At 63.5% G+C, this 56,099-nt stretch carries 53 protein-coding genes, 1 tRNA gene and 2 riboswitches (2 of these 56 cut by a window edge); of the genes, 36 read left to right on the top strand and 18 right to left on the bottom strand.

From position 1 onward, the window contains the following. A protein-coding gene (gene ppsR / locus IEG05_RS09960) for a posphoenolpyruvate synthetase regulatory kinase/phosphorylase PpsR (protein ID WP_014820314.1) crosses the window boundary here: on the top strand, positions 1–66 show its 3' portion. The gene continues 753 nt to the left of window position 1, outside the view; only the last 66 of its 819 coding nucleotides appear in the window; the start codon falls outside the window, past its left edge; the stop codon is at positions 64–66. Between the two features lie 92 nt (positions 67–158). Here ppsR and prpF read toward each other — a convergent pair whose 3' ends face one another. The 5 genes from prpF to IEG05_RS09935 all read right to left on the bottom strand — a co-directional run bounded on the left by prpF (position 159) and on the right by IEG05_RS09935 (position 6,973). Next, entirely contained in the window at positions 159–1,346 is a 1,188-nt protein-coding gene (prpF, locus tag IEG05_RS09955; RefSeq protein ID WP_046619387.1) for a 2-methylaconitate cis-trans isomerase PrpF, read from the bottom strand. Between the two features lie 116 nt (positions 1,347–1,462). Further along, positions 1,463–4,066, bottom strand: a complete 2,604-nt coding sequence (gene acnD, locus IEG05_RS09950; protein WP_046619388.1) for a Fe/S-dependent 2-methylisocitrate dehydratase AcnD — start codon at positions 4,064–4,066, stop codon at positions 1,463–1,465. A gap of 74 nt (positions 4,067–4,140) precedes the next feature. Next, on the bottom strand, positions 4,141–5,268 hold the full coding sequence (prpC, locus tag IEG05_RS09945; protein ID WP_046619389.1) for a bifunctional 2-methylcitrate synthase/citrate synthase: 1,128 nt from the start codon (positions 5,266–5,268) through the stop codon (positions 4,141–4,143). Positions 5,269–5,363: 95 nt separating this feature from the next. Next, a complete protein-coding gene (prpB, locus tag IEG05_RS09940) occupies positions 5,364–6,251 on the bottom strand; it encodes a methylisocitrate lyase (RefSeq protein WP_014820318.1) in 888 nt (295 codons plus the stop codon). After that, on the bottom strand, positions 6,248–6,973 hold the full coding sequence (locus IEG05_RS09935; RefSeq protein WP_014820319.1) for a GntR family transcriptional regulator: 726 nt from the start codon (positions 6,971–6,973) through the stop codon (positions 6,248–6,250). The genes prpB and IEG05_RS09935 overlap by 4 nt, the downstream gene beginning before the upstream one ends. 266 nt (positions 6,974–7,239) lie before the next feature. Between IEG05_RS09935 and rloA the strand changes: the two genes are divergently transcribed. Genes rloA through pabB form a run of 4 tightly spaced genes read left to right on the top strand, consistent with a single transcriptional unit; the run spans position 7,240 to position 11,701 of the window. Next, on the top strand, positions 7,240–7,776 hold the full coding sequence (gene rloA, locus IEG05_RS09930; protein ID WP_023444336.1) for a retropepsin-like aspartic peptidase RloA: 537 nt from the start codon (positions 7,240–7,242) through the stop codon (positions 7,774–7,776). A gap of 5 nt (positions 7,777–7,781) precedes the next feature. Then, entirely contained in the window at positions 7,782–9,308 is a 1,527-nt protein-coding gene (gene rloB, locus IEG05_RS09925) for an osmotic stress tolerance membrane protein RloB (protein WP_014820321.1), read from the top strand. Positions 9,309–9,311: 3 nt separating this feature from the next. Continuing rightward, complete coding sequence (locus IEG05_RS09920; RefSeq protein ID WP_014820322.1) at positions 9,312–10,295, top strand: alpha-L-glutamate ligase-like protein; 984 nt, start codon at positions 9,312–9,314, stop codon at positions 10,293–10,295. A 59-nt stretch (positions 10,296–10,354) separates the two neighbouring features. Continuing rightward, positions 10,355–11,701 carry an aminodeoxychorismate synthase component I gene (pabB, locus tag IEG05_RS09915; RefSeq protein WP_046619391.1) on the top strand — a complete coding sequence of 449 codons (1,347 nt, stop codon included), beginning with the start codon at positions 10,355–10,357 and terminating at the stop codon, positions 11,699–11,701. Positions 11,702–11,738: 37 nt separating this feature from the next. Here pabB and thrH read toward each other — a convergent pair whose 3' ends face one another. After that, the gene (thrH, locus tag IEG05_RS09910; protein WP_003284573.1) at positions 11,739–12,356 is read right to left on the bottom strand and encodes a bifunctional phosphoserine phosphatase/homoserine phosphotransferase ThrH; all 618 of its coding nucleotides are present in this window, start codon (positions 12,354–12,356) and stop codon (positions 11,739–11,741) included. A 192-nt stretch (positions 12,357–12,548) separates the two neighbouring features. On the opposite strand from thrH, the gene IEG05_RS09905 reads away from it, so the two are divergent. After that, positions 12,549–13,283 carry a phosphoadenylyl-sulfate reductase gene (locus IEG05_RS09905; RefSeq protein ID WP_046619394.1) on the top strand — a complete coding sequence of 245 codons (735 nt, stop codon included), beginning with the start codon at positions 12,549–12,551 and terminating at the stop codon, positions 13,281–13,283. Positions 13,284–13,356: 73 nt separating this feature from the next. Here IEG05_RS09905 and cysB read toward each other — a convergent pair whose 3' ends face one another. Both cysB and IEG05_RS09895 read right to left on the bottom strand, forming a co-directional pair. Next, on the bottom strand, positions 13,357–14,331 hold the full coding sequence (gene cysB / locus IEG05_RS09900) for an HTH-type transcriptional regulator CysB (RefSeq protein WP_046619395.1): 975 nt from the start codon (positions 14,329–14,331) through the stop codon (positions 13,357–13,359). 176 nt (positions 14,332–14,507) lie between these two features. Continuing rightward, on the bottom strand, positions 14,508–15,464 hold the full coding sequence (locus IEG05_RS09895; protein ID WP_046619396.1) for a putative 2-dehydropantoate 2-reductase: 957 nt from the start codon (positions 15,462–15,464) through the stop codon (positions 14,508–14,510). Between the two features lie 263 nt (positions 15,465–15,727). On the opposite strand from IEG05_RS09895, the gene IEG05_RS09890 reads away from it, so the two are divergent. Next, positions 15,728–16,804: a 3-deoxy-7-phosphoheptulonate synthase gene (locus IEG05_RS09890; RefSeq protein WP_014820326.1), complete on the top strand. Its 1,077-nt coding sequence runs from the start codon at positions 15,728–15,730 to the stop codon at positions 16,802–16,804. 30 nt (positions 16,805–16,834) lie between these two features. On the opposite strand, the gene IEG05_RS09885 is transcribed toward IEG05_RS09890, so the two are convergent. Then, a complete protein-coding gene (locus IEG05_RS09885) occupies positions 16,835–17,128 on the bottom strand; it encodes a GNAT family N-acetyltransferase (RefSeq protein ID WP_046619398.1) in 294 nt (97 codons plus the stop codon). Between the two features lie 392 nt (positions 17,129–17,520). On the opposite strand from IEG05_RS09885, the gene IEG05_RS09880 reads away from it, so the two are divergent. Beyond that, positions 17,521–17,775 (top strand): Lpp/OprI family alanine-zipper lipoprotein, encoded by a 255-nt coding sequence (locus IEG05_RS09880; RefSeq protein ID WP_003294452.1) that lies wholly within the window; start codon positions 17,521–17,523, stop codon positions 17,773–17,775. Between the two features lie 63 nt (positions 17,776–17,838). Here the strand turns inward: IEG05_RS09880 and IEG05_RS09875 are convergent, their stop codons facing one another. The 3 genes from IEG05_RS09875 to IEG05_RS09865 all read right to left on the bottom strand — a co-directional run bounded on the left by IEG05_RS09875 (position 17,839) and on the right by IEG05_RS09865 (position 19,803). Next, entirely contained in the window at positions 17,839–18,804 is a 966-nt protein-coding gene (locus tag IEG05_RS09875; protein ID WP_046619399.1) for a L,D-transpeptidase family protein, read from the bottom strand. 68 nt (positions 18,805–18,872) lie between these two features. Further along, positions 18,873–19,154 (bottom strand): hypothetical protein, encoded by a 282-nt coding sequence (locus tag IEG05_RS09870; RefSeq protein WP_041013972.1) that lies wholly within the window; start codon positions 19,152–19,154, stop codon positions 18,873–18,875. Positions 19,155–19,197: 43 nt separating this feature from the next. Next, positions 19,198–19,803, bottom strand: coding sequence for an arylesterase (locus tag IEG05_RS09865; RefSeq protein WP_046619400.1), 606 nt, complete (start codon positions 19,801–19,803; stop codon positions 19,198–19,200). Positions 19,804–19,814: 11 nt separating this feature from the next. On the opposite strand from IEG05_RS09865, the gene IEG05_RS09860 reads away from it, so the two are divergent. The 5 genes from IEG05_RS09860 to IEG05_RS09840 all read left to right on the top strand — a co-directional run bounded on the left by IEG05_RS09860 (position 19,815) and on the right by IEG05_RS09840 (position 25,863). Then, positions 19,815–20,501 carry an ABC transporter ATP-binding protein gene (locus IEG05_RS09860; protein ID WP_046619401.1) on the top strand — a complete coding sequence of 229 codons (687 nt, stop codon included), beginning with the start codon at positions 19,815–19,817 and terminating at the stop codon, positions 20,499–20,501. Next, positions 20,501–23,002 (top strand): ABC transporter permease, encoded by a 2,502-nt coding sequence (locus IEG05_RS09855; protein WP_152664403.1) that lies wholly within the window; start codon positions 20,501–20,503, stop codon positions 23,000–23,002. Before IEG05_RS09860 ends, IEG05_RS09855 begins: the two co-directional genes overlap by 1 nt. Before the next feature lie 40 nt (positions 23,003–23,042). Beyond that, the gene (gene greB, locus IEG05_RS09850) at positions 23,043–23,540 is read left to right on the top strand and encodes a transcription elongation factor GreB (protein WP_046619403.1); all 498 of its coding nucleotides are present in this window, start codon (positions 23,043–23,045) and stop codon (positions 23,538–23,540) included. 311 nt (positions 23,541–23,851) lie between these two features. After that, positions 23,852–24,787, top strand: a complete 936-nt coding sequence (locus IEG05_RS09845) for a triacylglycerol lipase (protein ID WP_046619405.1) — start codon at positions 23,852–23,854, stop codon at positions 24,785–24,787. Between the two features lie 62 nt (positions 24,788–24,849). Continuing rightward, on the top strand, positions 24,850–25,863 hold the full coding sequence (locus IEG05_RS09840; RefSeq protein WP_046619406.1) for a lipase secretion chaperone: 1,014 nt from the start codon (positions 24,850–24,852) through the stop codon (positions 25,861–25,863). Between the two features lie 6 nt (positions 25,864–25,869). Here the strand turns inward: IEG05_RS09840 and IEG05_RS09835 are convergent, their stop codons facing one another. Then, positions 25,870–27,285: an MltF family protein gene (locus IEG05_RS09835; RefSeq protein WP_046619408.1), complete on the bottom strand. Its 1,416-nt coding sequence runs from the start codon at positions 27,283–27,285 to the stop codon at positions 25,870–25,872. Positions 27,286–27,454: 169 nt separating this feature from the next. On the opposite strand from IEG05_RS09835, the gene IEG05_RS09830 reads away from it, so the two are divergent. The 8 genes from IEG05_RS09830 to atzF all read left to right on the top strand — a co-directional run bounded on the left by IEG05_RS09830 (position 27,455) and on the right by atzF (position 39,504). Further along, positions 27,455–28,261 (top strand): TatD family hydrolase, encoded by an 807-nt coding sequence (locus tag IEG05_RS09830; RefSeq protein WP_046619409.1) that lies wholly within the window; start codon positions 27,455–27,457, stop codon positions 28,259–28,261. Positions 28,262–28,370: 109 nt separating this feature from the next. Continuing rightward, positions 28,371–29,840 (top strand): methyl-accepting chemotaxis protein, encoded by a 1,470-nt coding sequence (locus IEG05_RS09825; RefSeq protein WP_046619410.1) that lies wholly within the window; start codon positions 28,371–28,373, stop codon positions 29,838–29,840. Between the two features lie 210 nt (positions 29,841–30,050). Further along, positions 30,051–30,150: riboswitch (guanidine-I (ykkC/yxkD leader) on the top strand. A gap of 170 nt (positions 30,151–30,320) precedes the next feature. Then, a complete protein-coding gene (locus IEG05_RS09820; RefSeq protein ID WP_046619411.1) occupies positions 30,321–31,136 on the top strand; it encodes an ABC transporter permease in 816 nt (271 codons plus the stop codon). Next, positions 31,133–32,017 carry an ABC transporter ATP-binding protein gene (locus tag IEG05_RS09815; protein WP_224742765.1) on the top strand — a complete coding sequence of 295 codons (885 nt, stop codon included), beginning with the start codon at positions 31,133–31,135 and terminating at the stop codon, positions 32,015–32,017. Before IEG05_RS09820 ends, IEG05_RS09815 begins: the two co-directional genes overlap by 4 nt. A 1-nt stretch (position 32,018) precedes the next feature. Next, on the top strand, positions 32,019–32,747 hold the full coding sequence (locus IEG05_RS09810) for an urea amidolyase associated protein UAAP1 (RefSeq protein WP_046619413.1): 729 nt from the start codon (positions 32,019–32,021) through the stop codon (positions 32,745–32,747). A 13-nt stretch (positions 32,748–32,760) separates the two neighbouring features. Then, on the top strand, positions 32,761–33,396 hold the full coding sequence (locus tag IEG05_RS09805; protein WP_014820341.1) for an urea amidolyase associated protein UAAP2: 636 nt from the start codon (positions 32,761–32,763) through the stop codon (positions 33,394–33,396). A gap of 157 nt (positions 33,397–33,553) precedes the next feature. Then, on the top strand, positions 33,554–37,258 hold the full coding sequence (gene uca / locus IEG05_RS09800) for an urea carboxylase (RefSeq protein WP_046619415.1): 3,705 nt from the start codon (positions 33,554–33,556) through the stop codon (positions 37,256–37,258). Positions 37,259–37,701: 443 nt separating this feature from the next. After that, a complete protein-coding gene (gene atzF, locus IEG05_RS09795) occupies positions 37,702–39,504 on the top strand; it encodes an allophanate hydrolase (protein ID WP_046619417.1) in 1,803 nt (600 codons plus the stop codon). A gap of 202 nt (positions 39,505–39,706) precedes the next feature. Here atzF and IEG05_RS09790 read toward each other — a convergent pair whose 3' ends face one another. Both IEG05_RS09790 and IEG05_RS09785 read right to left on the bottom strand, forming a co-directional pair. Then, entirely contained in the window at positions 39,707–41,008 is a 1,302-nt protein-coding gene (locus IEG05_RS09790; RefSeq protein WP_046619419.1) for a mechanosensitive ion channel family protein, read from the bottom strand. 92 nt (positions 41,009–41,100) lie between these two features. After that, on the bottom strand, positions 41,101–41,439 hold the full coding sequence (locus tag IEG05_RS09785) for a small membrane protein YohP (protein ID WP_152664401.1): 339 nt from the start codon (positions 41,437–41,439) through the stop codon (positions 41,101–41,103). 78 nt (positions 41,440–41,517) lie between these two features. Next, positions 41,518–41,620, top strand: a riboswitch (guanidine-I (ykkC/yxkD leader). Positions 41,621–41,669: 49 nt separating this feature from the next. Here IEG05_RS09785 and IEG05_RS09780 point away from each other — a divergent pair. From IEG05_RS09780 to IEG05_RS09730, 11 genes are read left to right on the top strand one after another with little or no spacing between them, the layout of a single operon-like run. Continuing rightward, a complete protein-coding gene (locus tag IEG05_RS09780) occupies positions 41,670–42,671 on the top strand; it encodes an ABC transporter substrate-binding protein (RefSeq protein ID WP_046619421.1) in 1,002 nt (333 codons plus the stop codon). Positions 42,672–42,716: 45 nt separating this feature from the next. Beyond that, positions 42,717–43,739: a fatty acid desaturase family protein gene (locus tag IEG05_RS09775; RefSeq protein ID WP_046619422.1), complete on the top strand. Its 1,023-nt coding sequence runs from the start codon at positions 42,717–42,719 to the stop codon at positions 43,737–43,739. A 1-nt stretch (position 43,740) separates the two neighbouring features. Next, entirely contained in the window at positions 43,741–44,529 is a 789-nt protein-coding gene (locus IEG05_RS09770; RefSeq protein ID WP_046619423.1) for an SDR family NAD(P)-dependent oxidoreductase, read from the top strand. After that, positions 44,529–45,284 carry an SDR family NAD(P)-dependent oxidoreductase gene (locus tag IEG05_RS09765; protein ID WP_046619424.1) on the top strand — a complete coding sequence of 252 codons (756 nt, stop codon included), beginning with the start codon at positions 44,529–44,531 and terminating at the stop codon, positions 45,282–45,284. Before IEG05_RS09770 ends, IEG05_RS09765 begins: the two co-directional genes overlap by 1 nt. After that, positions 45,281–46,165, top strand: coding sequence for a DMT family transporter (locus IEG05_RS09760; RefSeq protein WP_046619425.1), 885 nt, complete (start codon positions 45,281–45,283; stop codon positions 46,163–46,165). Before IEG05_RS09765 ends, IEG05_RS09760 begins: the two co-directional genes overlap by 4 nt. Then, the gene (locus IEG05_RS09755) at positions 46,162–46,923 is read left to right on the top strand and encodes a creatininase (RefSeq protein ID WP_191121992.1); all 762 of its coding nucleotides are present in this window, start codon (positions 46,162–46,164) and stop codon (positions 46,921–46,923) included. Before IEG05_RS09760 ends, IEG05_RS09755 begins: the two co-directional genes overlap by 4 nt. Further along, positions 46,920–47,573, top strand: coding sequence for a cysteine hydrolase family protein (locus IEG05_RS09750; protein WP_080950575.1), 654 nt, complete (start codon positions 46,920–46,922; stop codon positions 47,571–47,573). Before IEG05_RS09755 ends, IEG05_RS09750 begins: the two co-directional genes overlap by 4 nt. Then, positions 47,570–48,358: an N-acyl homoserine lactonase family protein gene (locus IEG05_RS09745; RefSeq protein WP_046619427.1), complete on the top strand. Its 789-nt coding sequence runs from the start codon at positions 47,570–47,572 to the stop codon at positions 48,356–48,358. The genes IEG05_RS09750 and IEG05_RS09745 overlap by 4 nt, the downstream gene beginning before the upstream one ends. Beyond that, positions 48,355–49,164: a hypothetical protein gene (locus tag IEG05_RS09740; protein ID WP_046619429.1), complete on the top strand. Its 810-nt coding sequence runs from the start codon at positions 48,355–48,357 to the stop codon at positions 49,162–49,164. Before IEG05_RS09745 ends, IEG05_RS09740 begins: the two co-directional genes overlap by 4 nt. Beyond that, positions 49,161–50,039 (top strand): ABC transporter permease, encoded by an 879-nt coding sequence (locus tag IEG05_RS09735; protein WP_046619431.1) that lies wholly within the window; start codon positions 49,161–49,163, stop codon positions 50,037–50,039. The genes IEG05_RS09740 and IEG05_RS09735 overlap by 4 nt, the downstream gene beginning before the upstream one ends. Before the next feature lie 2 nt (positions 50,040–50,041). Continuing rightward, complete coding sequence (locus tag IEG05_RS09730) at positions 50,042–50,881, top strand: ABC transporter ATP-binding protein (protein WP_180983603.1); 840 nt, start codon at positions 50,042–50,044, stop codon at positions 50,879–50,881. Between the two features lie 3 nt (positions 50,882–50,884). Here the strand turns inward: IEG05_RS09730 and IEG05_RS09725 are convergent, their stop codons facing one another. Beyond that, positions 50,885–51,907, bottom strand: a complete 1,023-nt coding sequence (locus IEG05_RS09725; RefSeq protein ID WP_046619434.1) for an alpha/beta fold hydrolase — start codon at positions 51,905–51,907, stop codon at positions 50,885–50,887. Positions 51,908–52,052: 145 nt separating this feature from the next. On the opposite strand from IEG05_RS09725, the gene glnT reads away from it, so the two are divergent. The 3 genes from glnT to IEG05_RS09710 all read left to right on the top strand — a co-directional run bounded on the left by glnT (position 52,053) and on the right by IEG05_RS09710 (position 55,245). Beyond that, the gene (glnT, locus tag IEG05_RS09720) at positions 52,053–53,417 is read left to right on the top strand and encodes a type III glutamate--ammonia ligase (protein WP_046619436.1); all 1,365 of its coding nucleotides are present in this window, start codon (positions 52,053–52,055) and stop codon (positions 53,415–53,417) included. A gap of 22 nt (positions 53,418–53,439) precedes the next feature. Continuing rightward, complete coding sequence (locus IEG05_RS09715) at positions 53,440–54,513, top strand: putative urea ABC transporter substrate-binding protein (RefSeq protein WP_046619438.1); 1,074 nt, start codon at positions 53,440–53,442, stop codon at positions 54,511–54,513. A gap of 102 nt (positions 54,514–54,615) precedes the next feature. After that, positions 54,616–55,245: a TetR family transcriptional regulator gene (locus IEG05_RS09710; RefSeq protein ID WP_020306323.1), complete on the top strand. Its 630-nt coding sequence runs from the start codon at positions 54,616–54,618 to the stop codon at positions 55,243–55,245. Here IEG05_RS09710 and IEG05_RS09705 read toward each other — a convergent pair whose 3' ends face one another. Beyond that, positions 55,246–55,518, bottom strand: a complete 273-nt coding sequence (locus tag IEG05_RS09705; protein WP_014820360.1) for a DUF1652 domain-containing protein — start codon at positions 55,516–55,518, stop codon at positions 55,246–55,248. It lies immediately after the preceding gene. A 260-nt stretch (positions 55,519–55,778) separates the two neighbouring features. Further along, positions 55,779–55,868 (bottom strand) — tRNA-Ser (locus tag IEG05_RS09700). Positions 55,869–55,996: 128 nt separating this feature from the next. On the opposite strand from IEG05_RS09700, the gene IEG05_RS09695 reads away from it, so the two are divergent. Beyond that, a protein-coding gene (locus tag IEG05_RS09695) for a Bax inhibitor-1/YccA family protein (protein ID WP_014820361.1) crosses the window boundary here: on the top strand, positions 55,997–56,099 show its 5' end (the start). Its footprint extends 566 nt past the window's final position; 103 of the gene's 669 nt are visible here — the first part of the coding sequence; it begins with the start codon at positions 55,997–55,999; its stop codon lies off the right edge, out of view.

The raw sequence follows: 56,099 nt of genomic DNA, 5'->3' as shown, positions 1-56,099 counted from the left end.
TTCTCCGTCGAAGAAATCTCTGCAAAGATCCTCGTGGAGAAAGGCGTCGAGCGTCGACTCAAATAAGTGCCGCTTCGCTAGACAACAAAAAGTCCGCTTGGTGCGGACTTTTTGCGTTTTTCAGCCGGAAGAATTCGATTTCCGGCAGTTGAAGCGCATCAGAAAGTGTCACCTGGCACACGTACCCAGCCTTCCATCAGCACGCGCGCGCTGCGGCTCATGATCGCTTTGGTAACCGTCCACTGACCGTCGATCTGCTTCGCCTCGGCACCGACCCGCAGCGTGCCGGACGGATGCCCGAAGCGCACGGCCTGGCGCGCGCTACCACCTGCGGCCAAATTGACCAACGTACCGGGCACTGCCGCCGCGGTGCCAATGGCCACCGCACAGGTGCCCATCATGGCGTGGTGCAGCTTGCCCATGGACAGCGCCCGCACGAGCAGATCGACCTCACCTGCATCGATGTTCTTGCCGGAAGACGCACGGTAGCTTTTCGGCTGGGAAACGAACGCAACCTTCGGCGTGTGCTGACGGGTCAGCGCCTCCTCCGCGGTCTTGATCAAGCCCATTCGCAGAGCACCGGCTACACGAATCGACTCCAGACGAGCCAGAGCCTCCGGATCGCCATTGATGTCCTCGCGCAGTTCTGTGCCCTGGTAGCCGATGTCCTCGGCATTGACGAACACAGTGGGAATGCCGGCGCTGATCATGGTCGCCTTGAGCGTACCGATGCCCGGGACCTCCAGCTCATCGATCAGATTGCCGGTGGGAAACATCGAACCGCCCTCCTCGCCGTCGTCGGACGGATCAAGGAATTCCAGCACGATCTCGGCAGCCGGAAAGGTCACGCCGTCCAGCTCGAAATCGCCAGTCTCCTGCACCTGGCCGTTGGCCACCGGCACGTGGGCGATGATGGTCTTACCGATGTTGGCCTGCCAGATCCGCACCACACAGGTGCCGTTCTGCGGAATGCGCTCGGCATCCACCAGGCCCGCATGCAGCGCGAACGCGCCGGCGCCGGTTGAAAGGTTGCCGCAGTTGCCGCTCCAGTCGACGAAGGGCTTGTCGATCGACACCTGACCATAGAGATACTCGACGTCATGATCAGGTCGAGTGCTCTTGGACAGGATGACGCATTTGCTGGTGCTGGACGTTGCGCCGCCCATGCCGTCGATGTGCGCTGAATAAGGGTCGGGACTACCGATCACGCGCAAGAACAGCTTGTCGCGCGCAGCGCCAGGCACCTGACAGCTTTCCGGCAGGTCTCGCAAGCGGAAGAATACGCCCTTGCTGGTGCCGCCACGCATGTAGGTCGCGGGAATTCTGATCTGGGTTTGATGAGCCATGAGTGAGTCCTGGCTGGAAGATGAATGGGTTGTAGGGTGGATCGCGCTTGACCGATCCACCGCGCGGGCTGGTGCGGTGGATGGAAAAGCGCCATCCACCCTACGAGGACGGCCGGTCACGCCTGCCCGAGGAAGTCCTTGGCGAAACGCTGCAGCACGCCGCCAGCCTGATACACGCTGACTTCGGCCGCGGTGTCGAGACGGCAGGTGACCGGGACGCGGGTTTCTTCACCGCTCTTGTGATAAATGACCAGGGTCAGATCGCAGCGCGGCGACAGCTCACCTTCGATATCGAAGGTTTCGGTGCCATCAAGGCCAAGAGTCAGGCGCGTGGTGCCTGGCTTGAACTCGACCGGCAGCACGCCCATGCCGACCAGATTGGTGCGGTGGATACGCTCAAAGCCTTCGGCGACGATCACCTCGACACCGGCCAGGCGCACGCCCTTGGCCGCCCAGTCACGCGAGCTGCCCTGGCCGTAGTCGGCACCGGCCACGATGATCAGGTTCTGCTTGCGAGTCATGTAGGTTTCGATGGCTTCCCACATGCGCATCACCTTGCCTTCCGGCTCGACGCGCGCCAGCGAACCCTTCTGCACCTTGCCGTCGACCACCGCCATCTCGTTGACCAGCTGCGGGTTGGCGAACGTCGCCCGCTGCGCGGTCAGATGGTCGCCACGGTGGGTTGCGTAGGAATTGAAGTCCTCTTCCGGCAGGCCCATCTTGGCCAGGTACTCACCGGCGGCCGAATCCAGCAGGATGGCGTTGGATGGCGACAGGTGATCGGTGGTGATGTTGTCCGGCAGGATCGCCAGCGGACGCATGCCCTTGAGCGTACGCTCGCCGGCCAGCGCGCCTTCCCAGTACGGAGGGCGGCGAATATAGGTCGACATCGGGCGCCAGTCGTACAGCGGGCTCTTGGCTTCCTCGATGGTGCCCAGATCGAACATCGGGATGTAGATCTGCTTGAACTGCTCGGGCTTCACCGAGGACGCGACAATGGCGTCGATCTCCTCGTCGGTCGGCCAGAGGTCCTTCAGGGTGATCGGGTTGCCGTTCTTGTCGGTGCCCAGCACGTCCTGCTCGATATCGAAACGCACGGTACCGGCGATGGCGTACGCGACCACCAGCGGCGGCGAGGCAAGGAAGGCCTGCTTGGCATACGGGTGGATACGGCCATCGAAGTTGCGGTTACCGGAGAGAACTGCAGTGGCGTACAGGTCGCGCTCGATGATCTCCTGCTGGATCACCGGATCCAGCGCACCGGACATGCCGTTGCAGGTGGTGCAGGCGTAGGCGACGATGCCGAAACCTAGTTTTTCCAGCTCGCTGAGCAGCCCAGCTTCTTCCAGGTACAGCTTGGCGACCTTGGAACCCGGCGCGAAGGACGTCTTCACCCAGGGCTTGCGCACCAGGCCCAACTCGTTGGCCTTTTTCGCCAGTAGGCCGGCGGCCACCACGTTGCGTGGGTTGGAGGTGTTGGTGCAGCTGGTGATGGCGGCAATGATCACCGCACCATCGGGCAACAGACCTTCGGCCTCTTCGGCGCGCGCCGCAGCCAGCTTGTCTTCGTCGGCGATGCCACGCTCGTGCAGCGCCGAGGTCGGCAGACGCTTGTGCGGGTTGGACGGGCCCGCCATGTTGCGCACCACGCTGGACAGGTCGAATTCGAGCACGCGCTCGTATTCGGCGCCTTCCAGAGCCGTCGCCCACAGGCCCGTTTCCTTGGCGTACTGTTCGACGAGCGCAACCTGCTCCGGCTCGCGACCGGTCAGCTTGAGGTAATCGATGGTCTGCTGGTCGATGTAGAACATCGAAGCGGTGGCGCCGTATTCCGGACACATGTTGGAGATGGTCGCGCGATCACCGATGGTCAGGCTGTCGGCGCCTTCGCCGAAGAACTCGACCCAGGCCCCGACCACACGTTCCTTGCGCAGGAACTCAGTCAGCGCGAGGACGATATCGGTGGCGGTGATGCCAGGCTGACGCTTGCCGGTCAGACGTACGCCGACGATGTCAGGCAGGCGCATCATTGAAGGCAGACCGAGCATCACGGTTTCGGCCTCCAGGCCGCCAACGCCGATGGCGATCACACCCAGCGCATCGACGTGCGGGGTGTGCGAGTCGGTACCGACACAGGTATCCGGGAAGGCCACACCGCCGCGGGCCTGGATCACCGGCGACATCTTCTCCAGATTGATCTGGTGCATGATGCCGTTGCCGGCCGGGATCACGTCGACGTTCTTGAACGCGGTCTTGGTCCACTCGATGAAGTGGAAGCGGTCCTCGTTGCGGCGCTCCTCGACGGCGCGGTTCTTCTCGAACGCATCGGGATCGAAGCCTGCAAATTCAACCGCCAGGGAGTGGTCGACGATCAGCTGGGTCGGAACAACCGGGTTGACCTTCGCCGGGTCGCCGCCCTGCTCCGCGATCGCATCGCGCAGACCGGCGAGGTCGACCAGCGCGGTCTGGCCGAGGATGTCGTGGCAGACCACGCGCGCCGGATACCAGGGGAAGTCCAGATCGCGCTTGCGCTCGATGATCTGCTTCAGCGAATCGGTCAGCGCTTCGGGCTCACAGCGACGCACCAGCTGTTCGGCCAGCACGCGGGAGGTATAGGGCAGCTTGTCGTAGGCGCCCGGCTGAATGGCTTCGATCGCCTCGCGGGTATCGAAGTAGTCAAGCCCAGTGCCTGGCAAAGGTTTGCGGTGTTGTGTATTCATGCCGGAAGAACCCAATTCAGTAATGTTCTGTGGGGCAAGGTGCGGGGAGCCCGACGACGAGCTCCCCGCTCCGATCAACGCTGGGCGATCGGGACAACCTTGCGCTGCTCCGGACCGATGTACTCGGCGCTCGGCCGAATGATCCGGTTGTTGCTGCGCTGTTCGAACACATGGGACGCCCAGCCGGTGACGCGCGAGCAGACGAAGATCGGCGTGAACAGCTTGGTCGGGATGCCCATGAAGTGATAGGCGGACGCATGGTAGAAGTCGGCGTTCGGGAAGAGCTTCTTCTGCTCCCACATGGTTTCGTCGACAGCCACCGAGACCGGATAAAGCACGGTGTCGCCCACTTCATCCGCGAGCTTTTCGGCCCAGACCTTGATCACCTCGTTGCGCGGGTCGGAAACGCTGTAGATCGCGTGGCCGAAGCCCATGATCTTGTCCTTGCGCTCGAGCATGCCGAGGATCGCTTCGCGGGCTTCTTCCGGACTCTTCCACTGCTCGATCATGTCCATCGCCGCTTCGTTGGCGCCGCCATGCAGCGGACCGCGCAGCGAACCGATGGCACCGGTCACGCACGAATAGAGGTCGGACAGCGTCGAAGCACAGACACGAGCGGTAAAGGTCGAGGCGTTGAACTCGTGCTCGGCGTAGAGGATCAGCGAGACGTTCATCACCTTGACGTGCAGATCGCTCGGCTTCTTGTCGTGCAGCAGAGCGAGGAAATGGCCGCCCAGGGTCTCTTCGTCGCTGGTGCAGTTGATGCGAACACCGTCGTGGGTGAAGCGATACCAGTAGCACATGATCGCCGGGAAAGCGGCCATCAGCCGCTCGGCCACGTCGCGCTGCTGGTCGAAGCTGAGCTCCGGCTCCAGCGTGCCAAGTACGGACGAACCGGTACGCATGACATCCATCGGATGAGCGCTAGCCGGGATGCGTTCCAGCACTTCCTTCAGTGCCTGCGGCAGGTCACGCATGGTCTTCAGGCGACTCTTGTAATCGGCCAGCTGCTGGGTGTTCGGCAGCTCACCGTAGAACAGCAGGTAGGCCACTTCCTCGAAATCGCACTCGGCTGCCAGGTCGCGCACGTCGTAACCACGATAGGTCAACCCGGCACCGGTCTTGCCCACGGTACACAGGGCGGTCTGTCCGGCGATCTGTCCGCGCAGGCCCGCGCCGCTCAAAACTTTTGCTTCAGCCATTGCTATCTCCTTCTTGGATTTGTTCTGGATACTGCAAATCACGTTGAAAAATGGATCGCAAAGGCCCCATTGGCAAACCCAATGGGGCCTTCTGGTCAGCTCTTCTTCTGAGCGAACAGCGCGTCGAGGTGCTGCTCGAACGTGTGATAGTTGATGCGATCGTAGAGCTCCATGCGGGTTTGCATGGTGTCGATCACGTTCTTCTGCGTGCCGTCACGGCGCAGCGCGGTGTAGACATTTTCCGCGGCCTTGTTCATGGCACGGAACGCCGACAGCGGGTAGAGCACCAGGGAGACGTCGACGCTGGCCAGCTCTTCGGTGGTGTAAAGCGGCGTGGCACCGAACTCGGTGATGTTGGCCAGTATTGGCGCCTGCACGCGGTCGGCGAAGGTCTTGTACATCGCCAACTCGGTGATGGCCTCGGGGAAGATCATGTCGGCACCCGCTTCGATGCAGGCCGCGGCACGATCCAGAGCGGAGTTCAGACCTTCCACCGCCAGCGCATCGGTACGCGCCATGATCACGAAGCTGTCGTCGGTGCGCGCGTCCACGGCCGCCTTGATGCGGTCGACCATCTCCTGCTGCGAGACGATTTCCTTGTTTGGACGATGGCCGCAACGCTTGGCACCGACCTGGTCCTCGATGTGGATCGCCGCGGCGCCGAACTTGATCATCGACTTGACGGTACGCGCCACGTTGAACGCGGAGGAGCCGAAGCCGGTGTCGACATCCACCAGCAGCGGCAGATCACAGACATCGGTGATGCGGCGCACGTCGGTCAGCACATCGTCGAGCCCGGTGATGCCAAGATCCGGCAGACCCAGCGAGCCGGCAGCAACGCCGCCGCCGGACAGATAGATGGCCTTGAAGCCGGCACGCTTGGCCAGCAAGGCGTGGTTGGCGTTGATCGCGCCGACGACCTGGAGCGGATGCTCGCTGGCGACGGCGTCACGGAAACGCTGACCGGCAGAAGGAAGAGTCATGCATTACCCCTTTCATGTGGTGTTTGCTCAAGAACGCCCGTGAAGTGACGTTCGACATTGCGCTTGGAAGCGGCGATATGGCGGCGCATCAGCAGCTCCGCCAGCTCGCCATCGCGTTCGGCGATGGCATCGAGAATCCGGTGGTGTTCGGCGAAGGCCTGATGCGGACGGTTCGGCGTGGTGGAGAACTGGATGCGGTACATGCGCACCAGCTGATAGAGCTCGTCGCACAGCAGCTTGGCCAGCGTGCGGTTGCCGCTGCCCTGAATGATCCGGTAATGGAAGTCGAAATCGCCTTCCTGCTGGTAATAGCCGACACCGGCCTGAAACGCCTCATCGCGCTCGTGGGTGCTCAGTACCCGGCGCAGGTCGTCGATTTCCGCCTCAGTCATACGTTCGGCCGCCAGGCGGCAGGCCATGCCTTCCAGGGATTCACGAATCTCGTAGAGCTCGATCAGCTCGGCATGACTGAGCGACACCACCCTCGCGCCAACATGCGGCACGCGGACCAGCAGCTTCTGCCCTTCCAGCCGGTGGATCGCCTCGCGCAACGGCCCGCGGCTGATGCCATAGGTACGCGCCAGCTCCGGCTCGGAGATCTTGCTACCCGGGGCGATCTCGCCTTTGACGATGGCAGCCTGGATCAGACGAAACACATGCTCGGCCAGCGTGCCACTGTCGAGCTGTTGCGCGGATGGGTGAAGCTCAACGGTATCCAGCATGATTGTCGACAATTCAGGTTTCGATGCGGCGAAAGTACGCCTGCATTTCCGACCAGTCAACAGCCCGCCTACGCAGATTGTCGACACCTTTACTAAAGTCGTAAAAGCGGCAACCTGATCGAGATTAGCTTGAGCCAGGGCAGAGCGCCTTGTAGCGCCGTGAAACCAGCATGCTAGAATGCCGGCCTTTCGCGCTCCCGGCGTCTGCCCGCAATGCCTGTCGCCACTCGATCTCTAGTCATCCCTTCCTTAAGACAACAGGTTCCATGAGAGTAAAAGCCCACTTCCTGCTGTTCTGTACATTACTCCTGCCCGCGATCGGCACCGCTGCCGACAATACGATTTACGGTCTGAACGAACACGTTGGAATCCCCGACTTCAATCTGGAAGTGGACGCCAAGCTCGACACCGGCGCCCAAACCGCGTCGCTCAGTGCGCGTGACATCACCCGATTCAAGCGTGAAGGCGAGTCGTGGGTGCGCTTCTACCTTGCCGTCGACAGCGCCCACGCACACCCCATCGAGCGCCCGCTGGCACGCATCAGCAAGATCAAGCGCCGGGCTGGCGACTATGATCCGGAAGAGGAAAAAACCTACACGGCGCGCCCGGTTATCGAACTCGATCTGTGCATGGGCAAGGCCAAACGCACAATCGAAGTGAACCTCACGGACCGTACCGCTTTCCAATACCCACTTTTGATCGGTTCCGACGCGCTCACCCGCTTCGGCGCCCTGGTCGACCCAAGTCGCACCTTTATTGCCGGCAAACCCGGTTGCCTCAACGAATCTGACGCTGACGAGTAATACCCATGCGCGCTCTCACTCTGCATCTGAAAGTCCTGATCTTCATCCTCGTCGCTCTGGGAATTTCGATCACCGCCTACCAGATCTTCATACTGGGCATTCCGGTTACCGAAGACGAAACCGATGACCTGTGGAATATCGACGCCAAGGTCGAGTTCCAGGCCAGCCCACGCGAGCCGGTCAAGCTGCAGATGTACGTGCCGCCACTGAATCAGGAATTCGTCAGCCTCAACGAAAGCTTCATATCCAACAACTACGGCGTCAGCATCAACCGGGCCGACGGCAACCGCCGCGTCACCTGGTCTGCGCGCCGTGCGAGCGGAAACCAGACGCTCTATTACCGCCTCGTGCTCACCAAGCGCTACAGCGGTGAGCAGACCAAGGCCACCGGGCCGATCTTCCGCGACAGTCTTCCGGTGGAAGGCGCCGAGAAGATCGCTGCCGAAGCGCTGCTTTCTCCGATTCGTCAGCATTCCGCTGATGTGGAAACCTTCATCAGCGAAGCCATCAAGCGGGTCAACAATCCCAACGATGACAACGTCAAGCTGCTACTGGGCGGCGATGCATCCATCCCGAACAAGGCACGCGTCATCGAATTGCTGCTGTCCATCGCTCACGTGCCGATGGAGCGCGTGCATACCATTCGCCTGAACGCAGACCAGCCGCAAACCCCGGAACTCTGGCTACGCAGCTTCAACGGCGACAAGTGGCTGTTCTTCAACCCCGGCACCGGCGAGCAAGGCCTGCCGAATGACCGCTTGGTCTGGTGGACCGGTGACGAGCCGCTGATCAATCTGGAAGGCGGACGCAATCCGCAGGTGACCTTCACGCTCAATAACAGCGAAATGAACGCCATCCGCCTGGCCAAGCTGACCGACGAGAACACCGACGCCGACTTCCTCGAGTACTCGCTGTATGGCCTGCCCCTGCAGACCCAGCAGACCTACCAGATCATGATCATGATCCCGATCGGCGTGCTAGTGATCCTGATCCTGCGCAACCTCGGCGGCCTGCAGACTCTCGGCACCTTCACCCCGGTACTGATTGCCCTGGCGTTCCGTGAAACCCAGATCGGCTTCGGCATCATCCTGTTCACGCTGATCACGGCGCTGGGCTTGTCGCTGCGTTCGTACCTGGAACACCTGAAACTGCAGATGCTGCCGCGCCTCTCGGTGGTACTGACGTTCGTCGTGGTGCTGATCGCCGTGATCAGCCTGCTCAGTCACAAGCTCGGCCTGGAGCGCGGCCTGTCGGTCTCCCTGTTCCCGATGGTGATTCTGACCATGACCATCGAGCGCCTGTCGATTACCTGGGAAGAACGTGGCGGCGGCCATGCCTTCAAGGTGGCGGTCGGCACCCTGATCGCCGCGAGCCTGGCCTTCATGCTGATGAACATTCAGGAGTTGACCTACTTCATCTTCACCTTCCCAGCGGTGCTGCTGATCATGGTGGGCTTCATGCTGGCGATGGGTCGCTACCGCGGCTACCGCCTGACCGAGCTGTTCCGCTTCAAAGCCTTTCTGAAGGATTGAGCCATGTTCGGTCTGATCAAGACGTGGAAGGCCCTCGAGGCCAAGGGAATCATGGGCATTAACCGCCGCAACGCGGACTATGTGCTCAAGTACAACAAGCGCAACCTGTATCCGATCGTCGATGACAAGATCATCACCAAGGAGCGCGCCATCGAGGCCGGCATTCATGTGCCGGAGATGTACGGCATCATCGAAACCGAAAAGGACATCGACAAACTCAAGGATATCGTCAAGGATCACACCGATTTCGTCGTCAAGCCGGCCCAGGGCGCCGGCGGCGACGGCATCCTGGTAATCGCCGACCGCTTCGAAGGCCGCTACAAGACCGTCTCGGGCAAGATCATGACCCATGAGGAGATCGAGCATCAGATCTCCAATATCCTCACCGGGCTGTACTCGCTGGGCGGCCATCGTGACCGAGCACTGATCGAATATCGCGTTACGCCCGACCCGATCTTCAAGAGCATCAGCTACGAAGGTGTGCCGGACATTCGCATCATCGTGCTGATGGGCTACCCGGTCATGGCGATGCTGCGCCTGCCAACCCGTCAATCCGGCGGCAAGGCCAACCTGCACCAGGGCGCCATCGGCGTCGGCGTGGATCTGGCCACCGGCATCACCCTGCGCGGTACCTGGCTGAACAACAAGATCACCAAACACCCGGACACCACCAACGCGGTGGACGGCGTGCAGTTGCCAAACTGGGACGGCTTCATGAAGCTCGCCGCCGGCTGTTACGAGCTCTGCGGGCTCGGATATATCGGTGTCGACATGGTGCTCGATCAGGAAAAGGGCCCGCTCATTCTCGAGCTGAACGCGCGCCCTGGCCTGAACATCCAGATCGCCAACGACTGTGGGCTGACGCACCGGGCCCATGCAGTCGAGAACCGCCTGGCGGAACTCAAGGAGAAAGGCATCCAGGAAACGCCGGAGGAACGGGTGAAGTTCTCCCAGGAACTGTTCGGCCACGTCCCGCCCCACGCCTGAATGACGCAAGCCGGGTAGCCCGCGTATCCTCTCGGGCTGCCCCCTCATCGACTCGACCCATGTCCATCTGCACGCTGCATGCCCTGCCCTACCAGGCCGATCCCGCCTATTGGTTCGAGCGTATCCGCCATGCCCCAGGTGCGGTGCTGCTCGATTCAGGCAGGCCGAAGGCCGAGCGTGGGCGCTTCGACATTCTCAGCGCCTGGCCACTGGCTGTGCACGAGCCACGCGACGATGAATCAGGGCGTGATTACTTCCACCGTTTGCGCCAGGCGTTGCGCGGACTTGGCTCCGCCGAGCTGCCCGAGAGCTGTGAGCTGCCGTTTGCCGGAGGCCTGATCGGCCTGTTGAGCTACGACTTCGGTGCCCGCCTCGAGACCCTGCCCCAGCGCGCCCTCGACGACAACGGTCTGCCACTGGCACGTTTCGGCCTTTATGGCTGGGCGCTGATCAGCGATCACCAGAGGCGCACCAGTCAGTTGGTGTTTCACCCAGCAACGACTTCTTCCGAGCAGATGCGACTGATCGCGCTGTTCGATTCAGCCACCACCGCCGAAAGCGCTCCATTCAGGCTGCACAGCCGTTTCGCCGCCGATCTTTCTGTCGACACTTACCGGAACGGCATCGAGAGCATTCAGACCTACATCCAGGCCGGTGACTGCTATCAGGTCAATTTCACTCAGCGTTTTCGTGCCGACTGCTCGGGTGAGCCATGGAGCGCCTATCGCGCGCTGCGAGAAGCTTGTCCAACGCCTTACGCCGGCTTCGTCGCACTGGAAGACGGCGCCATTGCCAGCCTCTCGCCGGAGCGCTTCCTGCGCCTGCAGCAGGGCCACGTGGAAACCCGCCCGATCAAAGGCACCCGTCCACGCGGTGCGGACGAGCGCAGCGACGCCGCACAAGCGCAAGCGCTGCTCGCCAGCGCCAAGGATCGTGCCGAGAACCTGATGATCGTCGACCTGCTGCGCAACGACCTCGGCCGCAGCTGCCGCATCGGCAGCGTGCGCGTTCCGCAGCTGTTCGCACTGGAAAGCTACCCCAACGTGCATCACCTGGTGAGCTGCGTGACCGGCGAATTGGCCGACGGCCACGACGCGTTCGATCTGCTGGCCGGCAGCTTTCCCGGCGGCTCGATCACCGGAGCGCCGAAGATCCGCGCCATGCAGATCATCGACGAGCTGGAACCGACGCGCCGCGCTATCTATTGCGGATCGTTGCTGTACGTGGATGTCAGGGGGGAGATGGACAGTTCGATCGCCATTCGCACACTGCTCATCCGCGACGGTCAAGCCAGTTGCTGGGGCGGTGGCGGCATCGTCGCCGACTCGGACTGGCAGGCGGAGTACCAGGAATCGATCGACAAGGTAAAGGTGCTGCTGCAGACACTGGAGCAGCTGCCAGGTTGAGGCGACCGACTAAACCAGTCGCCCTAGCGTCACGGCCTTACAACGCGAGCTTGCGGTTCGATGCCTTGAGGAACTCCTGCTTCAGCTCGTCGAACGTGTGCACTGCCGGGAACTGCGGAAACTCGGCGATGACGTTGTCCGGCGCATGGAACAGGATGCCAGCATGGGCCTCGCTGAGCATGGTGGTGTCGTTGTAGGAATCGCCCGCGGCAATGACGCGGTAGTAGAGGCTCTTCAGCGCAATGACCGACTGACGCTTGGGGTCCTTCTGACGCAGCTGATAGTCCACGACGCGATCGGTTTCGTCAGTGATCAGGCGGTGACAAAGCAGCGTCGGGAACCCCAACTGGCGCATCAGCGGCTGCGAGAACTCGTAGAAGGTGTCAGACAGGATCACCACCTGGAAGCGCTCGCGCAGCCAGTCGACGAACTCAGGTGCGCCTTCCAGTGGCTTCAGCGTCGCAATCACCTTCTGGATGTCGGCGAGCTTCAGGCCGTGCTCATCGAGGATGCGCAGGCGCTGCTTCATCAACACGTCGTAGTCGGGAATGTCCCGCGTGGTCGCCCGGAGCGATTCGATTCCGGTGGCCTCGGCAAAGGCGATCCAGATTTCCGGAACCAGCACACCTTCCAGGTCGAGACAGGCTATTTCCACGGGGCCACTCCTCAATGCAGAAAATTGAAGGCGGCACTCTAACGGCAGCTCGCCACCGAAGCAACGCAAGGCTTATACCCGAAGCAGCTGATCAGAGTGCCTAAACGTTATTTAGCGGCATAAACGCCTTTTGCTACCATCCGCGGCCTCAGAGCGCCGAAGCGCCAATGCCATCTATAAGGAAGCCGCCCGATGAGCCCCTCTATCGACGTCGCCGCGTTGGCCACAGCCTACGCCGAGAAATCCCCGCAAGACGTTCTAAAGCTCGCCTTCGACCTGTTCGGCGATGATCTGTGGATTTCCTTCAGTGGCGCCGAAGACGTCGTGCTGCTGGACATGGCCTGGAAGCTGAACAAGAACGTCAAGGTGTTCACCCTTGATACCGGGCGACTGCATAGCGAAACCTACCGTTTCATCGAGCAGGTACGCGATCACTACGGCACTGCCATCGAAATCATGACCCCCGATCCGGCATTGCTGCAGCCACTGGTAAACGAGAAAGGCCTGTTCAGTTTCTATCGTGACGGTCACGGCGAATGCTGTGGAATTCGCAAGATCGAGCCATTGCGACGCAAGCTGGCCACCGTCCGCGCCTGGGCTACCGGGCAGCGCCGCGATCAGAGCCCCGGCACACGCAGCCAGGTATCGGTGCTGGAGCTGGATACGGCCTTCTCCACAGCGGATAACGCGCTGTACAAGTTCAACCCGTTGGCGCAGATGACCAGCGAGGAAGTCTGGGGCTACATCCGCATGCTGGAAATCCCCTACAACAGCCTGCACGAGCGCGGTTTCATCAGCATCGGCTGCGAGCCCTGCACCCGCCCGGTACTGCCCAATCAGCACGAGCGCGAAGGACGCTGGTGGTGGGAGGAAGCCACTCACAAGGAATGCGGGCTGCATGCCGGCAATCTGATCGCCAAGAACTGAAACTCAGCCAGGGCCGGCAGCGAAGCAACGATAAAAGGACAGCAGGCTGGGCTCCCGGCGTGCTCGGCATGGCTCAGTAAGTCGGCAGTTCCATGCCGTCGAACAGCTCATCCAGTTCCGCCTTGTTACGGCACTGGATCGCCTTCTCCAGCATGTCCCTATCCAGGTGCGGGGCAAACTGCTGGATGAAGTCGCACATGAAGCCGCGCAAGAAGGTGCCGCGGCGGAAGCCGATCTTGGTCACACTGGATTCGAACAGCTCGCTGGCATCCAGTACAACCAGATCGGAGTCGAGCTTGGAATCCACAGCCATTCGCGCAACGATCCCGACACCCAGCCCAAGCCGCACATAGGTCTTGATCACGTCGGCATCGGCGGCGGTGAAGACCACTTTCGGCACGAGACCGCGATGCCCGAACGCCTCGTCGAGCTTGGAACGGCCGGTGAATCCGAATACGTAGGTCACGATCGGATGCTCGGCGAGTGCTTCGAGCGTGAGCTTTTCGAGCTTTGCCAGCGGATGACCCTGAGGCACGATCACACAACGGTTCCAGCGATAGCAGGGCATCATCACCAGATCACCGAACAACTCCAGCCCTTCGGTGGCAATGGCGAAGTCGACGGTGCCGTCGGCGGCCATTTCGGCGATCTGCATCGGCGTACCCTGGTGCATGTGCAAGGAAACGTCAGGGTATTGCTTGATAAAGCTGCTAATAACCTGGGGCAACGCGTAGCGCGCCTGGGTATGGGTGGTGGCGATGCTCAGGGTTCCCTTCTTTTCGTTGGAGAACTCCTGAGCGATCTGCTTGATGCTCTCGCATTTGCGCAGGATCTCGCCTGCCGTCGTGATGATGCGCTCCCCCGCTGGCGTGACACGGGTCAGATGCTTGCCGCTGCGGGCGAACACCTCGACGCCGAGCTCGTCTTCCAGCAGTCGGATCTGCTTGCTGATCCCGGGTTGCGAGGTGAACAGACTCTGCGCCGTTGCCGAAACGTTGAGGTCATGGTGCGCCACTTCCCAGATGTAACGCAGTTGTTGAAGCTTCATAGAAATCCCTCAAGGCAAAGGCACCACTGCGCCTGCCGCAACACTTATAACCTTATGAACGACGCGCCAACGGATGATAGATGTTCCGCCTGGCGTTTGCTGTGCGACCTTTGGTCTGACTCGCCGCGACTGCCGTTGAGCTTAGCAGCGCGGCGAAAACCGGGCCTGGCGTTTGCTCAGCCACCAGTGCGCTGCTCCAGAAAACGCAACAGGTGATACAACATCTCTGTTCTGGGCATCGAAACGCCAGTCTGCGCTGCGGCAGCGAGCGGTGCCGCATAGATCGCTTCAAGCTCCATCGGCCGGTTCTGAAAACGATCGTGATACATGCTGGGCAGGTAATCGGGCATACGCGCAGTGCCCATCAGCAGCTTTTCCGGAAAGTCCTCCGGCAGCGAACAGCCCAGCGCGTGCGCCGCCGTGCAGACCTCTTGCATGATCGCCTTGACCTGCGCGCGCGAGTGATCGCTACTGAGCAGTGACTCGGTGCCCGCGTCGAGCAACGCCGACAGCCCGTTGAACGGGACATTCCACACCAGCTTCATCCAGCGCGCCTGTGCCAGGCTGGGCATCGGCGACGAGTCCACGCCTGCCTGACGGAGCATCTCGACCATCGCGTTCAGCAGCGCAAGTTGAGCCTGCTCGTCGCCGCTGGCAGGTCCCGAGTGGTAACCGAGATTCACCCCGCCCAGTGCCTGATGCTCCACCACGCCGGGCGCCGAGCGATGGGCACAGATCGCACACAAGCCACCGAGCAGATGTACGGTGTCAGGGAGGAATGGCCTGATGGCATCTTCCACCCCCAAACCGTTCTGCAGTACAACGACCTTACAACCAGGAGCGGCTAGCTGTGCGATGATCGGCGCGAGTGCTTCGTTGCTGGTGCTTTTGGCACCGACCAGCAACCAGTCGCACGCCGGCATCTGCGCTGCATCGCGGTAGACCTGCGGCCGCTCCAACTGCAGCGTTCCATGAACGGCACTGTTTACCTGTAGCCCGCGCTCGCACACCGCGGCGTATTCGCTACGCAAAAGAAAGTGCACATCGTAGCCGGCACGCGCCAGCATCAACCCGTAAAAACCGCCGATGGCACCAGTGCCGATGATGCCGATACGTGGACTCACTGCAGACATAAGCACTCCAGATCAGGGGACCGGCTGCGCTCGCCGCGCCAACCGGTAAAAGGTCGAACGATAGCAGTCCGGCACGCAACGTCCCAGTGACTGGCGTGGCAGCGTGATGGGTGCACTGGGGGCAAGCCTCAATAGGCCATCAATCTCGTTGTCGAGTGCGGCCTTTAGCGATAAGGTTCCGTTTCCCCGCTGCGCCCTCAGGCTGTGTTCCGCCGCACCGGGATCGCTGGCGGACGGCTCCCGTGATTCCTGACGAGTAACAAATGGCTGATTTACCAATCGACGACCTTAACGTTGCCTCCAACGTGACCCTCATCACGCCAGAGCAACTGAAGCGTGAAATTCCGCTGACCGCCTCGGCACTGCAGACCGTCTCCCACGGGCGCCAGGTGGTACGCGACATTCTCGACGGCAAGGATCACCGCCTGTTCATAGTGATCGGCCCTTGCTCCATTCACGATCTGAAGGCCGCCCACGAGTACGCCGAGCGTCTCAAGGTGCTGGCAGAAAAGGTGTCCGACAGCCTCTTCCTCGTCATGCGGGTGTATTTCGAGAAGCCACGCACCACCGTCGGCTGGAAAGGCCTGATCAACGATCCGTATATGGACGACTCCTTCAAGATCCAGGACGGCCTGCACATCGGCCGCAAGCTGCTGCTCGATCTCGCCGAGATGGGCCTGCCCACCGCGACCGAAGCGCTCGATCCGATTTCGCCGCAATACCTGCAGGACCTGATCAGCTGGTCAGCGATTGGCGCACGCACCACCGAATCCCAGACACACCGCGAGATGGCCTCGGGCCTGTCCTCCGCTGTCGGCTTCAAGAACGGCACCGACGGCAGCCTGACCGTGGCAATCAACGCCCTGCAGTCGGTTTCCAGCCCGCACCGCTTCCTCGGCATCAACCAGTCCGGCGGCGTCTCCATCGTCACCACCAAGGGCAACAACTACGGGCATGTGGTCCTGCGCGGTGGCAACGGCAAGCCCAACTACGACTCGGTCAGCGTCGCGCTGTGCGAGCAGGATCTGAAGAAGGCGGGCATCCGCCCCAATGTGATGATCGACTGCAGCCACGCGAACTCCAACAAGGACCCTGCCCTGCAGCCGCTGGTAATGGACAACGTCGCCAATCAGATTCTGGAAGGCAACAACTCCATCGTTGGCCTGATGGTGGAAAGCCACCTTGGCTGGGGTAACCAGTCCATTCCGAAGGATCTGAGTGATCTCAAGTACGGCGTATCGATCACCGATGCCTGTATCGACTGGGAAACCACCGAGAAGGCGGTGATGAGCATGCACGACAAGCTAAAGGACGTACTGCCAAGACGGCAGCGCGACTGAAACGAAAAACGCCGGTCTCCCGGCGTTTTTTTATGGGGTCGGTTCCACCCTGCCCGAGGTCGGTCGATTGCGCTCGATGTAACGTTCGACATAGGAACACGACGGAATCACCTGGTACCCCTCGCGCTCGGCATATTCGAGCGCGTGCTGCGTCAGCACAGCAGCGATGCCTCGCCCACGCAGCGCATCCGGAACGAAGGTCCGGTACATGTCCAGCGTCTGCTTGCCCAAATCCATATAGGCCAGATAGGCACAATGACCGTCGATCACGGCCTCGAAGCGATGCCCCGCCAGGTCATGGTGAACACGCACCGTATCGCTCATTTTGACTCCTCAGCAGGATTGCCCTGTCTTCTTGTTCTCGATCACGCTGCGGTCCATGACGCAGAACTGGCAGCCGAAACATACACAGGTGTCTTTTCTACCTGTTTCGCATCCGTTCGAACAGCCTCAGCTGATCAATATTTGTGCGCGGCATTGAAGGAACTTTCGATCAAACAGAAGATCAGGCAACTATGAGTGCATGTATTCCCGGCGAACACTGGGTGTTTTTTATCCAACTTTCGCAAAGGGGTGGTAAAGCAAAAGGCCATTTGAAAAAAAACCTGTGGCTCCGAGGCTCGCTCCGTTTACTTAAGCTAAGTTCTAGGTAGTATGTGCGCGCAAACTTTCCATAACGGAAGTTGCTTATGGATTTCCACCTTAAGGGGAACAAGATGAACAACGTTCTGAAATTCTCTGCTCTGGCTCTGGCCGCAGTTCTGGCTACCGGTTGCAGCAACAGCATGACCAAAGAAAGCGAAGCTCGCCTGACCGCGACCGAGGACGCCGCTGCCCGCGCCCAGGCTCGCGCTGACGAAGCGTACAGCAAGGCCGACGAAGCTCTGGCCGCCGCTCAGAAGGCTCAGCAGACCGCTGACGAAGCCAACGAGCGTGCTCTGCGTATGCTGGAACGCGCCAGCCGCAAGTAAGCTTGTAGAAATAAAAAAAGCCGACCTTCGAGGTCGGCTTTTTTTATGCGCGCAGATCAGTAGTCAAAACAACTGGTCTTCCTGTACGGCCACTTCCGTACGTTGTTCGGCAATCTGGACCGGCAGGCCGTCCTCGCCTGCGATGATCTCCCGCACCATTTCCCAGTCGAGATGCAGCTTGCCTGCAGCATCGTCACGCTTGAGTAGCGTATTGATCACGACTGCATGCTTATCCATCAGGGTAAGCGTTTGCTGATCACCCTCTTCCAGCGGCGCATGGGCCTCGAGATAAACCTTGCCTTCGCTCACGCCGAATTTGTAGGGCTCATCGACGATGCGGACCGGCGTCCCCACCTTCACCATCTTCGCCAGCTCCAGCACATTGTGGTTGAGCATGCGGAAGCAACCGTGACTGACGCGCATGCCAATACCGAACTTCTTGTTCGAGCCATGAATAAGGTAGCCAGGCAGTGCCAGACTCATCTTGTACGGCCCCAGCGGGTTATCCGGCCCCGGCGGCACCACCTTCGGCAGCGGGTCGCCATCAGCGGCGTGCTCGTCACGGATGGACTGCGGAGGGTACCAGGCGGGGTTGCTGGTCATTGCCGAAATCCGCGTATTACCTACCGGCGATCCCCAACCCTCGCGCCCGATACCGAGGGGGAAGGTATGCACGACATTCTTTCCTTCCGGGAAGTAATAAAGGCGGTACTCGGCAATGTTGATCACCACGCCTTCACGCGGGCCCGGCGGCAGAATGAAACGGGTCGGCAGAATGATGTCCGTGCCCTCGCCTGGCAGCCAGGGATCGACGCCCGGGTTTGCCGCTACCAGCTCCAGATAGCCAAGGTCATGGGTTTCACCGATGGCCGCGAAGGTGTCTTCGTACTTGGCCTTGATCACCTGGATCTGGCCGACGATGTCGTCGCCTTCGGGCGGCAGCGGCAGCTCGAGCGCCGCGCTGGTGCCTGCTGAAAGCAAAGCAGCGAGTGACAAACAGGAGGCGACTGCAAACGCGCGCGAGAGCATTCAGAAAATCCTTGAGAACTTGGTGTGATGGAATGGTGCGATTGTACGTGAACCGGGCTAAACGTGAGCTACCAGGCAGCGGTGGCAGACGGAAGGCCCTTGCGTCGCGCCTCAAGCAACTGCCTGCAGTTCGGGCATAGCTGTCGGTCCTTCAGCGTGGCGCGCTCGAGCTCCCTCCAGCGAGGCTGCGCAGGCAGCAGACCGCCACAGAGGGTACGGTCCGCATTGCCGCTCAGCTCAAGCTGACGCAACGCTAGGTGCAGTCGATTCTCGCGGCAGGCGAACATGTCGTACTGTTCGTCCGGCACGATTATTCGATAAGCGTAAAGGGTCCTGGCTGAGCGCGACATCTGAGGCTCCAATCGAGGGCGCGACAGTAGCTGCGCGCACGCCTCAAAGCAAGGGTTCGAGCACCGGCCAGACAGTATCCAGCAGCTGGGTCTGGGCCTCTGCGGTCGGGTGAATGCCATCGGCTTGCATCATCCCAGCGACGCCACCAACACCCTCCAGCAGAAACGGCACATAGGCCACTGGCTTCTCCGCTGCCAGCGAGTCGAACGCCTCGGCAAACGCGCGGGTGTAACGCTGCCCGAGATTGGGTGGCATGCGCATTCCAAGCAACAGGACTTCAGCACCCGCCTCGCGGCTGCGATCGATCATCTCGGCAAGATTCTGTTTCAATTGCGCTGGCGACTGCCCACGCAGACCATCGTTGCCTCCCAGCTCGAGAATCACCACTTCGGGTGCATGCTCCTCGAGCAGCGGATCAAGCCGCGCGAGCCCACCAGCCGTGGTGTCGCCACTGATCGAGGCGTTCACCACACGCCACGAATCATCCGCCTCGACCAGGCGTTCCTGCAGCAGATGCACCCAGCCCTGGCTGGTATCCAGCCCGAAAGCCGCGCTGATACTATCGCCGACCACCAGTACGGTTCCGGCCAGGGCTCCCTGAGTCCAGCACAGCAACGCCAGAGCCCCGCATTTCAGCCACCTTCGCATCGGATCCCCTCATGAGCGGCAATATTCTCGACGCCCGGAACCTTAACAAAGTGGTACCCAGCGCGGAAGGCGAGCTGAGCATCCTGGCCGACCTCTCGCTGCAGCTGGCAAAAGGTGACAGCCTCGCCATTGTCGGCACTTCCGGCTCCGGCAAGTCGACCCTGCTCGGCCTGCTCGCCGGGCTGGATCTGCCGAGCTCCGGGGAAGTGCACCTGGCGGGCCACGCGCTGGCCGCGCTTGATGAAGATCAGCGTGCGCGCGTACGCGCAGAACACGTCGGCTTCGTCTTCCAGTCGTTCCAGTTGCTGGATAGCCTGAACGCGCTGGAGAACGTCATGCTGCCCCTTGAGCTGGATGGCCGCCGCGATGCCCGCGAGCGCGCCACCGAACTGCTTGGCCGCGTAGGCCTCGGCGAGCGTCTGTACCACTATCCGCGTCAGCTTTCGGGTGGCGAGCAGCAGCGGGTTGCACTGGCCCGCGCTTTCGCTGCCGAACCGGACGTGTTATTTGCCGATGAGCCCACCGGCAACCTCGATACCCATACCGGCGCGCACATTACCGAGCTGCTTTTCGAACTCAATCGCGAGCGTGGCACCACGCTCGTGCTTGTAACCCACGACGAACGCCTGGCCAAACGCTGCCACCGCATGATTCGCCTCGAGGGCGGTCGGCAGATCGCTGCCAAGGCGGCCGAATGATGCACATGCCCAAGGCCCGTCTGTTCGCCCTGGCCTACCGGCAGTTGTTGCGTGACGCTCGCGCCGGTGAGCTGCGCGTGCTGTTCTTCGCGCTGGTCATCGCCGTGGCCGCCAGTACCGCGATCGGCTATTTCGGCGCACGCCTGAACGGCGCCATGCTGCTGCGCGCCAGCGAATTCCTCGGCGCTGACCTGGTGTTGAACGGCAGCGCGCCGGCCGCGCCAGCGCAGATCGAAGCGGGCACGGCGCAAGGTCTCGCGCATGCCCAGGTCGTCGAGTTCTCCAGCGTCATCGCGACCGAAGAGGATTTGCAGCTTGCCAGCGTCAAGGCCGCCGGCAACGGTTATCCGTTGCGCGGCACCCTGCGCAGCGCTGCGCAGCCCTATGAAGCCGAGGAGCCCGGCGGCTCGCCTGCACCCGGCGAAGCCTGGGCCGAGGCGCGGCTGTTTGCAGCACTCGACCTGGAGATCGGCGACAGCATCGAGGTCGGCAACAAGCCGCTGCGCCTGACCCGCGTGCTGACCTACGAGCCGGACCGGGTTGGCGACTTCTACAGCCTGACGCCTCGGGTGCTGATGCACCTGGACGACCTGGCCGCGACCGGTGTCGTGCAACCCGGCAGCCGCGTCCGTTATCGCGAGCTGTGGCGAGGTGAAAGCGCGGCATTGGCGGCCTATCAGCAGTCACTGCAAAGCGATCTGCAGGCGCACCAACGCATCGAAACGGCCAACGACAGCAATCGCCAGATCGGCGGTGCCCTTGGTCGCGCCGAACGCTATCTGAACCTGGCCAGCCTTGCCGCCATCCTGCTGGCCGGGGTGGCGGTCGCGCTCTCCGCCGCCCGCTTCGCTGCGCGGCGCTTCGATGCCAGTGCACTGTTGCGCTGCCTGGGCCTGTCGCGTCACGACGCCCTGCTGCTCTACACCCTGCAACTGGGCATGCTCGGCCTGCTGGCGAGCATCGCCGGTGCGCTGCTCGGCTGGGCCGCGCAGCACGGACTGTTCTTTTTGCTGCGCGATCTGCTCGCCCAGGAAATACCACCTGGCGGCATCTGGCCGGCCGCGGCAGGCATCGCAACCGGGCTGGTGGCCCTGGCAGGCTTTGCCCTACCGCCGCTGGCGGGGCTGGGGCGCGTGCCTCCGCTGCGCGTGCTGCGCCGCGACATGCTGCCGGTACCACCTAGTGCGTGGCTGGTCTATGGGACCGCGATTTTCGCCCTCGGGCTGATCATGTGGCGGCTGAGCCTGGATCTGAAGATCACGCTGGCACTGCTTGGCGGCGGCCTGCTCGCCACGCTGCTGCTTGGCGGTGTGCTTCTTATGGGGCTCAAGGCCATGCGCCGCCTGCTTGCCGGTGCCTCGCTGAGCTGGCGCCTGGGCCTCGGCCAGTTGCTGCGCCATCCACTGGCTGCCGCCGGACAGGCCCTTGCCTTCGGCCTGATCCTGCTGGCCATGGCGCTTATCGCGCTGCTGCGAGGTGAGCTGCTCGATACCTGGCAGGACCAGCTGCCGGACAACGCACCGAATCATTTCGTGCTCAATGTTCTGCCGGCGGAAAAGGATGCCTTTGCCGAGCGCATCGCAGCCATCTCGGACCATGCCGCGCCACTGTATCCGGTCGTGCCAGGACGCCTGATCGCAATCAACGGCGAGCCGGTGCGCCAGCTGGTCAGCAAGGAATCCCAGGGTGAGCGCGCGATCCGCCGCGACCTGAGCCTGACCTGGGCCGCCGAACTACCGAAGGACAATCACATCGTCGCGGGCACCTGGTGGGGCAATCAGGGCGACGCTGACATTCCCGGGGTATCCGTCGAGGCGGAACTTGCGCAAAGCCTGCAATTGAAGGTCGGTGATCGACTGTCCTTCACCATAGGCGGGCTGACCCGCGAGGCCAGCGTCACCAGCCTGCGCGAGGTCAACTGGGACAGCTTCCAGCCCAACTTCTACATGATCTTCGAACCGGACACTCTCCAGGGCATGCCGGCCACCTACATGACCAGCTTCCACCTGCCGCCTGGCAAGGAACGCGAACTGGTTGAGCTGGCCCGCGCGTTTCCTTCAGTCACCCTGCTGCAGGTCGAGGCGCTGCTGGCTCAATTGCGCAGCATCCTTGCGCAGGTATCACTGGCCGTGGAATACGTACTGCTGTTCGTCCTGGCCGCCGGCCTGGCGGTTCTGTTCGCCGGGCTGCAAGCGACGCTGGACGAGCGCATTCGTCAGGGCGCGTTGCTCAGGGCGCTCGGTGCAGAGCGGGGCTTGCTGCTTCGTGCGCGCCGAGCCGAGTTCGGCCTGTTGGGCGCCGCCAGCGGCCTGCTCGCCGCGCTCGGCTGCGAGCTGGTCAGCGCCCTGCTCTATCACTACGCATTCGATCTGCGCTGGCAGCCGCACCCATGGCTGCTGGTACTGCCGTTGATAGGTGCTTTGCTGGTCGGTGGCGCGGGTCTGATCGGTACTCGACGCGCGCTGAATGCGAGCCCGCTGACCGTACTGCGCGAGAGTTGAAGCGCTACAATCGGCGACTTTTCAGCGAGGACGCAAATCCATGAGTCGCTATCGCCCACCGCGCCCGGCCGGCACGCCCCTGATCACCCCAGAAGGCGAGGCTCGGCTGCGTGCCGAGCTGCACGAACTCTGGCACGTCAAGCGCCCGCAGGTGACCCAATCGGTGAGCGAAGCGGCGGCGCAGGGTGATCGTTCGGAGAATGCTGAATACACCTACGGCAAGAAGATGCTGCGAGAGATCGACAGCCGCGTGCGATTTCTGACCAAGCGTCTGGAAAAGCTCAAGGTCGTAGGCGACCGGCCCAGCGACCCGAACAAGGTGTATTTCGGCGCATGGGTGACCCTGGAGGACGAGGATGGTGAGGAGTCGCGCTATCGGATCGTCGGTCCTGACGAACTGGACCTGCGCCAGGGTCTGATCAGCATCGATTCGCCCCTGGCGCGGGCGTTGGTGGGCAAAAGCCTGGATGCCGAAGTCCAGGTGCAAACCCCGACCGGGATAAAGCGCTGGTACGTGGTCGCTGTCGAGTATCAGTGACCGGTAGGTCAATATCAGACGAACTGGTCATGATCTTCGGCGATTGTGCTGACTTCTCAAAGCGATTGGCGGCTAAAAAGAAATATCATCACTTTCTTACCCAGGCGCCGTTTCGCTCGGTAACAACCGCCGCACGCCGCACAGATATCACCGCAATATCACCTCCCGTCGTAATTGCCCGACTAGAGCGGACGCGCCCCCGCTCGGCACTTATGGCACGAATGCTGCGCTCCTCAGCGCGCAGTACGCGCCATGCGCGGTGAACGGCAATGGACTGCCCACAGCCCGATTCACATTCGAAGAGTGCGTCCATGAACAAGAACAAAACCTTGCTCGCTCTCTGTCTCGGTAGCGCCATGGCGCTTGCCGGTCAGGCTCATGCTGCTACTGGCAGCGGCTACACCGCTACGAAGTACCCGATCGTGCTCGCCCACGGCATGCTCGGCTTCGACAGCCTGCTGGGCATCGATTACTGGTACGGCATCCCCAGCGCGCTGCGCCGCGACGGTGCGCAGGTCTACGTCACCGAAGTCAGTCAGCTCAATACGTCCGAATTGCGCGGTGAGGAACTGCTTGCGCAGGTGGAGGAAATCGTCGCCATCAGCGGCAAGCCAAAGGTCAATCTGGTTGGCCACAGCCACGGCGGCCCAACCGTGCGCTATGTAGCCGGTGTCCGGCCGGACCTGATCGCCTCGGTAACCAGCGTGGGCGCACCTCACAAGGGTTCGGACGTCGCCGATCTGATCCGCAAGATCCCCGAGGGCTCCTCTGGCGAGGCGATCATCGCCGGACTGGTGAACGCCATGGGCAGCTTCATCAATTTCGTTTCCGGCAGCTCAAGCACGGCCCCGCAGGACTCTCTCGGCTCGCTGGAGTCACTCAACAGCGAAGGCGCCGCCCGCTTCAACGCCAAATTCCCGCAAGGCATTCCCACCACCGCTTGCGGCGAGGGCGCCTACAGGGTCAATGGCGTGCGCTACTACTCCTGGAGTGGCACCAGCCCGCTGACCAACCCACTGGATATCAGCGACGCCATGATGGGTGCCGGAGCCCTGGCATTCAGCGGGCCCAACGATGGACTGGTCGGGCGCTGCAGCTCGCACCTGGGCATGGTGATCCGCGATAACTACCGGATGAACCACCTGGACGAGGTCAATCAGTTCATGGGGCTGACCAGCCTGTTCGAGACCGATCCGGTCAGTGTCTATCGCCAACACGCGAACCGCCTGAAGAACGCGGGCCTTTGACGCGCGACTCTTCGTGAACCAGGCCGGGATCGTCGATCCCGGCCGCTATCACCGAGCACCCCATGAGCAAATACATAATTCTTCTGGTGCTGGCCGTGGCGCTAAGCCTGACCATCATGCAGAGCCGATCGACACCCGGCCCGGCTGCAGTGGCCGAATTGCCATCGGCCACCTCACCCGCCACGGCTGCCCCAACACCACCCCAGAAGCCGCTGAAAACCCAACCGGCACCGCAAGGCACGCCGCAGTTGCCGACGTCGTTCAAGGGCACCCAGGTCGATGGCCAGTTCCGTCTGGATGAAGCCGGCAACCTGCTAATCGGCGCCGAACTTCGGCATCTGTTCGATTACTTTCTCGCCGCAGCCGGAGAGGAGCCGTTGAAGAACAGTATCGAACGCTTGCGCCGTTACATCGCTGCCGAGCTGCCGCAGCCGGCTCAGAGCCAGGCATCAGCAGTTCTCACCCAATATCTCAACTACAAGCGCCAACTGCTTGATCTGGAAGCAACTTATTCGCGAACCACGGACATTTCAGCGCTACGCCAACGCTTGAGTGCCGTGCAGGCGTTGCGCGCACGCGTGCTGGAGCCGGCTGTTCACCAGGCGTTCTTCGCCCTGGACGAGGCCTATGATCGCTTCAGCCTGGAGCGCCTGGCCATTCAAGCCGATTCCGCACTGGACAGCGACGCCAAGGGCCGCGCCATCGACCAGCTGCGCGCCGGATTGCCCGGCGATCTGCAAGAGCTGCTCGTGCCGCAGCTGCAAAGCGAGCTGCGAGAGCAAACTGTCGCCTTGCAGGCCCAGGGTGCCAATGCGCAGCAGATCCGCCAGCTGCGCCAGCAGTTGGTGGGCAGCGAGGCTGCCGCCCGACTCGAAGCACTGGATCTACAGCGCGCGCAGTGGCAGCAACGGGTCGCTGTCTATCGGCAGGAACGTCAGCGTATCGAAGCCACTCGCGGCCTGGACGATGTCGAGCGTCGCAGCGCTATCGAGCGGCTGGAGGCCGAGCAGTTTGACGAGGGCGAACGCTTGCGGCTTGTCGCTGCCTTTCAGCAGCAGGAAGTGGCGGAGCGCTGAGAGCGATCAGTTGGCCGCGGTCTTGCGGTCGGCCTCGAGCAGATAGCGCTCGCGCTGGTAGGCCAGGTAGTACTTGTTGACGCTGTTGACGTATGCCACTACGCCCATGCCAACAGTTTCCATGGCGATACGCTCGACCTGGAAGAACCACTGATCCGGGTTCAGACCGCGCCGACGGGCTTCGGCGCGCATACTCTGCACCCGCTGCGGGCCGAGGTTGTAGGCGGCGAGAATGAACGCCATGCGCTCACGCTCGTTCAGTCGCGGGCTGGCGAAAAAGTTACGACGGATGTTCGCCAGATACTTCGCACTGGCCTGCACGTTGTTGTCCAACTGGTGGATGTTGCTGACACCCATCGCACGAGCCGTGGCCGGCGTCACCTGCATCAACCCCGTGGCACCGCCGGCGCCCCGCGCCGCGGGGTTCAGGGTGGACTCCTTGAACGCCAGGGCGGCGAGGTTCAGCCAGTCCAGCTCGATCTGTTCGGCATAGCGCTGCAGGGTCGGACGAACCTTTTCCAGGCGCTGGCGGCCCACTCGGTCGAGCGGGTACTGGACCTTGTACAGACGCCGGTAGACGCGCTCGAAGGCGGCATCCTGGTTGTCTGGCGGGTCGAAATCCTTGAGAAAGCGATCAGCACTGGCGCGCAACATGCTGGCGTCGTTCCGCACGAACCAGTGCATGCTGGCCTTGTCGCCCAGGCTCAGGTGCTGCTCGATGCGCAGTTTCGGCATGACCTTGGCCCAGCGCTCGGCGATGGTCTGCTCGACCACGGTTGCCGGATAGACGCCGGCCTGCACCATCTCCAGCACATCCTCGACAGCCAACGTGGGGTCGACCCACTCGGCAACGATCGGCGCCAGCTTGCGCTCCATCAGTTGCTTGTTCAGCCGCGCGAGCGCCGGCCCTGCGGCGCTGCCAGGTGGCAACGCAAGGCTGCGCCCGGATAGCTGGTCCAGACGCTGATAGCGTGGGCCGCCCTGGCGGCCGACCAGCACCAATGACACGTCGCTGACTACCGGCCGGCTGCGGCTGATGCCTTTCATGCCCGCCAGCGGCAGTAATTCGCCGGGCGCTACCAGATCCCCTTCGCCGCGCTGCAGCGCGCCAAGCAACTGATCCTTGGCTTTGGGAATGATCTTCAGGGTAATCGGCCGCGCGGATGCAGCATTGCGGTTCAGGTACTGCTCGAAGGCCCGCAGCCGCGCGTACTCGACGCCAATCGCTTCGCCTTTCACCTCACCGGAGCTGTTCCGGCTCTGATTGACCAGCACGCGCAGTACGCCACTACGGCGAATTTCGGCGAGATCACGTACCTTGTCGTTCGCTTGCCACGCCTCGGGACCCGCCACGCGCGCAGTCGCCATCGTTGGCATCAGGGCCAGCAGCAGGCAGAACATGAGTGGCAGCAATCGTGGCATCAGGATGCACCGGTGTGAAGACGCAGAGAACGCTGGTGCGGTGCTCCCTGCCCGCAAAAGGGGGCAAAGGTTCTCACAGGTTGGCTTATTCCGCCAGTTTACTCTCCAAACTGGTTTAGCTATAACTCCTATATTATTGATTTAGTTAGTTTTTAGGCTCGAGGTATTCATGCAGCTTATCGACATCGGCGTCAATCTGAGCCACCCGACATTCGCCTCAAGCGCACCTGCGGTCGTCGAGCGCGCCAGAGCGGCCGGCGTCGTGCAGATGGTGCTTACCGGCACCAGCCTCGAAGAAAGCGAAGCTGCTCTCAAACTCTGTCGCCAACTGGACGAGTCCCGCCTGCACCTGTTCAGTACCGCGGGTGTGCATCCGCATGATGCGAGCCACTGGACGACTGACAGCGCCAGCCAGTTGCGCGGCCTTCTCGCCGAGCCCGAAGTGCGCGCAGTCGGCGAATGCGGCCTGGACTTCAATCGCGATTTTTCACCGCGACCGCTACAGGAGCGCGCGCTGGAGGAACAGTTGCAACTCGCCGTCGAACTGCAGTTGCCGGTCTTTCTGCACGAACGCGACGCCAGCGACCGGTTGCTGGCGATTCTGCGACCGTTTCGGGACCACCTCCCTGCGGCGGTGGTGCACTGTTTCACCGGTGAAAAACAGGCACTGTACGGCTATCTCGACCTGGACCTACATGTCGGCATCACCGGCTGGATATGCGACGAACGCCGCGGTACCCATCTGCATCCCCTGGTGAAGGACATCCCTACAGGTCGTCTGATGCTCGAGAGCGACGCACCTTACCTGCTGCCACGCACCCTGCGCCCGAAACCGAAGAGCGGCCAGAACGAACCGGCCTATCTGCTGGAAGTGCTGCGCGAAGTCGCGCTCCATCGCGGCGAGAGCGAAGCGTCGCTGGCGGCTCACACCACACGCTGCGCGCGCGCGTTCTTCGGCCTGCCGGACCTCGACTGAGTCACAGAAATTTCTCAAGCTCTGCCTCAGGCGGCCGTTAAATGTTAAGCCGCAGTGCAAGCAAGCGTTCCGCTACGCGCGCGCAACCTCCTATAGAAGAAGAGCAGTCATGGCCGTTTGGATTCGCGATCTGTCGCTCAAGTACAAGTTCTGGGCACTGAACATGGTGACCTTCGTCATCGCGTTGCTGCTGGTGCTTTACGCCGTACAACTGGAGCAAAGCGCCCGTAGCGCCGACGCCGTCGCTGCAGCGCAGGCGCGTGCATCACTGCTGGCGAGTTGGCCGGCCGATGCTGCGCTGCCGCAGGGTGCGGACCTGATCGCGTTCCAGGCAGATCAGCGCGCCGCGGTCGAGGGTCAGGCTATCGCCGAAAGCGGCTGGACCACCCTCGCCCACGACCGACTGTTCTCCAGCAATCCCGTGGTCGGCGCCCACCTGATCTCCGCGACGAATGGTCAGAAGCTGGCTGTACTGGCCCGCGCGCCCAGCGCTGTTCAGGTACTGAGCCAGCACTTTTTCAGCTACGCCGTGGCGGTCGCGGTGCTGATGCTCGGCCTGCTCGGCGCTTCGCAACTGCTTATCCGCTTTCTGCTCAGCCACCTCAACACGCTCAAGGACGTCATGCTGCACGTGGAGCACAGTGGCGACCTGCAGGCACGGGTTCCGCTGGACAGCCGTGACGAAGTCGGCCAGATGGCCAGCGCATTCAACGCCATGCAGGGCGGCTATCAACGCGTGGTCAGCACCGTCGCCCAGGCTGCTGCGCGTCTCGACGAGGGCGCGAGCCGGCTCGCCACGAGCATGAACGACGTGCACAAGGGCATGCGCGGTCAGCAGGGTGAAACCGACCAGGCAGCCACGGCCATCAACGAAATGAGCGCCACGGTGCACCAGATCGCCGAGCATGCACGCGAAACTCGCGATCAATCACAGAACGCCGACCGCCTTGCGGGCGATGGCCACCGGGTCGTCGGCCGTGTGGAGAAGTCCATCTCCAGCCTCTCTCAGGGCGTGCAGCAGACCGGCGAGATGATCGAGCAGCTCGCCGCGGATAGCCAGAAGATCAACGGCGTCGTCAACGTGATCCACAGCATCGCCGAACAGACCAACCTGCTGGCGCTCAACGCCGCAATCGAAGCAGCCCGGGCCGGTGAACAGGGCCGCGGTTTCGCCGTGGTCGCCGATGAAGTCCGCAACCTGGCCAAGCGTGTGCAAAGTTCCACCGACGAAATCACCCAGATGATCTCCGGCCTGCAGGCGATGACTCGCGACGCCGTGGAGTTCATGCAGGAGAGTTCACTGAAAGCCGACGATTGCGTGCGCGAGGCCCATGAAGCAGCGCAGGCACTTGAAGCCATCGCCGACGCGGTAGCACAGATGCGCGAAAGCAATACGCAGATCGCCGTTGCCGCCGAGCAGCAGAGCCAGGTCGCCGAAGAGCTCAACCGCTCGGTTACCGGCATCCGCGACGTCACGGAACGCACCGTGGAGCAGACCGTAAGCTCGGCCAGCACCAGTGCCGAGCTGGCCGCGCTATCCACCGATCTAAGCCGTGCCATCGGCCAGCTCAAGCTCTAGCTCTAGCTTCCTGCCAATGCGGCGTTGCGCTCGTGCAACGTCCTCCGCGCTCGAAAAGCATGCACCGCCTCGAGCGCAGCCCCAAAACAGGGCACTCCCCTAGCGCCGCTCTTCCCCACGACGCCTGCACCGCGCGATTTTTGTGCATTGGCATCCCTCTTGCTTTGCATCCTTTGCGAAGAAAAGCTGCTGCACCTGCGAAGACAATTTGAAATAGCTGACTAGGGTTCCGACTCGTTGACGCGAGTGGCTGGTCCGAGAGTTGGCGACCTCCAGCGAGGTTACACGGCGGGATAAAAGCCCGGGAGACAGCGTGATTGCACGCAGCTCCTGCGCTATTCCCAACACTGGAGGGTTTGCCATGTGCCCGCTCGAAACGGCTTTGCCGTTCTCCGCTCTGCCTTGCGCCAGGGCGTCTGCCGCACCCGAACTTCACAGTATTCCACCTGTTGCCGCGGCCGTTGCACGGGGTATCTGCCCATGCGTCTGATCAACCGCACTCCCGGACGTAGCGGCTGGTTGGCACTGGCGATTCTGCCCTTCGCCATGCTGCTGGCGCTGTACCTGACCAGCTCGGCCCAGCGCCTGGAACTGAACCCCAACGACAAGTTGCTGCCCAGCTTCGGCCAGATGAGCGCAGCCGTCGAACGCCTCGCTTTCACCCCCGACAAACGCTCCGGCGACTATCTGTTCTGGCAGGACACCGCCTCCAGCCTCAAGCGCCTCGGCACCGGTCTTGCCATCGCGGCAGTGGCCGGCCTGTGCCTGGGTATCGTTGCCGGCACTCTGCCGCTGTTCAGCGCGCCGCTCTCGCCATTGCTCACGGTGCTGTCGATGGTGCCACCGCTGGCGATCCTGCCGATCCTGTTCATCGTCTTCGGCCTGGGCGAACTGTCCAAAGTGATGCTGATCGTCATCGGTATCACGCCGATCCTGGCTCGCGACCTTGAACACCGAGCACGAGAAATTCCCCGCGAGCTGCTGATCAAGGCGCAAACCTTGGGCGCCAACACCTGGACCCTGATCCTGCGCCTGGTCCTGCCGCAGCTGATGCCGCGCCTGCTGATCAGCCTGCGCCTGGTGCTCGGTTCGGCCTGGCTGTTCCTCATCGCCGCCGAGGCCATCGCCTCCACCGATGGCCTGGGCTACCGCATCTTTCTCGTGCGTCGCTACATGGCGATGGACGTGATCCTGCCCTATGTCGCCTGGATCACCCTACTGGCCTGGGCCATGGACTACCTGCTGCGGCGCCTGACCCAGCTGCTGTTCCCCTGGTATGAAGGAGCCAAGGCATGAGCGAGAACAACGCCAAGGCACCCGTTGCCGCACAGTCGAGCCAATGCACAACGCAACAAGGGACTCGCGCAGGCGGCGACCCCGGCTCCTTCATTCAGGTGAAGAACGTCTGGCAGCAGTACGGCTATCAGGTCGTGCTGGAGCGCCTAAACCTGAACATCGCCGAAGGCGAGTTCTGCACCCTGGTCGGTGCCTCCGGTTGCGGCAAATCCACCTTTTTGCGGCTGCTGCTCGGCCAGGAAGCGCCCAGCCGCGGCGAGATCCTGCTCGATGGCCAGCCGCTGGCAAACGAACCGGATGCCAGCCGCGGCGTGGTCTTTCAGCGCTACTCGGTATTTCCGCACCTGACCGTACTGGACAACGTCGCCCTCGGCCTGGAACTGCCGCGCGCCCCGCTACTGGGCCGTCTGCTTGGTCACCGCAAGCGCGATGCCCGCGAGCAGGCCGCGCAGATGCTGCACAAGGTCGGCCTCGGCCATGCGCTGGACAAGTACCCGGCGCAGTTGTCCGGCGGCATGCAGCAGCGCCTGGCCATCGCCCAGGCGCTGATCATGAAGCCCCGCGTGCTGCTGCTCGACGAGCCCTTCGGCGCACTCGACCCGGGCATCCGCAAGGACATGCATGAGCTGCTGCTGGAGCTGTGGCGGGAAACCCGGCTGACGGTGTTCATGGTCACCCACGACCTGTCGGAAGGCTTCACCCTCGGCAGCCGCATCCTGGTCTTCGACAAGCCCCGCATCGATCCCCACGCCCCGGGTGCCTATGGCGCGCGGGTGACCTACGACATTCCCTTGCACGAGGGCCGCCACGCGCCCGGCGCGTCCGCTGGCGTTCCGGTCGCCCTCAGCGAGAAATTCCGAACTGCCTATCAAGGAGCCTGACATGAGCGCTTCACTCGCGATCCGCCCCACGCTGTACGAGGAAACCGTTCCCGGTGGCGGCCACACATCCTTCGTCCTCAAGCGTGGCCAGCTGCTGCGCCTGACCGATCTGGAAGGCGGCGCCAACGTCAGCTTGATGCTGCTCAACGCCCAGGAGAAGAGCGAGCGGCTGAACCTGCCCGACACCCTCAAGTGCCAGCACACCGCCAAGCTCACCGCCGGTCATTGCCTCTACTCGGACATGGGCCGCGTACTGGCTGCCATCACCGCCGACACCTGCGGCTGGCACGACAGCTTTGGCGGCGTGCTGAACGCCGATGAAGTCGCCGAGAAGTACGGCCAGGGCCGCTATCAGGAACTGCGCAACGGCTTCTTCCGCAACGGCACCGACAACCTGCTGGTGGAGATGGGCAAGTGGAACCTCAACCTGCAGGACCTGCTCATGGTGCTCAATCTGTTCAGCCGGGTGGACGTCACCGCCGACGGCGCCTTTGCCTTCCACAGCGGCAATTCCAAAGCGGGCGACTACATCGAGCTATACGCGCCAATGGACACCCTGGTGATCCTCACCGCCTTGCAGCATCCGCTGGACCCCAATCCGCTGTACGCACCCAAACCGGTGCAGCTGAGCTGGCACAAGGTCCAGAGCGATGGCATCAGCGTGCTCTGCCGCACTTCGCGTCCGGAGAACGGCCGCGGCTTCCACAACACCGAGCGACTCTACATCTGAGGAGGTTGCCGACATGACCATCGTAGAAAGCAGCCTGCACCCCGAAACCGCCAGCTTCCGCCACCTGATCCCGGCCGGCGAGCCGTACCTGTTCGAAGTAAAGGCCGGACAGACCCTGCGCTTGCTGGATGTCGAGGGCAATCAAGCCATCGACACGTTGTTCTTCAGCGCGAAGAACCCGCGCGAACGCTTCGACCCGCAGCGCACCCTGCGCCGACAGAACAAGGTCTATCTCACCGCCGGCACGGTGTTGTATTCCAACCTCGGCAACCCCTTGCTGACCATCGTCGCTGACACCTGCGGTCGCCACGACACCCTCGGCGGCGCCTGCGCCCAGGAGAGCAACGTGGTGCGCTACGCCCTGGACAAGCGCTACATGCACAGCTGTCGCGACAATTTTCTGCGCGCCAGCCTGCACGACGGCCGTCTGGAGAAGCGCGACATCGGCGCCAACATCAACTTTTTCATGAACGTTCCGGTGACGCCCGAGGGCGGCCTGACCTTCGAGGACGGCCTTTCCGCACCGGGCAAGTACGTGGAGCTCAAGGCCGATCAGGACGTGATCGTGCTGATCTCCAACTGCCCGCAACTGAACAACCCCTGCAACGGCTGGAACCCGACGCCCGCCGAGGTGCTGGTGTGGGACTGATGGCGCTGTTACGACGCCACCTGCTGCCGCTGCTGCAGGCGCGCGCCGGGCAGCGGCCCGAGCTGCCGACAGCGAAGCAACCCTCCCCAACCACGGACGGCCGTGGCGCAGATGAATAAAGGCGGGACGGCCCGCCAGCCTTCGAGGGTTACTGAACATGTTCGACAAACTTCTGATCGCCAACCGCGGCGCCATTGCCTGCCGCATCCTGCGTACGCTGCGCGCCCTGGATGTGAAAGGCGTGGCCGTCTACTCCGAGGCCGACGCCGCCAGCCTGCATATCCAGCAGGCCGACGAGGCCCACAGCCTGGGCGAAGGCCCGGCAGCGCAGACCTATCTGGTGGTGGAGAAGATTCTCCGCATCGCCCGGGAAACCGGCGCGAAAGCCATTCACCCCGGCTACGGCTTTCTCTCCGAGAACGCCGCCTTTGCCGAAGCCTGTGAAGCCGCCGGCATCGCCTTTGTCGGCCCGACGCCAGAACAGCTGCGGGTGTTTGGCCTCAAGCACACCGCCCGCGCCCTGGCCAAACAACGCGGCGTACCGATGCTGGAGGGCACTGAGCTGCTCGACAGCCTTTCCGATGCCCTCGGCGCAGCCGAGCAGGTCGGCTACCCGGTGATGCTGAAAAGCACCGCCGGCGGTGGCGGTATCGGCATGCGCGTGTGCCGCTCGACGGCGGAACTCGCCGAGGCCTTCGACGCGGTCAAGCGCCTGGGGCAGAACAACTTCAGCGATTCGGGCGTATTCATCGAGAAATACATCAAGCGCGCCCGCCATCTGGAAGTGCAGGTGTTCGGCGATGGTGCCGGCGACGTCATCGCCCTCGGCGTGCGCGACTGCTCGGTGCAGCGACGCAACCAGAAGGTGCTGGAGGAAACTCCGGCACCGAACCTGCCGGCCGGCATGGCCGAGGCACTGTGCGAAGCGGCTATCACGCTGGCCAAGGCCGTCGACTACCGTAGCGCCGGCACCGTCGAGTTCGTCTACGACGCCGAGGCCCAGCGCTTCTACTTCCTCGAGGTGAACACCCGCCTGCAGGTCGAGCACGGCGTCACCGAGCAGGTCTGGGGTGTCGATCTGGTGCGCTGGATGATCAAGCTGGCCGCCGGCGACCTGCCGCCGCTGGCGGAGCTGGCCAAGACGCTGAAGCCCAGCGGGCATTCGATCCAGGCGCGCGTCTATGCCGAAGACCCCGGCCGGGATTTCCAGCCGAGCCCCGGTTTGCTCACCGCCGCGAGCTTCCCGGTAGCCGACGGCAAGGCCCTGCGCGTCGATACCTGGGTCGAGGCTGGCTGCGAGATCCCGCCGTATTTCGACCCGATGATCGCCAAGGTCATCACCTGGGCGCCGAGCCGCGAGGAGGCTCGCCAAGCGCTTGACCAGGCGCTCGGCGACACCCAGCTCTACGGCGTGGAAACCAACCGCGATTACCTGCGCCAGATCCTTGCCTTTACCCCGTTCGCCAGCGGCAACCCCTGGACCCGCTGCCTGGAGGGTCTCAGCTACAAGGCCAATGCCTTCGAGATTATCAGCGCCGGCACCCAGACCACCGTACAGGACTTCCCTGGCCGCCTCGGCTACTGGGCGGTAGGCGTGCCGCCGTCCGGCCCGATGGACAGCCGCGCCCTGCGTCTGGGCAATGCCCTGCTCGGCAACGCCGAAGACGCCGCCGGGCTGGAAATCACCATGAGCGGGCCGATCCTGCGCTTCAACACCGACGCGGTGGTGGCGGTGACCGGCGCGGAAATACCGTTGAAGCTGGATGACGTGCCGCAGCCGATGAGCACTGCGCTGTTCATCCCGGCCGGCAGCACCCTGACGATCGGCACCATTGCCGGCGCCGGTGCGCGGTCGTATCTGTGCGTGCGCGGCGGTCTGCAGCTGCCGGAGTATCTGGGCAGCAAGAGCACCTTTACCCTCGGCCAGTTCGGCGGCCACGGCGGCCGCGCCCTGCGTGCCGGCGACGTGCTGCATCTGTCACCGCTGACCGACTCGTCTGCCGGCGCCACGCTGGCCGCCGAGCTGCGCAGCGCCCTGCCGGCGGTGCGCGAAATTCGCGTGATCTACGGCCCCCACGGTGCGCCGGAATACTTCACCGAAGGCTATATCGAGCGCTTCTTCGCCACCGACTGGGAAGTGCACTTCAACTCCAGCCGCACCGGCGTGCGCCTGATCGGGCCCAAGCCCGAATGGGTGCGCGAGAGCGGCGGCGAAGCCGGTTTGCATCCATCCAATATCCACGACAACCCCTACGCCATCGGCGCGGTGGACTTCACCGGCGACATGCCGGTGATCCTCGGCCCGGACGGCCCGAGCCTGGGGGGGTTTGTCTGTCCGGTGACCATTATCGAAGCCGACCTGTGGCAGCTCGGGCAGCTTAAGGCAGGGGATAAAGTGCGCTTTGTCCCGGTGGATATCGCCACAGCGCGGGAGCTGGCAAGAGCCCGGCGCGAAGAGTGCGCGCTTGTCTCCCCTCTCCCTCCGGGAGAGGGGCCGGGGCGGCCCGCGATCGGGGTGAGGACTGTTTCAACCGACAGCAAAAGCCCCTCACCCCAGCCCTCTCCCAGGGGGAGAGGGGGCATTTACGCGCAATCTGCGGAATATGCGCTCACCTCCCCCATCGTCCTCGACCTCGGCCAGGACGACACCCGTCTGGTCGCCCGACTCTCCGGCGACACCCATCTGCTGCTAGAAATCGGCGCACCGGAACTGGACCTGGTGCTGCGCTTCCGCGGCCATGCGCTGATGCAGGCGTTGGAAGCCAAGGGACTCGACGGGGTCATCGACCTCACACCCGGCATCCGTTCGCTGCAGGTCCACTACCAGCCGGAAACCCTGCCGCTGGCCGTGCTGCTGGAGACCGTCGCCGGGCTGTGGGACGCAGTGTGCGCTGCGCAGGATCTCAAAGTGCCCTCGCGCATCGTCCACCTGCCGCTGTCCTGGGACGACCCGGCTTGCCAGCTGGCGATCGAGAAGTACATGACCACGGTCCGCAAGGACGCGCCCTGGTGCCCGAGCAACCTGGAGTTCATCCGTCGCATCAACGACCTGCCGAACCTCGACGAGGTGTACCGCACGGTGTTCGAGGCCAGCTATCTGGTGATGGGCCTGGGCGACGTCTACCTCGGCGCGCCGGTGGCCACCCCGCTGGACCCGCGCCACCGTCTGGTCACCACCAAGTACAACCCGGCGCGCACCTGGACCGCCGAGAACTCGGTGGGCATTGGCGGCGCCTACATGTGCGTCTATGGCATGGAAGGCCCGGGCGGCTACCAGTTCGTCGGTCGCACCCTGCAGATGTGGAACCGCTACCGCGCGCTCGAGGCGTTCGGCGGCCAGCCCTGGCTGCTGCGTTTTTTCGACCAGATCCGTTTCTACCCGGTCAGCGCCGAGGAGCTCCTGAAGATTCGCCGCGACTTCCCGCTGGGCCGCTACCCGCTGAAGATCGAGGAGACCGAGCTGTGCCTCTCCGACTACCAGGATTTCTTGGTCAAGGAAGCCGAAGGCATCGAGGCCTTCCGCAGCCAGCAGCGCGCGGCCTTCGACGCCGAGCGCCAGCGCTGGATCGAATCGGGGCTGGCGCATTTCGAGAGCGAGGAAGTAGCGGCCGATCTCGGTGAAGACACCCCGCTTGGCGCGGGTGAGCACGGCATCGAAAGCCATATCGCCGGCAATCTCTGGCAGGTGTCGGTGGCCGAGGGAGCGCGCGTGGCTGCCGGCGACGTGCTGATGATCCTTGAGAGCATGAAGATGGAAATTCCGCTCATCGCTCCGGTCGCCGGGGTGGTGAAGGACATCCGTGTGCAACCCGGCTCCCCGGTGCGCGCCGGCCAACGGGTGGTGGTGATCGAGGAGGTTTGAGAACTGTGGTCTTTGCCGACCATTTCCCCCTCACCCTAGCCCTCTCCCTCAGGGAGAGGGGACCGGTTCGGCGCGGGCTCGGGGGTCTGGACATCGACGCAGCTCGCGCATTGCCATGAGCCGCGTAACGAACTCTCAGCGCCTGCGATACGAAAGCAACGCCGGACCAAAAGACCATCAGCAACACCGAATCAACCCCCTCGCCCGTTGGGAAGAGGACTGGGGAGAGGGGAAAGAGGCCCAACCAAGTTCCTCCGCCACGACGTACCAAAGGCTCCGGACCAACAGCACTAAAGCAACGCCGGACCACCAGATCGCCAGCAACACCGGATTAACCCCCTCGCCCCTTTGGGGAGAGGGCTGGGGTGAGGGGAAACGGCCGCCAGCCTGACCTGAATCCCGACCGCCCGAACAGACTAGGCCTGCCACAGAGGAAGCCAACCATGACGACCCATTTCGATCTTCGCCTCGATACGCTGCGCAATGCCTATGAAGCCGGCACCACGACCCCGCGTCAGCTGATCCTCGAACTGCACGCCAAGGCCGCCGAACTGAACGGCGAATTCAACGCCTTTATCCACCTGATGAGCGTCGAAGAACTCGAGCCCTACCTGGCCGCACTGGAGAGCAAGACGCCCGCCGAGCTAGCGCTCTACGGCATCCCGTTCGCCATCAAGGACAATATCGATCTGGCCGGCATTGCCACCACCGCCGCCTGCCCGGCCTTTGCCTACACACCTCAAACCAGCGCCACCATCGTCGAGCAGTTGATCGCCCTGGGCGCGGTGCCGCTGGGCAAGACCAACCTCGACCAATTCGCCACCGGCCTCAACGGCACCCGCTCGCCCTACGGCGAGTGCCGCAACAGCGTGCACCCCGACTACCCCTCCGGCGGCTCCAGCGCCGGCTCATCCCTGGCCGTGGCACTGGGCCTGTGCACCTTTGCCCTGGGCACTGACACCGCAGGCTCCGGCCGCGTGCCGGCGGCGCTGAACAATCTGGTGGGCCTCAAGGCCAGCAAAGGGCTGATCTCCACCGCTGGCGTCGTGCCCGCCTGCCGCACGCTGGACTGCGTGACCTTCTTCACTGCCAGCGCCGCTGAAGCCAGTCAGCTGCTCGCGTTGACCGCCAGGCTCGATCCGCGCGACGAGTACAGCCGCGCCAACCCGCTGTGGAACGACGGCTCGGCCTTCGGCCAGGTGAAGTCCTTTCGCTTCGGCGTGCCGAAGCAGCTCGAGTTCCTCGGCTGCCCGGAAAGTCCGGCGCTGTTCGCCGCCACCATTGAGCAGCTAAAAGCCATCGGTGGCGAGCCAGTGGAAGTGGACTTTTCGCCCTTTCTCGAAGCCGCGCGCCTGCTCTACGAAGGCCCCTGGGTCGCCGAACGCTATAGCGTGGCCGGCGCGCTGATCGAGCAGCAACCCGACGCCGTCCTGCCGGTGATAAAGGCGGTACTGGAAAAGGCACCGGGCACCACCGCCGTGCAGCTGTTCGAAGCGCAATACCGCCTGCAGCAGCTGAAGGCCATTTGCGACCGGATCATGACCGAGGTCGATTGCGTACTGACGCCCGCGTACCCGCGCCCTGTGACGCTCGCCGAGCTTCACGCCGAACCGGTCAAGCGCAACTCGGACCTGGGCTACTACACCAACTTCATGAACATGCTGGATTACGCCGCCGTGGCTGTACCTGCCGGCGTTATGGAGAACGAGCTGCCCTGGGGCGTGACGCTGTTTGGCCGTGTGTTCACCGACCAGTACCTGCTGAGCCTGGCCGATGCACTGCAACGCCGGACCGGCCTGGCCCTGGTGGGCAGCAATGCGATCACAACACCTGCCCCGCAGAATCCGGCGCGCAACGACCGGACGAGAGTGGTGGTCTGCGGCGCGCACCTCGATGGCCTGCCGCTGAACTGGCAACTTCGCCAGCGCGGCGGTCGGCTGCTGGAGGCAACCACCAGCAGCGCGGCGTACAAGCTCTACGCCCTGGCCGGCGGCCCGCTGTTACGCCCGGGGATGGTGCGCGTCGCCGAGGGAGGGGCGGCCATCGCCGTGGAAGTCTGGGACATCCCCAGCAGCGAGCTGGGCTCGTTCCTCACCGGCATCCCAGCGCCGCTGGGCCTGGGCAAGCTGGAGCTGGCGGATGGCCGCTGGGATACCGGGTTTATCTGCGATGCTTACGGCCTTGGAGGCGCCGAGGACATCACCCACTTCGGCGGCTGGAAGGCTTGGCTGGCGCAGCGGGGTTGAGATAGCGAAACCACTTATCTGGCTGTAAGCGGTAAGGAGCGAAACGCAGCCAGTGAGAAATGAATGCGCGGGACTGACCAACAACTATGCATCTGGTACATCCCGCGCAGCGCTCGATAGCGATTCAGCGCCTTAACGGCAGCTCCTATAACGCCGGTCAGGTAGCCATCTCGGGCCAGGGTGCGCTCATCCAGTCCTCACGCTAGTCTTCGTCGCTGCTGCTGCGCCTCGGCAAAGCCTCGTCCAGCGCTGACCCACCCTCTCGCAACACGACTTGATGAACCCCCGGACCAGGCAGCGCGATCCCCGAAGCGCGCAGTGCCTCAATCAGGTTTGCCCGCACACGCGAGGCGGTGAGCATGAAGTCCGACCGGCGCGAGTCGCACCAGAATTGCACCTGAAAGGCGAGCTCGCTCTGGCCCATCTCGCGTATCGCCACTGTGGGTGGTGGCTCGGCGATGACTCCTTCAGCACCCCGGGCTGCCTCCTTGAGCACGCGCATTACCTGTGGCAGATCGACTTCGTAGCCGAGGTAGCAGATCACCTGACCACGGCGCACCGGCGCAGCGGTGTTGTTGGTGACCCGCGAGGTAAAGGTTTCCGCATTCGGCACCAGGACCCGGCGTCCGTCGTAGGTGCGGATCTGCGTGGCACGCAGTTCGATGCGCTCCACGCTGCCCTCGGTGTCGCCGATGATGATCTGGTCGCCGAGCTGGAACGGCCGCAAGGTGAGGATCAGCAGGCCGCTGACAAAGTTGGAAAGGATGTCCTTGAGGGCGAATCCGAGCGCCAGGCTGGTCAGCCCGAGGCCTGTGGCGAGCGTCCCGGGTTCGAGGCCAAAGGCGGTGGCAGCGACGATCAGGCCCAGCAGCCAGACGGTGTAGTAACTGACCTGCTTGATCAGGTTCTCCACCGTCCGATCGCGTATCAGCCGATGAGAGATCATCCGGACCCCTGCCCGCACACTCGCAGCCAATGCCCAGAACACGCCGATCACCAGAAGCGCCGCCAGTGCCCGCGGCACGATGCTGATGGCCGCTTCCAGCAGCCGGGCGAAGGCAGTATCGACGCTGGCGCGCACGTCGGTCACGAAGCGCGCTCGCTCCGACGTCCGCCGTGTGCTGGCCTGCGCCAGCGCAGTTTCGAGAACCGACGCCCACTCGCGCGCCTGCGCCTCGAGCGCCTGGCCGTTGGCTTGGGCATCCTCCTCCGTGACCTGCATCAGGATGCGCCCAGCCATGGTGATCTGGCGCGCCTCGGCGTTTTCCCCGGCCGGCGCGATGCGCGCCCTGCTGATGCCCTGCGGGGTTTCCAACACCGTCAGCAATTGCCGCTCTATCTGCCGAGCCCGCAGGCGCGCCTCCAGCTCCTCGGTTCCGCCAAGACGAAACAGCGCGCGGCCGTCGAGCCGCACCGTCGCCAAACCATCATCCACCTGCGCGGTCGCGGGCAATGAGGCAAACACGGCGAGCAGCACCAGCAGCACGGCCATCGGCAGATGCATCAGTCGAGTCATGGAAAGAGATATTGCGAGAAGAGCGCACCCCTGGGCCGACCGATGTGCCATCTGCGACCCAGTGTGCATACGCGGGCGTGTCAGAAGATCAGTGCAAAGAGGCCGATGACCACGATCAGGCCGATCAGAAAGATGATGCCAATGGTGCTACCTAGAAACTTCAGCATGTGATGGCTCCCGTTTTTCGTGAGTTCATCAGTTCCGACTGGCAGGCACCTCCATCGTTCAAGGTTTTCGCCGACCAGTACATCTCGCGACTGTATCCCGATCGTCATTAAGACGCGCCGCAGCACCATTCGGGAGCGCCCTTTCAGAAATTGACCTGCATCCGAGCATGCCCGCCGCTCAACGAAAAGCCTCGTGCCGCAGCGGACGCGCCGTACCACGCGGGCTTGCCGAGCTTGCACGGCATCTGGCACGCAACCTGCTCTATCCCAAGTGAACGGGATGAGTCGCCACCGGCACTCATGACGCTTGGCACAAAACACAGGAGCAGCTTCAAGGAGAACTAGGGTTCCGGCTCACAGGGAGTGGGCGCTGGTCCGAGAGTTCTCCGGTCCCAGGGACGGGACTACACGGAGGGATAAAAGCCCGGGAGACGCGATGTCATCCCGTGCCTTGTCATTCCAATGTGTAGGGAAATCACGCCATGTCCACACTGCGCTCGCTGAACAAGACCCTCCTCGCCGCCGGCCTGGCCGTCGCGACATTGTTTTCACCGCTGGCCAGCCAGGCCGCCGAGAAGCTGAAGATCGGCACCGTGGTCTGGGCCGGCTACGGCCCCTTCTACGTCGCCGACAAGAAAGACCTGTTCAAGCCCCACGGCCTGGATGTAGACCTGCAGTTCTTCAACGACCCGGCGCTGATCCCCACCGCCATGCTCAGCCGCGCGCTGGACGGCGGCATGCTCACCTACGACCAGGTAGTGGCCTCGGTCGCCAAGGGCCTCAAGCATCGCGTGGTGATGCCCATCGACTTCTCCAACGGCGGTGACGCCATCGTCGCCGATGCCTCGGTTCAGTCGGTCGCCGACTTCAAGGGCAAGAAGGTCGGCTTCAATCCGCTGTCGCCCTCGGACTTCCTGCTGGCCTATGCGCTGCAGCAGAACGGCATGAGCGACAAGGATATCGACGCCGTCAACATGACCCCGGAAGGCATCCCCGGCGCCATGGCTTCGGGCAATCTGCCGATTGGTGTGACCTACGAGCCCAACGTCTCGCAGATCCTTTCCATGGGCGGCGGCGACAAGTTCAAGGTGGTCTATTCGTCCAAGGACGCCCCGGGCCTGATCACCGACGTGCTGGTCTTCGACGAGGCTGTGATCGCCAAGAAGCCCGCCGCCATCAAGGCGATGATCCAGGGCTATCTCGATGGACTGGCCTACATGCAGGCGCACCCCGAGGAGTCGGCTGAAATCATCGGCGAGGTGCTCGGCGTCAGCGCCGAAGAAGCCGTCGAGCAGATGACCGGTGCCTACAACATCCCGCTTGCCGAGATGGGCAAGAGCTTCACCCCGGGCGAAGACACCCATTCGTTCCATGGCAGCGGCGCGATCATCGCCAAGCTGCTCAAGGACAACGGGCAGATCCCGAGCATCCCCGATTTCAGCCAGACCTACGACGCCCAGTTCACCGAAGCGCTCGCCCAGTAAAGCCGACGCCAGGCGGGCCATCGCCCGCCTGTGCTGGAGAAGACCATGAACGCCAAACCCCTGTACCGCTACGCCGATGGCCGCGTCCCAAATACCTTGGCGATCCTCTATACCGTACTCGCCTACGGCGGCGGCCTGGCCCTGCTGTTCGCCGGCAGTGGCTGGCTGAACGCGCTGGGCACGTTGCTGCTGGCCCACGGCATGATCATCGCTGCCTACCTGATTCACGAATTCGCCCACGGCGCCATTTTCAGCGTGCCCAAGCACAACGAATGGGCTGGCAAAGTCTGCAGTTGGTTGTGCGGCAGCTGCTACGCCGAGTTTCAGGACCTGCGCAAGAAACACATGCGCCATCACGTCGACCGCGCCGACGTGATCACCTTCGACAGCAAGGCCTTTCTCAAGGCACGCCCGCTGTGGTTCCAGAAGCTGGTGCTGGCGCTGGAATGGGCCTATGTGCCGGCGGTGGAACTGATCATGCATTTCTACGTGATCGCCCTGCCCTTCATCACCGACAACGACAAGCACCGCGCCCGGCGTGGCAAGGTCGCCGCTGTGCTGGCCGTTCGCACACTGCTTTTTGCCGGGTTCGCAGTGCTGTCGCTTAAGGCCGTGCTGCTCTACGCCGTGGCCTGGATGATCATGCTCAGCGTGCTGCGTTTCGCCGATGCCTATCAGCACACCTACGAGGCCTTCGCCGTGCTGGAAGATGGCGGCAAGCTGCCGGAGGACAAGCGCCGCGACCGCAGCTACGAGCAGCAGAACACCTACAGCAACGTGGTTTCCGAGCGCTGGCCGGTGCTGAATCTGCTGCTGTTGAATTTCTCCTTCCACAACGCCCACCACGAAAAGCCGGTGGCGCCCTGGTATCGCCTGCCGAGGCTGCACGCCGAGCTGTACGGCAGCACCTACAACCAGGTCATCCCGATGCGCAAGCTGCTCGGCAGCTTCCACCGCTACCGCGTACGCCGCGTGCTGGACGATGACTACGGTGTGGTCAGCGAGGGGCCGCACAAGGCCGACAACTTCTACGGCGCCGTGGGCGTCTCCTTCCTGACGGCGGTGTGATATGCACAAGGCACTGGATTACTGCGGCCGCTGCGTGGTCATCACCGGCGCCGCCGGGGGCATCGGCCGTGGCCTGGCGCAGAGCTTCGCCGCTGCCGGCGCCACCCTCGAACTGCTCGATCGTGACGCCGACGCCCTCGCCCGGCTTGCCGACGAACTCGCTGGCGACACGCCGTTGCATTGCACCGCGCTGGACCTCGGTGATCGCCAGGCAGTGCAGCACTACGCCGATGACCTCGCCTGCCGCGGCCTCAATGCCGATGTGCTGGTCAACAACGCCGGCGTCGAATACGCCACGCCGCTGGATGAGTGCAGCTTCGAGGCCGATCAGCGCTGGTCGACCCTACTGGAGAACAACGTCGGCTCCATGCAACGCCTGACCCGTGCGTTGCTGCCACGCCTGCGTGCCGGCGCCAGCGTGATCAACCAGGCCTCGATCTGGGGTCTGAAAGGCGTGCCGGGCTTTTCCGCCTATGTCGCCAGCAAGCACGCAGTGGTCGGCCTGACACGCTCGCTGGCCTGGGAGCTGGGCCCGCGGCGCATCCGGGTGAACGCGGTGTGCCCCGGCTGGATCGGCACCGATGCGGCCATGCGCTCGCTGCAGGTGATGGCGGACGCCAACGGCCGCAGCGACAGCGCCGAGCTCGCGGCGATACTCGCCAACCAGGCCATTCCGGAGCTGCTGACACCGGCCGATCTGGGCGGCACCTTCCTGTTCCTTGGCTCACCGCTGGCCGCCGCCCTGACCGGCCAGGCGCTGTCGGTCAGCCATGGCGAGGTGATGCACTGATGGCTGCCATCTTTACTGGCCGGACCGCCCTGGTCACCGGCGCAGCGACCGGTATCGGCCGCGCCACTGCACTCGCGCTGGCCGCCGAAGGCGCGCGGGTCTGGATCAACCATTGCGACCGGCATGATCTGGCGAACCAATTGGTCGAGCAGATCATCGCCAACGGCGGCGACGCCTCGGCCATCGAGGCCGATGTCAGCGATCCGGCCGCGGTCGCGGCAATGTTCGAGACCATCGAGGCGCAGGGACCGCTGGATCTGCTGGTCAACAACGCCGGAGTGATCCTGGAAAAGCCCTTTCTCGAGACCAGCGAGGCAGACTGGGCCATGGTGCTGGGCGTCGATCTCGCCGGCGTCTACCGCTGCTGCCGCCATGCACTGGCACAGATGCAGCCGCGGCGCAGCGGCGCCATCGTCAATGTCGCCTCGGACCTCGGCTTTCTCGGCCGCGAACAGTACGTCGCCTACTGCACGGCCAAGGCCGGGGTGATCGGCCTGACCCGCTCGTTGGCGCGCGAATTCGCTGCAGACGGCATCCGCATCAATGGCGTCGCCCCCGGCCCCATCGCCACGGCGATGGTCAGCCCGGAGCACATGAGCGACGAGTGGATGGCCAAGGAGCTGGCGATCCCCATGGCGCGCCTGGGCACGCCGGAGGAAGTTGCTGCCGCCATCGTCTTCCTGCTTTCGCCGCAGGCGAGCTATTTCACTGGACAGCTGCTTGGGCCCAATGGCGGCTCTTGGATGGGCACATGAACAGCCTGATGCCACAGGGCATGCTGATCGGCGGCGCCATAATGTGGGGGCTGGGCTGGCTGCCGCTGCAGTTCTTCGCGGCCCGCGGCCTGGCCGGCATGCCGCTGGTGCTGCTGACCTATTCGCTACTCAGCCTGCTGGCGCTGCCAGTGCTCTGGCAGCAGCGCCGCCAGTGGGCGAGCCAGTATCGCCAGGTCCTCACCATGGGCCTGTGCGGCGGGTGGGCAACCGCGGCACTGGTCACCGCCCTGGCCGACGGCAACGTGGTGCGAGTGATGCTGCTGTTCTATCTGGCGCCGGTGTGGGCGATGGTCGGCGGCTGGCTGCTGCTCGGCGAACGCCTCAGCGGCGCACGGCTTTTCGCTCTGGGGCTGGCAATGCTCGGCATAGGCCTGACCCTCGGCATCACTGGCGAAGCCCTGGACGCGCCAGGCGCGAATGACTGGCTGGCGCTCTCCGCCGGCCTCGCCTTCAGCCTCAACAACCTGGCCACCCGCGCTGCCAACCAGGTGCCGCTGGCGAGCAAGGCGCTGGTCAGCTTCATCGGCAGTGCGCTGCTCGGCGGACTGTTCTGCCTACTGTTTCGTCAGTCGATACCACCGCTGGATCTGACCCTGACCTGGCAGATCAGCCTGCTCGCCCTCGGCTGGCTGGTCAGCATGGCCGCTGTGCAGTACGGCCTGACTCATCTGGAAGCCGGCCGCGCCGCGGTGCTGGTGGTGTTCGAGCTGATCGCCGCGGTGCTGTCGTCCGCCTGGTTCGGCGCCCACGCCATCGGCCCGAACGAATGGTTCGGCGCCGCCCTGATCACCACCGCCGCGCTGATTGCCGGCTGGCCGGAACGCCCCCTCCCCATCGCGACTAGGAGCACCTGCGCATGAGCGTGCACATGGATCAACTGAGCTGGGTCGATTATGAACGCCGTATCGGCGAAGGCGCCGTGGTCTTCCTGCCCTGCGGCGCCACCGAGCAGCATGGCCCACACCTGCCGCTGGGCACCGACGCGCTGCTGGCCAGCGTCATCAGCGCCGAAGTGGCGATGAGAGTCGGCGGGCTGGTCGCGCCGGCGCTGTCCTACGGCTACAAGTCGCAACCGAAATGCGGCGGCGGTCAGCATTTCTGCGGCACCACCAGCCTGGATGGCGCGACCCTGAGCGCCCTGGTGCGCGACGCCGTGCGGGAGTTCCACCGCCACGGCGTGCGCCGCCTGGTGCTGGTGCTCGGCCATTACGAGAACCAGTGGTTCGTCGCCGAGGGCATCCAGCTCGCGCTGCGCGACCTCGGACCGGACGCCGGGCTGGAGGTGATGCGCCTGGAGCACTGGGATTTCTGCAGCGAGCAGACCCTGACCGATGTCTTCCCCGATGGATTCCCCGGCTTCGCTCTGGAGCACGCTGCGGTGATCGAGACCTCGCTGATGCTGCACTTCCATCCGCAGCTGGTCGCGCTGGAGAAGATTCCCGACGACGCCCCGGCCGACTTTCCGCCCTACGACATGTACCCCACCCGTACCGAATGGGTGCCGCCATCCGGGGTGCTGTCCTCGGCCAGAGGCTCCAGCGCAGAGAAAGGCCAGCGGCTGGCCGAAGACATCGTCGACGGCATCGCCACCGCAGTGTGCAAGGAGTTTGCCCTGTGAGCCTGAAAGACCTGCACCCCGCGCGCACGGCGCTGCTGGTGATCGACATGCAGCGCGACTTCTGTGCCCTGGGCGGTTACGCCGACCAGGCCGGCATGGACGTCAGCCGCCTGCGCGCGCCGATTCCGGCGATTCAGGCGCTGCTGGATCGCGCTCGCGGGCTGGGCATGCTGGTCGTGCACACCCGCGAGGGGCATCGTCCGGATCTCTCCGACCTGCCCGCCCCCAAACGCCGCCGTGCCGAAGCGACCGGCGCCCCCATCGGCAGCCCCGGCCCCCTCGGCCGCCTGCTGGTGCGCGGCGAATTCGGCCATGACCTGATCGACGAACTGCAACCACGCGCCGGCGAGCCGGTGATCGACAAACCCGGCTACAGCGCTTTCGCCCATACCGATCTCGAACTGATCCTGCGCCGCCGCGGCATCGAGCGGCTGATCCTGACCGGCGTCACCACCGAGGTCTGCGTGGCCTCGACGCTGCGCCAGGCCATCGATCTCGGCTTCGACTGCCTGACCGTCAGCGATGCCTGCGCCTCGTCCGACCCGCAACTGCATGCGGCTGCGCTGGCGATGATCGAGGTGGAAGGCGGCCTGTTCGGCAGCGTGATCGACAGCGCCAGCCTGCTCCGGCGTCTGGAGCGTACGGCATGACCGATGTGCTGAAGCTCTGGCCGCTGCTGACTGCCACGCATCGCTATGACAAGTCGATTTCCACCCGCAATCGCGGCCAGGGCACGTTGATCGATGCACCGATCCTCGCCTTCCTAATCGAAACCCGGCAGGGTCGCGTGCTGTTCGACGTCGGCTGCGACTACGCCAAGCTCAGCGATCCGCAGCTGCGTGCGCGCTGGTTCGATCCGGTGGAGTTTCCCATGGGGCCGCCCGAGATGACCGAGGAGCAGCGTCTGCCCGCCCATCTGGACCGACACGGGCTGTCCCCCGCCGATATTGATCTCGTGTTCCTCAGTCATCTGCATTTCGATCACGCCGGTGGCCTGTGCGAACTGTGCGGCTGCGATGTGCATGTGCATGTGCATGAAGCGGAGCTCGCCGCCGCCCGCGCCCAGGCGGACGACGCCTATTTCGCCGATGACTTTGCCGGCGAACATCGCTGGAAGCTGCAGCGCGACGAGTACGAGCTGCTGCCCGGACTGCGCGCGATCAATACCCCTGGGCACACCGCCGGCCACATGTCGCTGTTTATCGAATTGCCGCACGGCAAGCCGGTGATTCTCGCCGGGGACGCTGCGGACCTGAGCGAGAACCTGGTCGACGAAGTGGCGCCCGGCCTCTGCTGGCAGGACCGCGAAGACCTGGCGTTGGCCAGCATCCGCAAGCTCAAGGCCACCGCTGCCGAAACCGACGCCGCAATCTGGCCGAATCACGACATGGCCTTCTGGCGCACCCTCAAACGCTTTCCGGAGTACCACGCATGAAGAGCGTTCCCGATGCCTATCTTGGCGTGTGGCGCCGGCGCCTGCTGACCACCACGGCCGGCTTGCGTGACGAAACCAGCGAGGTGTACTGGCTGCAAACCGCCAGCCTGCACGCCGACCTGCGCCTGCCGCGGCCGCAAGCGCTGCCGCCAGCCGCCTCGCTGGAAACCTGCAGCCATGCCCAGCAGCTGGCCCTGAGCGAACAGGCAGGCTTCGCCGGCGTCACCGAGGTCAACGGCGATATCTGCCAGTGGCATCGGCTGATCGACTTCCAGCCGCCGGGCGGACCTGCGGATATCGGCCTGATGCACTTCGAGACCCCGGAGCGGCTGCTGGAAGACGGGCTGGACGGCAGCTATCACGAAATCTGGCAGCGCCTGCCGGAGTCGCAGGGGCGCAACTGGGGCATCTGGCTGCGCGCGGCGGAGCAGCCAGCCCGGCAGGCCTGTCTGCTGGTAGCGGGCGACTACTTCCTGTTCGCTGCCGAGCGGCCGATTCTGCTGCCGGCCAGCACAGGATATCTGCGTGACCAACTGGCCGCCGTCAGCCCCGCGCTGCGGCCACAGTTGCTGGCCTGCGAGCTATCCTTCGGCCGCCACCGCAACGGCGCAACACCCTGGCAGATCACCCACTCGACGCTGCCCGGCCGCGTCGGCGACGCCCTGCTGTCGAGCTACTGGAACTTCGCCGACCCCACCAGCCTGCCGACTGCTGACCTCGCCGCGCTTGGTCGTTATCCGGCGGCCGGTGGCTGGCAACGCGTTGAACTCGATGTGCCCACCGTTTCACAGGAGGTTCCCGCATGACAGCGCAGATCAGCATCCCCACCGCTGCCACCGCCGCGCAGCAGCGACACACGGCAACACCGGCCGCACCGGCCGAACAGGTGGTGCGCAAGAGCAGTTTCTGGCGCATTCGCGGCGAGATATCCCGGCGCAGCGCCTGGCTACTCACCGGCGCCGGGCTGAGCCTGCCCTTCGTCATCTGGTGGCTGTGGACGGCGCTCGGCCTCGCCGACCCGATGTTCATGCCCAGCCCCGGCGCAGTGCTCGAACGCATCGGTCGCTGGTGGACCAGCGAGGGGCTGCTGGGAGACATCGGCATCAGCGTCTGGCGGGTCATGGCGGGCTTCGGTGCCTCGGCACTGATTGCCCTGCCGCTGGGGCTGTACATCGGCACCTATCGGCCGGTGCAGGCCTTTCTCGAACCGCTCACCGACTTCATCCGCTATATGCCGGCGGTAGCCTTCATTCCGCTGGTGATGCTCTGGGTCGGTATTGATGAGGGCTCCAAGGTACTGATCATCTTCATCGGCACCTTCTTCCAGATGGTGCTGATGGTCGCCGAGGACGTCCGCCGCGTGCCCATGGCGCAGATCGAGGCGGCGCAGACCATGGGCGCCAACCGCAGCGAGATCGTCAAGCTGGTGATCCTGCCGTCGGCCAAGCCGGCGCTGCTCGACACCCTGCGTATCACCTGCGGCTGGGCCTGGACCTACCTGGTAGTAGCCGAACTGGTTGCGGCCAACTCCGGCCTCGGCTACGCCATCCTCAAGGCGCAGCGCTACATGCACACCGACAAGATCTTCGCCGGCATCCTGCTGATCGGCCTGATCGGCCTGCTCACCGATCAAGCCTTCCGCTGGTTGCACCGCCGAGCCTTTCCCTGGATGAGGAAATGACCATGTCCGATGCCAAGATTCGTGTCCGCCAGGTCGGCAAGACCTTCGTAAGCGAGCGCCGTGAGGTGCAGGCGCTGCAGTCGATCGACCTGGATATCCAGCCCAACGAGTTCGTCACCTTCGTCGGCGCCTCGGGCTGCGGCAAATCCACCCTGCTGCGAATCATCGCCGGGCTGGAAACGCTGAGCCGCGGCGAAATCCTGCTCGACGGCAAGCCCATCGATGGTCCTGGCGTTGACCGTGCCATGGTCTTCCAGCACTACAGCCTCTACCCCTGGCTGACGGTGATGCAGAACATCAAGTTCTGCCGCCAACTCAAGGTGATCGGCGACACCGTGCGCCACGACGGTGACGTGGAGTCCGCCGCCGGCCGCGCCGATGCCCTGCTCAACCTGATGGGCCTGACACGCTTCGCCGATGCCTATCCCAGCCAGCTCTCCGGCGGCATGCAGCAGCGCGTCGCCATTGCCCGCGCCCTGCTCCCCAAGCCCGCGACGCTGCTGATGGATGAGCCGTTCGGCGCGCTGGATGCGCAGACCCGCGAGGTCATGCACGACCTGATCCGTCACGTGCACCGGCTGGAAAAGAGCACCATCCTGTTCGTCACCCACGATGTCGAGGAAGCCATCTATCTCGGCAGCCGCATTGTGCTGATGGCGCCACGCCCCGGACGCATCGATTCCATCTACGAGGTGCCGCTGCCAGCCCAGCGGCATCAGGACATGAAGCTCGCGCCGGAATTCACCGAACTCAAGCGAGAGATCCTCGCCCGCATCCGCGAAACCTCTGGCATGCAGACCGACCTCGAGCAGCTGGCCAAGCTCAGCGCCGTGGCCGGCTGAAGGCTAGCGCCCGAGTAGCTCGGCCATCGCTGCGAAGACCTGCTGCATGGCCGCCGCGCTGCGGCCGGGCCCACCGGCGCAATGACCCCAGTCCGATTCCAGCACGCGCAGTTCGGCAGCGGGAATCAACGAGGCCTCGCGGCGGGCATCCTCGACGGTGAAATACAGATCGCTGCTGCCGGGCATGAGGATGGACCGCGCACGGATGCGCCCCAGCGCTTCGGCCAGCGAGCCATCGCCAAAGCTGCGGGCCGGATCGGCCGACTGCCAGGTATGCAGCACGCAGAGCAGGTCGTTGGCGTCCTGCTCCAGATGATCCTGCTCCCAGTAGTCGAGCAGCGCCTCCAGGCTCTCGAAGCCCAGCTCGCGCCACAGCTCGTGACGATAGAACGCCTGCGAATAGGCCCAGCCGGCATAGGCGCGGCCGAAAGCCCGCAGGCCGCGTTCCGGCGGCACGCTGTAGCGACCACCCAGCCAGGCGGCGTCGGCGCACAGCGCCGCTTTCACCCCTTCGAGAAACACCCGATTGTGCGGCCAGCAGCGTGCCGTGCAGCAGAACGGCAGGATGGCGCGCACCCGCTCGGGATAGGCCATCGCCCAGAACAGCGTCTGCATGCCGCCCATGGACCAGCCCGTCACCAAGGCGAGCTGCCAGTCGTCACCGAACAGCCGGTCGAGCAACGCCTTCTGGGCGTGCAGATTGTCCAGCAGGCTCACCTGCGGAAAGTCCGCACCCTCCTGTCCCGGCGCCGCGTTGCTCGGCGAAGTCGACCAGCCGGCGCCGAACAGATTGGTCAGCACCACGCAGTAATCGCCGCCTGCCAGTGGCCCCTCCGCACCAAGCAGGGGCAGGCTGCCCCAATGTGTGCCGCCGTAGTAGCTCGGAATCAGCACCAGGTTGTCCCGCGCGCGGTTCGGCGTACCGATTACCTGATAGCAGATGCGTGCATTGCGCAATCGCTCGCCACTTTCCAGGCGCATTTCGCCCAGCGCGTGAAGTTTCTTTTCCCTTTTTATTTCAATCATCTGCATGACTCCCACATCTGCGAAACGGGCAAGCAGTGGCACCAGCCGTAGCCCGTTTCTATACACGCTGGCATGTATATTGGATGAAGGAATCGTGCCAGCGGTGCCAAGCGCCGCCACTCATGACTCCAAGGAGCACAAGCCGATGACCAGCTTTCCCCTCTCCTCCGTCGAGGAGTTGAAACAGCAGTTGCAGGACAAGGGTGTGAAGTACGCGATGGCCAGCTACGTCGACATGCACGGCGTGATCAAGGGCAAGTTCGTCCCCATCGCCCATCTCGGCCAGATGCTCCGCGGCTCCGAGCTCTACACCGGTGCGGCACTGGACGGCGTCCCGCAGGAGATCAGCGACAACGAGGTGGCGGCGATGCCAGACCCGGCGACCGCCACCCAGTGCAGCTGGAACCGCGATCTCGCCTGGTTCGCCAGCGACCTCTACCTGGACGGCAAGCCGTTCGACGCCTGCTCGCGCGGCATTCTCAAGCGCCAGACCGACGCTGCGGCCGAGATGGGCTACAGCTTCAATCTGGGCATCGAGACCGAGTTCTTCCTCTACAAGGACACCCCGGACGGCGGCTTCGCCCCGCTCAGCGATCGTGATACCGCGGCCAAGCCCTGCTACGACCCGCGCCTGCTGATGGACAACCTGCCGGTGATCGATGAGCTGGTGGAAGCCATGAACGAGATGGGCTGGGGCGTGTACTCGTTCGACCATGAAGACGCCAACGGCCAGTTCGAAACCGACTTCAAGTACGCCGACGCGCTGACCATGGCCGACCGCTTCGTGTTCTTCCGCATGATGGCCAATGAGATCGCCCGCAAGCATGGCGCCTTCGTCACCTTCATGCCCAAGCCCTCGGCGCAGCGCACCGGTAGCGGCGCGCACTACAACATGTCACTGGCAGACCTGACCTCGGGCAAGAACCTCTTCGAAGTGGATGGCGAAGACCCTCACGGCTGCGGTGTCACCCCGCTCGCCTATCACTTCATCGCCGGCGTGCTGAAACACGCCAAGGCGATCTGCGCGGTCATCGCGCCAACGGTGAACAGCTACAAGCGGCTGATCCGCAAGGGCGCCATGTCCGGCTCGACCTGGGCGCCGGTGTTCGTCTGCTACGGCAACAACAACCGCACCAACATGCTGCGCATTCCGTCCCAGGGCGCGCGGGTCGAATGCCGCGCCGCGGATATCGGCTGCAACCCCTATCTCGGCGCCGCGATGATCCTCGCCGCCGGCCTTGAAGGCATCCGGGACAAGCTCGAACCGGGCCAGCCGCACCGCGAGAACATGTACGACTACAGCGAAAAGGACGTCGCGGATATGGGCATCGAGACCCTGCCGCGCACCCTCAGCGAAGCCATCGACGCCTTCGAGGCCGATCCGCTGTCGCGCCAGGTGTTCGGCGATGCGATGTATGAAGCCTTCGTCGACTACAAGCGCGACGAATGGAATGCCTACCACACCCATGTTTCCGACTGGGAAATCCAGCGCTATCTGAAATTCTTCTGACTCGATGAAAAGGAGATTCACCATGCAAGCCAATACGTTCAAGCGGGCACTCTGTGCCGGCGCCGTGATCTTTGCAGCCCTTTCGCCTTTTGCCGCGCAGGCCGAGGAAAAGAAAAGCTTCGATATTGCCTGGACCATCTACGCCGGCTGGATGCCATGGAAGTATGCGGATGAGTCGGGAATTATGAAGAAGTGGGCCGACAAGTACGGGATCGAAGTGAACATCACCCAGGTCAACGACTACGTCGAGTCGATCAACCAGTACAGCGCCGGCCAGTTCGACGGGGTGGTCGCCACCAGCATGGATGCGCTGTCGATTCCGGCAGCCGGCGGCATCGATACCACGGCACTGATCGTCGGTGACTATTCCAACGGCAACGACGGGATGGTGATGAAGGACAGCGCCGACCTGAAGAGCCTCAAGGATCAGCAGATCCATCTGGTCGAGCTGTCGGTTTCGCATTACCTGCTGGCCCAGGCGCTCGATAGCGTCGGCATGAGCGAGCGCGACGTACAGGTGGTCAACACTTCGGACGCCGATCTGGTCGCGGCGTTCAGCACCGACGAAGTGCGCAATGTCGTCACCTGGAACCCGCTACTCGACGAAGTCGCCGCCACGCCCGGTGCGCACCGCACCTTCGACTCCAGCCAGATCCCCGGCCACATCAAGGACCTGACCATCGTCAACAGCGAAACCCTGGCCGACAACCCTGATTTCGGCAAAGCCGTGGTTGGCGCCTGGTATGAAGTGATGGCGATCCTGGAAAGCGACACCGACGAAGGCGCCAAGGCGCGTGCCTCGCTGGGCCAGGCCTCCGGAACCGATCAGGCCGGCTACGAAAGCCAGCTCAAGGGCATGAAGATGTTCTGGAAGCCTGCCGACTCGCTCGCGTTCATCAACAGCGACGAGGCGTATCAGGCCATGGACAGCGTGCGCAGGTTCTCCTTCGACCACGGTCTGCTGGGCGACGGTGCGGACTCGGTAGACTTTATCGGCATCGCCATGCCTGGCGGCAAGTTGATGGGCTCGGATGCCAACGTCAAACTGCGCTTCGATACCACCTACATGCAAATGGCCGCGGACGGAAAACTCTGAGTCTTCAGCGTGACGGGCGCCAAGCGCCCGTATCATCAGCCACGGCGCGCTGTCGCACAGTGGGTTCTGGCTGAGCCACCGCGCATCATCTGAGGCCCCCACATGCGCCGGACCAAAGAAGACGCCGAACAGACCCGTCTGAAGATCATTGCTGCAGCACTGGAATTGTTCAGCCGCAACGGTTACACGAACACCACGCTGGCGATGATCGCCGACAGCGCCGGCTTCAGCCGCGGCCCGATCTACTGGCATTTCAAAAGCAAGGACGAGCTGTACGAAGCGGTCCTGGCCTATTCCCAGGAGCCGCTGGAGCAGCTGATCGAGCAGAGTCGTCAGCTGGCCGGTGACCCGCAGGCTGCGCTGGAGCACTTCGTCGGTGAATGGTTTCGCCTGCTGCTGGACGAGCGCTGGTATCGGCAGTCCTTCGAGATCCTGCTGAACAAGACCGAACTCACCGCGCAGATGGCAAGCACCCTGAAACGCGAACGCAAGCTCACCCGCGCCATGGTGCAGCTGCTGGAAGAACTGATCGCCAAGGCGCACGCGGATGAAGGATCGGCGCGCTCACTGGCCTTGCTGCTCTATTCGAGCCTGATGGGCATCACCCATACCTGGCTGCTATCGCCCAAACTCTTTTCGCTGAGGGAACAGGCACCGTTTCTCACCAGGCGCCTGTTGAACTCGATGGCGCCAGGGTTGGAGACGGCAGAGAGGACAAGCGGAACGCTGTGATCAGCCGAGTCGTTGCGAACGCTTGAGCTTGTTCAGCAACCCGGGGCGGAGCGCGGCGGCATCGGCGTCGATGGCGGCGATCAGACCGGCGATTTCAGCGCGCGACAGCGAGATGCGGCACGGCAGTCCGGTCAGCAACAGGGATTCGCCAGTGGCCTCATCGAGCAACATCACGCGCACCGTGGTTGGCGAGTCCATCCGTGCGTTGAACACCAGCGGTTCGTAGTATTGCTGGACCAGAGCAAAGGCCTCGGGCTGTCTGAATCGTTTCATGGCGACAACTCCTTTTGTCGGGGCGCGGATTCTAGCAGCAGCGGCCGCCTCGCAGGCGGCCCGATTGCCAACAGCGCCACAAGCCGGATGGAGATATCACGGTACGCGGTGAGAGAGGCACCAAACGGAACGCCGGGCTCGACGCTGGGGGCCGGGAAAAGGCAGGTGCTTATGGGAACAATATGGGAACATTTTCACCCACTTTTCCGCACCTCAGAAACGCTGAAGGCCCCGGAATACGGGGCCTTCAGGATTGCAGATGGCGGAAGCGCAGAGATTCGAACTCTGGGAAGGGTCTCCCCTTCGGCGGTTTTCAAGACCGCTGCCTTCAACCACTCGGCCACACTTCCGGATAAAGCGGGCGCAATAGTACCGGATAGAAATACACTGTCAAACACTGATGCTAGGCATCCAACTTGCCTCTGTTATGATCCGGGACAAATCGTCTCAGGCTTGAATTCATCCAAGGAGTGTCGCCATGCACGAACACGAATACGCGCTTAGCCACACGCAGGTCGAACAGCGTGAGGTCAGCAAGGTCCTGCGCAACACCTACGGGCTACTGGCCATGACCCTCGCGT

It is taken from the genome of Stutzerimonas kunmingensis (assembly GCF_014764705.1).
Classification (GTDB): Bacteria; Pseudomonadota; Gammaproteobacteria; order Pseudomonadales; family Pseudomonadaceae; genus Stutzerimonas.
Note: the sequence above shows the minus strand (reverse complement) of the source record. Positions and strands in the feature narration are given on the sequence as shown.

What these genes read in the sequence shown, in the direction of transcription:
- IEG05_RS09725 (WP_046619434.1), bottom strand. Translation starts at nt 51,907, where the DNA reads ATGATTGAAATAAAAAGGGAAAAGAAACTTCACGCGCTGGGCGAAATG.
- IEG05_RS09780 (WP_046619421.1), top strand. Translation starts at nt 41,670, where the DNA reads ATGTCCACACTGCGCTCGCTGAACAAGACCCTCCTCGCCGCCGGCCTG.
- IEG05_RS09870 (WP_041013972.1), bottom strand. Translation starts at nt 19,154, where the DNA reads ATGTCGCGCTCAGCCAGGACCCTTTACGCTTATCGAATAATCGTGCCG.
- IEG05_RS09895 (WP_046619396.1), bottom strand. Translation starts at nt 15,464, where the DNA reads ATGTCTGCAGTGAGTCCACGTATCGGCATCATCGGCACTGGTGCCATC.
- rloB (WP_014820321.1), top strand. Translation starts at nt 7,782, where the DNA reads ATGCGCGCTCTCACTCTGCATCTGAAAGTCCTGATCTTCATCCTCGTC.
- IEG05_RS09830 (WP_046619409.1), top strand. Translation starts at nt 27,455, where the DNA reads ATGCAGCTTATCGACATCGGCGTCAATCTGAGCCACCCGACATTCGCC.
- prpF (WP_046619387.1), bottom strand. Translation starts at nt 1,346, where the DNA reads ATGGCTCATCAAACCCAGATCAGAATTCCCGCGACCTACATGCGTGGC.
- IEG05_RS09740 (WP_046619429.1), top strand. Translation starts at nt 48,355, where the DNA reads ATGAAGAGCGTTCCCGATGCCTATCTTGGCGTGTGGCGCCGGCGCCTG.
- IEG05_RS09765 (WP_046619424.1), top strand. Translation starts at nt 44,529, where the DNA reads ATGGCTGCCATCTTTACTGGCCGGACCGCCCTGGTCACCGGCGCAGCG.
- IEG05_RS09705 (WP_014820360.1), bottom strand. Translation starts at nt 55,518, where the DNA reads ATGAAACGATTCAGACAGCCCGAGGCCTTTGCTCTGGTCCAGCAATAC.
- IEG05_RS09880 (WP_003294452.1), top strand. Translation starts at nt 17,521, where the DNA reads ATGAACAACGTTCTGAAATTCTCTGCTCTGGCTCTGGCCGCAGTTCTG.
- pabB (WP_046619391.1), top strand. Translation starts at nt 10,355, where the DNA reads ATGTCCATCTGCACGCTGCATGCCCTGCCCTACCAGGCCGATCCCGCC.
- glnT (WP_046619436.1), top strand. Translation starts at nt 52,053, where the DNA reads ATGACCAGCTTTCCCCTCTCCTCCGTCGAGGAGTTGAAACAGCAGTTG.
- IEG05_RS09890 (WP_014820326.1), top strand. Translation starts at nt 15,728, where the DNA reads ATGGCTGATTTACCAATCGACGACCTTAACGTTGCCTCCAACGTGACC.
- IEG05_RS09845 (WP_046619405.1), top strand. Translation starts at nt 23,852, where the DNA reads ATGAACAAGAACAAAACCTTGCTCGCTCTCTGTCTCGGTAGCGCCATG.
- IEG05_RS09855 (WP_152664403.1), top strand. Translation starts at nt 20,501, where the DNA reads ATGCACATGCCCAAGGCCCGTCTGTTCGCCCTGGCCTACCGGCAGTTG.
- greB (WP_046619403.1), top strand. Translation starts at nt 23,043, where the DNA reads ATGAGTCGCTATCGCCCACCGCGCCCGGCCGGCACGCCCCTGATCACC.
- IEG05_RS09730 (WP_180983603.1), top strand. Translation starts at nt 50,042, where the DNA reads ATGTCCGATGCCAAGATTCGTGTCCGCCAGGTCGGCAAGACCTTCGTA.
- rloA (WP_023444336.1), top strand. Translation starts at nt 7,240, where the DNA reads ATGAGAGTAAAAGCCCACTTCCTGCTGTTCTGTACATTACTCCTGCCC.
- IEG05_RS09935 (WP_014820319.1), bottom strand. Translation starts at nt 6,973, where the DNA reads ATGCTGGATACCGTTGAGCTTCACCCATCCGCGCAACAGCTCGACAGT.
- uca (WP_046619415.1), top strand. Translation starts at nt 33,554, where the DNA reads ATGTTCGACAAACTTCTGATCGCCAACCGCGGCGCCATTGCCTGCCGC.
- IEG05_RS09755 (WP_191121992.1), top strand. Translation starts at nt 46,162, where the DNA reads ATGAGCGTGCACATGGATCAACTGAGCTGGGTCGATTATGAACGCCGT.
- acnD (WP_046619388.1), bottom strand. Translation starts at nt 4,066, where the DNA reads ATGAATACACAACACCGCAAACCTTTGCCAGGCACTGGGCTTGACTAC.
- prpB (WP_014820318.1), bottom strand. Translation starts at nt 6,251, where the DNA reads ATGACTCTTCCTTCTGCCGGTCAGCGTTTCCGTGACGCCGTCGCCAGC.
- IEG05_RS09710 (WP_020306323.1), top strand. Translation starts at nt 54,616, where the DNA reads ATGCGCCGGACCAAAGAAGACGCCGAACAGACCCGTCTGAAGATCATT.
- IEG05_RS09770 (WP_046619423.1), top strand. Translation starts at nt 43,741, where the DNA reads ATGCACAAGGCACTGGATTACTGCGGCCGCTGCGTGGTCATCACCGGC.
- IEG05_RS09835 (WP_046619408.1), bottom strand. Translation starts at nt 27,285, where the DNA reads ATGCCACGATTGCTGCCACTCATGTTCTGCCTGCTGCTGGCCCTGATG.
- prpC (WP_046619389.1), bottom strand. Translation starts at nt 5,268, where the DNA reads ATGGCTGAAGCAAAAGTTTTGAGCGGCGCGGGCCTGCGCGGACAGATC.
- IEG05_RS09840 (WP_046619406.1), top strand. Translation starts at nt 24,850, where the DNA reads ATGAGCAAATACATAATTCTTCTGGTGCTGGCCGTGGCGCTAAGCCTG.
- IEG05_RS09825 (WP_046619410.1), top strand. Translation starts at nt 28,371, where the DNA reads ATGGCCGTTTGGATTCGCGATCTGTCGCTCAAGTACAAGTTCTGGGCA.
- IEG05_RS09805 (WP_014820341.1), top strand. Translation starts at nt 32,761, where the DNA reads ATGACCATCGTAGAAAGCAGCCTGCACCCCGAAACCGCCAGCTTCCGC.
- IEG05_RS09865 (WP_046619400.1), bottom strand. Translation starts at nt 19,803, where the DNA reads ATGCGAAGGTGGCTGAAATGCGGGGCTCTGGCGTTGCTGTGCTGGACT.
- IEG05_RS09775 (WP_046619422.1), top strand. Translation starts at nt 42,717, where the DNA reads ATGAACGCCAAACCCCTGTACCGCTACGCCGATGGCCGCGTCCCAAAT.
- IEG05_RS09920 (WP_014820322.1), top strand. Translation starts at nt 9,312, where the DNA reads ATGTTCGGTCTGATCAAGACGTGGAAGGCCCTCGAGGCCAAGGGAATC.
- IEG05_RS09760 (WP_046619425.1), top strand. Translation starts at nt 45,281, where the DNA reads ATGAACAGCCTGATGCCACAGGGCATGCTGATCGGCGGCGCCATAATG.
- IEG05_RS09815 (WP_224742765.1), top strand. Translation starts at nt 31,133, where the DNA reads ATGAGCGAGAACAACGCCAAGGCACCCGTTGCCGCACAGTCGAGCCAA.
- cysB (WP_046619395.1), bottom strand. Translation starts at nt 14,331, where the DNA reads ATGAAGCTTCAACAACTGCGTTACATCTGGGAAGTGGCGCACCATGAC.
- IEG05_RS09735 (WP_046619431.1), top strand. Translation starts at nt 49,161, where the DNA reads ATGACAGCGCAGATCAGCATCCCCACCGCTGCCACCGCCGCGCAGCAG.
- IEG05_RS09715 (WP_046619438.1), top strand. Translation starts at nt 53,440, where the DNA reads ATGCAAGCCAATACGTTCAAGCGGGCACTCTGTGCCGGCGCCGTGATC.
- IEG05_RS09820 (WP_046619411.1), top strand. Translation starts at nt 30,321, where the DNA reads ATGCGTCTGATCAACCGCACTCCCGGACGTAGCGGCTGGTTGGCACTG.
- IEG05_RS09790 (WP_046619419.1), bottom strand. Translation starts at nt 41,008, where the DNA reads ATGCATCTGCCGATGGCCGTGCTGCTGGTGCTGCTCGCCGTGTTTGCC.
- IEG05_RS09905 (WP_046619394.1), top strand. Translation starts at nt 12,549, where the DNA reads ATGAGCCCCTCTATCGACGTCGCCGCGTTGGCCACAGCCTACGCCGAG.
- IEG05_RS09745 (WP_046619427.1), top strand. Translation starts at nt 47,570, where the DNA reads ATGACCGATGTGCTGAAGCTCTGGCCGCTGCTGACTGCCACGCATCGC.
- IEG05_RS09885 (WP_046619398.1), bottom strand. Translation starts at nt 17,128, where the DNA reads ATGAGCGATACGGTGCGTGTTCACCATGACCTGGCGGGGCATCGCTTC.
- atzF (WP_046619417.1), top strand. Translation starts at nt 37,702, where the DNA reads ATGACGACCCATTTCGATCTTCGCCTCGATACGCTGCGCAATGCCTAT.
- IEG05_RS09810 (WP_046619413.1), top strand. Translation starts at nt 32,019, where the DNA reads ATGAGCGCTTCACTCGCGATCCGCCCCACGCTGTACGAGGAAACCGTT.
- IEG05_RS09860 (WP_046619401.1), top strand. Translation starts at nt 19,815, where the DNA reads ATGAGCGGCAATATTCTCGACGCCCGGAACCTTAACAAAGTGGTACCC.
- IEG05_RS09875 (WP_046619399.1), bottom strand. Translation starts at nt 18,804, where the DNA reads ATGCTCTCGCGCGCGTTTGCAGTCGCCTCCTGTTTGTCACTCGCTGCT.